The sequence below is a fragment of the Stenotrophomonas sp. LARHCG68 genome (genome assembly GCF_052871705.1).
The window spans coordinates 1-52,172 of the sequence record NZ_JBIXJV010000003.1; the positions used below are offsets into that span (position 1 = coordinate 1).

68 protein-coding genes and 2 pseudogenes are annotated in these 52,172 nt (G+C 65.0%); 28 read left to right on the top strand and 42 right to left on the bottom strand.

All coding sequences use genetic code 11. The features are described 5' to 3' along the window. The 25 genes from ACIPR8_RS11015 to ACIPR8_RS11135 all read right to left on the bottom strand — a co-directional run. A partial coding sequence (locus ACIPR8_RS11015) for a phage tail tube protein (RefSeq protein ID WP_446541066.1) occupies nucleotides 1–205 on the bottom strand: 205 nt, incomplete at its 3' end. Between the two features lie 80 nt (nucleotides 206–285). Next, nucleotides 286–648, bottom strand: coding sequence for a tail completion protein gp17 (gene gp17 / locus ACIPR8_RS11020; protein WP_446541067.1), 363 nt, complete (start codon nucleotides 646–648; stop codon nucleotides 286–288). Further along, entirely contained in the window at nucleotides 645–1,148 is a 504-nt protein-coding gene (locus ACIPR8_RS11025) for an HK97-gp10 family putative phage morphogenesis protein (protein ID WP_446541068.1), read from the bottom strand. The genes gp17 and ACIPR8_RS11025 overlap by 4 nt, the downstream gene beginning before the upstream one ends. After that, nucleotides 1,141–1,473, bottom strand: a complete 333-nt coding sequence (locus ACIPR8_RS11030; RefSeq protein WP_446541069.1) for a phage head closure protein — start codon at nucleotides 1,471–1,473, stop codon at nucleotides 1,141–1,143. Before ACIPR8_RS11030 ends, ACIPR8_RS11025 begins: the two co-directional genes overlap by 8 nt. Then, entirely contained in the window at nucleotides 1,470–1,895 is a 426-nt protein-coding gene (locus ACIPR8_RS11035) for a head-tail connector protein (protein ID WP_446541070.1), read from the bottom strand. The genes ACIPR8_RS11030 and ACIPR8_RS11035 overlap by 4 nt, the downstream gene beginning before the upstream one ends. Then, nucleotides 1,895–2,308 (bottom strand): hypothetical protein, encoded by a 414-nt coding sequence (locus tag ACIPR8_RS11040; RefSeq protein ID WP_446541071.1) that lies wholly within the window; start codon nucleotides 2,306–2,308, stop codon nucleotides 1,895–1,897. The genes ACIPR8_RS11035 and ACIPR8_RS11040 overlap by 1 nt, the downstream gene beginning before the upstream one ends. Nucleotides 2,309–2,368: 60 nt before the next feature. Beyond that, nucleotides 2,369–3,613, bottom strand: a complete 1,245-nt coding sequence (locus ACIPR8_RS11045) for a phage major capsid protein (protein WP_446541072.1) — start codon at nucleotides 3,611–3,613, stop codon at nucleotides 2,369–2,371. A gap of 70 nt (nucleotides 3,614–3,683) precedes the next feature. After that, entirely contained in the window at nucleotides 3,684–4,421 is a 738-nt protein-coding gene (locus tag ACIPR8_RS11050; RefSeq protein ID WP_446541073.1) for a head maturation protease, ClpP-related, read from the bottom strand. Then, entirely contained in the window at nucleotides 4,384–5,706 is a 1,323-nt protein-coding gene (locus ACIPR8_RS11055; protein WP_446541074.1) for a phage portal protein, read from the bottom strand. The genes ACIPR8_RS11050 and ACIPR8_RS11055 overlap by 38 nt, the downstream gene beginning before the upstream one ends. Beyond that, complete coding sequence (locus ACIPR8_RS11060; protein WP_446541075.1) at nucleotides 5,706–7,376, bottom strand: terminase large subunit; 1,671 nt, start codon at nucleotides 7,374–7,376, stop codon at nucleotides 5,706–5,708. Before ACIPR8_RS11060 ends, ACIPR8_RS11055 begins: the two co-directional genes overlap by 1 nt. 3 nt (nucleotides 7,377–7,379) lie before the next feature. Further along, nucleotides 7,380–7,760, bottom strand: coding sequence for a hypothetical protein (locus ACIPR8_RS11065; protein ID WP_446541076.1), 381 nt, complete (start codon nucleotides 7,758–7,760; stop codon nucleotides 7,380–7,382). Between the two features lie 170 nt (nucleotides 7,761–7,930). Continuing rightward, nucleotides 7,931–8,272 (bottom strand): HNH endonuclease signature motif containing protein, encoded by a 342-nt coding sequence (locus ACIPR8_RS11070; protein ID WP_446541077.1) that lies wholly within the window; start codon nucleotides 8,270–8,272, stop codon nucleotides 7,931–7,933. After that, nucleotides 8,272–8,466 carry a hypothetical protein gene (locus ACIPR8_RS11075; protein ID WP_446541078.1) on the bottom strand — a complete coding sequence of 65 codons (195 nt, stop codon included), beginning with the start codon at nucleotides 8,464–8,466 and terminating at the stop codon, nucleotides 8,272–8,274. Before ACIPR8_RS11075 ends, ACIPR8_RS11070 begins: the two co-directional genes overlap by 1 nt. Further along, nucleotides 8,466–8,822, bottom strand: coding sequence for a DUF1064 domain-containing protein (locus tag ACIPR8_RS11080; protein WP_446541079.1), 357 nt, complete (start codon nucleotides 8,820–8,822; stop codon nucleotides 8,466–8,468). Before ACIPR8_RS11080 ends, ACIPR8_RS11075 begins: the two co-directional genes overlap by 1 nt. A 172-nt stretch (nucleotides 8,823–8,994) precedes the next feature. Further along, the gene (locus ACIPR8_RS11085; protein WP_446541080.1) at nucleotides 8,995–9,561 is read right to left on the bottom strand and encodes a hypothetical protein; all 567 of its coding nucleotides are present in this window, start codon (nucleotides 9,559–9,561) and stop codon (nucleotides 8,995–8,997) included. Continuing rightward, on the bottom strand, nucleotides 9,558–9,908 hold the full coding sequence (locus ACIPR8_RS11090) for a hypothetical protein (RefSeq protein WP_132862947.1): 351 nt from the start codon (nucleotides 9,906–9,908) through the stop codon (nucleotides 9,558–9,560). The genes ACIPR8_RS11085 and ACIPR8_RS11090 overlap by 4 nt, the downstream gene beginning before the upstream one ends. Further along, the gene (locus ACIPR8_RS11095) at nucleotides 9,908–10,393 is read right to left on the bottom strand and encodes a glycoside hydrolase family 24 protein (protein ID WP_446541081.1); all 486 of its coding nucleotides are present in this window, start codon (nucleotides 10,391–10,393) and stop codon (nucleotides 9,908–9,910) included. Before ACIPR8_RS11095 ends, ACIPR8_RS11090 begins: the two co-directional genes overlap by 1 nt. Before the next feature lie 36 nt (nucleotides 10,394–10,429). Then, nucleotides 10,430–10,555: a hypothetical protein gene (locus tag ACIPR8_RS11100; RefSeq protein ID WP_446541082.1), complete on the bottom strand. Its 126-nt coding sequence runs from the start codon at nucleotides 10,553–10,555 to the stop codon at nucleotides 10,430–10,432. Nucleotides 10,556–10,664: 109 nt separating this feature from the next. Further along, a complete protein-coding gene (locus ACIPR8_RS11105) occupies nucleotides 10,665–11,183 on the bottom strand; it encodes a hypothetical protein (RefSeq protein WP_446541083.1) in 519 nt (172 codons plus the stop codon). Then, nucleotides 11,180–11,398 carry a hypothetical protein gene (locus ACIPR8_RS11110; protein WP_446541084.1) on the bottom strand — a complete coding sequence of 73 codons (219 nt, stop codon included), beginning with the start codon at nucleotides 11,396–11,398 and terminating at the stop codon, nucleotides 11,180–11,182. The genes ACIPR8_RS11105 and ACIPR8_RS11110 overlap by 4 nt, the downstream gene beginning before the upstream one ends. Next, a complete protein-coding gene (locus ACIPR8_RS11115; RefSeq protein WP_446541085.1) occupies nucleotides 11,388–12,740 on the bottom strand; it encodes a replicative DNA helicase in 1,353 nt (450 codons plus the stop codon). The genes ACIPR8_RS11110 and ACIPR8_RS11115 overlap by 11 nt, the downstream gene beginning before the upstream one ends. After that, entirely contained in the window at nucleotides 12,737–13,579 is an 843-nt protein-coding gene (locus tag ACIPR8_RS11120) for a helix-turn-helix domain-containing protein (RefSeq protein WP_446541086.1), read from the bottom strand. Before ACIPR8_RS11120 ends, ACIPR8_RS11115 begins: the two co-directional genes overlap by 4 nt. After that, entirely contained in the window at nucleotides 13,576–13,863 is a 288-nt protein-coding gene (locus tag ACIPR8_RS11125; RefSeq protein WP_446541087.1) for a helix-turn-helix domain-containing protein, read from the bottom strand. The genes ACIPR8_RS11120 and ACIPR8_RS11125 overlap by 4 nt, the downstream gene beginning before the upstream one ends. Next, nucleotides 13,860–14,186: a hypothetical protein gene (locus ACIPR8_RS11130; protein WP_446541088.1), complete on the bottom strand. Its 327-nt coding sequence runs from the start codon at nucleotides 14,184–14,186 to the stop codon at nucleotides 13,860–13,862. Before ACIPR8_RS11130 ends, ACIPR8_RS11125 begins: the two co-directional genes overlap by 4 nt. Before the next feature lie 231 nt (nucleotides 14,187–14,417). Then, entirely contained in the window at nucleotides 14,418–14,669 is a 252-nt protein-coding gene (locus ACIPR8_RS11135; RefSeq protein WP_446541089.1) for a hypothetical protein, read from the bottom strand. Between the two features lie 74 nt (nucleotides 14,670–14,743). Between ACIPR8_RS11135 and ACIPR8_RS11140 the strand changes: the two genes are divergently transcribed. Further along, the gene (locus ACIPR8_RS11140) at nucleotides 14,744–15,433 is read left to right on the top strand and encodes a S24 family peptidase (protein WP_446541090.1); all 690 of its coding nucleotides are present in this window, start codon (nucleotides 14,744–14,746) and stop codon (nucleotides 15,431–15,433) included. Between the two features lie 292 nt (nucleotides 15,434–15,725). On the opposite strand, the gene ACIPR8_RS11145 is transcribed toward ACIPR8_RS11140, so the two are convergent. Further along, on the bottom strand, nucleotides 15,726–16,178 hold the full coding sequence (locus ACIPR8_RS11145) for a helix-turn-helix domain-containing protein (protein WP_446541404.1): 453 nt from the start codon (nucleotides 16,176–16,178) through the stop codon (nucleotides 15,726–15,728). A gap of 92 nt (nucleotides 16,179–16,270) precedes the next feature. Between ACIPR8_RS11145 and ACIPR8_RS11150 the strand changes: the two genes are divergently transcribed. From ACIPR8_RS11150 to ACIPR8_RS11245, 20 genes are all read left to right on the top strand, one after another. Beyond that, nucleotides 16,271–16,426, top strand: a complete 156-nt coding sequence (locus ACIPR8_RS11150) for a ribbon-helix-helix protein, CopG family (RefSeq protein ID WP_446541091.1) — start codon at nucleotides 16,271–16,273, stop codon at nucleotides 16,424–16,426. Next, the gene (locus ACIPR8_RS11155) at nucleotides 16,423–17,109 is read left to right on the top strand and encodes a BRO-N domain-containing protein (protein ID WP_446541092.1); all 687 of its coding nucleotides are present in this window, start codon (nucleotides 16,423–16,425) and stop codon (nucleotides 17,107–17,109) included. Before ACIPR8_RS11150 ends, ACIPR8_RS11155 begins: the two co-directional genes overlap by 4 nt. Before the next feature lie 34 nt (nucleotides 17,110–17,143). Then, complete coding sequence (locus ACIPR8_RS11160; RefSeq protein ID WP_446541093.1) at nucleotides 17,144–17,458, top strand: hypothetical protein; 315 nt, start codon at nucleotides 17,144–17,146, stop codon at nucleotides 17,456–17,458. A 103-nt stretch (nucleotides 17,459–17,561) separates the two neighbouring features. Then, nucleotides 17,562–17,843, top strand: a complete 282-nt coding sequence (locus ACIPR8_RS11165) for a carbon storage regulator (RefSeq protein ID WP_446541094.1) — start codon at nucleotides 17,562–17,564, stop codon at nucleotides 17,841–17,843. A 4-nt stretch (nucleotides 17,844–17,847) separates the two neighbouring features. Next, nucleotides 17,848–18,309, top strand: a complete 462-nt coding sequence (locus tag ACIPR8_RS11170) for a hypothetical protein (RefSeq protein WP_446541095.1) — start codon at nucleotides 17,848–17,850, stop codon at nucleotides 18,307–18,309. Nucleotides 18,310–18,311: 2 nt separating this feature from the next. Then, nucleotides 18,312–18,665, top strand: a complete 354-nt coding sequence (locus ACIPR8_RS11175) for a hypothetical protein (protein WP_446541096.1) — start codon at nucleotides 18,312–18,314, stop codon at nucleotides 18,663–18,665. Then, a complete protein-coding gene (locus ACIPR8_RS11180) occupies nucleotides 18,655–18,924 on the top strand; it encodes a hypothetical protein (protein WP_446541097.1) in 270 nt (89 codons plus the stop codon). Before ACIPR8_RS11175 ends, ACIPR8_RS11180 begins: the two co-directional genes overlap by 11 nt. Then, complete coding sequence (locus tag ACIPR8_RS11185) at nucleotides 18,921–19,202, top strand: hypothetical protein (RefSeq protein ID WP_446541098.1); 282 nt, start codon at nucleotides 18,921–18,923, stop codon at nucleotides 19,200–19,202. The genes ACIPR8_RS11180 and ACIPR8_RS11185 overlap by 4 nt, the downstream gene beginning before the upstream one ends. After that, a complete protein-coding gene (locus ACIPR8_RS11190) occupies nucleotides 19,199–19,456 on the top strand; it encodes a hypothetical protein (RefSeq protein ID WP_446541099.1) in 258 nt (85 codons plus the stop codon). Before ACIPR8_RS11185 ends, ACIPR8_RS11190 begins: the two co-directional genes overlap by 4 nt. Nucleotides 19,457–19,614: 158 nt before the next feature. Continuing rightward, a complete protein-coding gene (locus tag ACIPR8_RS11195; RefSeq protein ID WP_446541100.1) occupies nucleotides 19,615–19,884 on the top strand; it encodes a hypothetical protein in 270 nt (89 codons plus the stop codon). Beyond that, on the top strand, nucleotides 19,874–20,338 hold the full coding sequence (locus tag ACIPR8_RS11200; RefSeq protein ID WP_446541101.1) for a hypothetical protein: 465 nt from the start codon (nucleotides 19,874–19,876) through the stop codon (nucleotides 20,336–20,338). Before ACIPR8_RS11195 ends, ACIPR8_RS11200 begins: the two co-directional genes overlap by 11 nt. Continuing rightward, nucleotides 20,335–20,502, top strand: a complete 168-nt coding sequence (locus ACIPR8_RS11205; RefSeq protein ID WP_446541102.1) for a hypothetical protein — start codon at nucleotides 20,335–20,337, stop codon at nucleotides 20,500–20,502. The genes ACIPR8_RS11200 and ACIPR8_RS11205 overlap by 4 nt, the downstream gene beginning before the upstream one ends. After that, entirely contained in the window at nucleotides 20,499–20,885 is a 387-nt protein-coding gene (locus tag ACIPR8_RS11210; protein ID WP_446541103.1) for a hypothetical protein, read from the top strand. The genes ACIPR8_RS11205 and ACIPR8_RS11210 overlap by 4 nt, the downstream gene beginning before the upstream one ends. Beyond that, nucleotides 20,882–21,862 carry a hypothetical protein gene (locus tag ACIPR8_RS11215; RefSeq protein ID WP_446541104.1) on the top strand — a complete coding sequence of 327 codons (981 nt, stop codon included), beginning with the start codon at nucleotides 20,882–20,884 and terminating at the stop codon, nucleotides 21,860–21,862. Before ACIPR8_RS11210 ends, ACIPR8_RS11215 begins: the two co-directional genes overlap by 4 nt. Further along, the gene (locus tag ACIPR8_RS11220; RefSeq protein WP_446541105.1) at nucleotides 21,849–22,271 is read left to right on the top strand and encodes a hypothetical protein; all 423 of its coding nucleotides are present in this window, start codon (nucleotides 21,849–21,851) and stop codon (nucleotides 22,269–22,271) included. Before ACIPR8_RS11215 ends, ACIPR8_RS11220 begins: the two co-directional genes overlap by 14 nt. Continuing rightward, the gene (locus ACIPR8_RS11225) at nucleotides 22,258–22,428 is read left to right on the top strand and encodes a hypothetical protein (RefSeq protein WP_446541106.1); all 171 of its coding nucleotides are present in this window, start codon (nucleotides 22,258–22,260) and stop codon (nucleotides 22,426–22,428) included. The genes ACIPR8_RS11220 and ACIPR8_RS11225 overlap by 14 nt, the downstream gene beginning before the upstream one ends. Then, entirely contained in the window at nucleotides 22,418–22,657 is a 240-nt protein-coding gene (locus ACIPR8_RS11230) for a hypothetical protein (RefSeq protein WP_446541107.1), read from the top strand. The genes ACIPR8_RS11225 and ACIPR8_RS11230 overlap by 11 nt, the downstream gene beginning before the upstream one ends. A 537-nt stretch (nucleotides 22,658–23,194) precedes the next feature. After that, nucleotides 23,195–23,854: a dienelactone hydrolase family protein gene (locus tag ACIPR8_RS11235; RefSeq protein WP_313256219.1), complete on the top strand. Its 660-nt coding sequence runs from the start codon at nucleotides 23,195–23,197 to the stop codon at nucleotides 23,852–23,854. After that, nucleotides 23,851–24,273, top strand: coding sequence for an HIT domain-containing protein (locus tag ACIPR8_RS11240; RefSeq protein ID WP_192286217.1), 423 nt, complete (start codon nucleotides 23,851–23,853; stop codon nucleotides 24,271–24,273). Before ACIPR8_RS11235 ends, ACIPR8_RS11240 begins: the two co-directional genes overlap by 4 nt. 31 nt (nucleotides 24,274–24,304) lie before the next feature. Beyond that, the gene (locus ACIPR8_RS11245; protein ID WP_089153126.1) at nucleotides 24,305–24,472 is read left to right on the top strand and encodes a LiaI-LiaF-like domain-containing protein; all 168 of its coding nucleotides are present in this window, start codon (nucleotides 24,305–24,307) and stop codon (nucleotides 24,470–24,472) included. Nucleotides 24,473–24,553: 81 nt separating this feature from the next. Here the strand turns inward: ACIPR8_RS11245 and dcd are convergent, their stop codons facing one another. Both dcd and apbC read right to left on the bottom strand, forming a co-directional pair. Next, entirely contained in the window at nucleotides 24,554–25,126 is a 573-nt protein-coding gene (gene dcd / locus ACIPR8_RS11250) for a dCTP deaminase (protein ID WP_192286218.1), read from the bottom strand. Nucleotides 25,127–25,267: 141 nt separating this feature from the next. Beyond that, nucleotides 25,268–26,110, bottom strand: a complete 843-nt coding sequence (gene apbC, locus ACIPR8_RS11255; RefSeq protein ID WP_425603658.1) for an iron-sulfur cluster carrier protein ApbC — start codon at nucleotides 26,108–26,110, stop codon at nucleotides 25,268–25,270. Nucleotides 26,111–26,310: 200 nt separating this feature from the next. Here apbC and ACIPR8_RS11260 point away from each other — a divergent pair, with 200 nt between their 5' ends. Together ACIPR8_RS11260 and ACIPR8_RS11265 are read left to right on the top strand one after the other, a co-directional pair. Further along, a complete protein-coding gene (locus ACIPR8_RS11260) occupies nucleotides 26,311–28,338 on the top strand; it encodes an alpha/beta hydrolase family protein (protein WP_192286220.1) in 2,028 nt (675 codons plus the stop codon). Nucleotides 28,339–28,664: 326 nt separating this feature from the next. Next, a complete protein-coding gene (locus ACIPR8_RS11265; protein WP_192286221.1) occupies nucleotides 28,665–31,556 on the top strand; it encodes a TonB-dependent receptor domain-containing protein in 2,892 nt (963 codons plus the stop codon). 106 nt (nucleotides 31,557–31,662) lie between these two features. Here ACIPR8_RS11265 and ACIPR8_RS11270 read toward each other — a convergent pair whose 3' ends face one another. Beyond that, the gene (locus ACIPR8_RS11270) at nucleotides 31,663–33,264 is read right to left on the bottom strand and encodes a phytoene desaturase family protein (protein WP_192286222.1); all 1,602 of its coding nucleotides are present in this window, start codon (nucleotides 33,262–33,264) and stop codon (nucleotides 31,663–31,665) included. Nucleotides 33,265–33,431: 167 nt separating this feature from the next. Here ACIPR8_RS11270 and ACIPR8_RS11275 point away from each other — a divergent pair, with 167 nt between their 5' ends. Both ACIPR8_RS11275 and ACIPR8_RS11280 read left to right on the top strand, forming a co-directional pair. Beyond that, on the top strand, nucleotides 33,432–35,528 hold the full coding sequence (locus tag ACIPR8_RS11275; RefSeq protein WP_446541405.1) for a M13 family metallopeptidase: 2,097 nt from the start codon (nucleotides 33,432–33,434) through the stop codon (nucleotides 35,526–35,528). 222 nt (nucleotides 35,529–35,750) lie between these two features. Next, nucleotides 35,751–37,766, top strand: a complete 2,016-nt coding sequence (locus ACIPR8_RS11280) for a M13 family metallopeptidase (protein ID WP_446541108.1) — start codon at nucleotides 35,751–35,753, stop codon at nucleotides 37,764–37,766. Nucleotides 37,767–37,907: 141 nt separating this feature from the next. On the opposite strand, the gene ACIPR8_RS11285 is transcribed toward ACIPR8_RS11280, so the two are convergent. The 7 genes and pseudogenes from ACIPR8_RS11285 to ACIPR8_RS11315 all read right to left on the bottom strand — a co-directional run bounded on the left by ACIPR8_RS11285 (nucleotide 37,908) and on the right by ACIPR8_RS11315 (nucleotide 43,385). After that, on the bottom strand, nucleotides 37,908–38,561 hold the full coding sequence (locus tag ACIPR8_RS11285) for a rhomboid family intramembrane serine protease (RefSeq protein ID WP_132864388.1): 654 nt from the start codon (nucleotides 38,559–38,561) through the stop codon (nucleotides 37,908–37,910). Between the two features lie 40 nt (nucleotides 38,562–38,601). After that, complete coding sequence (locus tag ACIPR8_RS11290; protein ID WP_446541109.1) at nucleotides 38,602–39,018, bottom strand: MGMT family protein; 417 nt, start codon at nucleotides 39,016–39,018, stop codon at nucleotides 38,602–38,604. Further along, nucleotides 38,943–39,878, bottom strand: a complete 936-nt coding sequence (locus ACIPR8_RS11295; RefSeq protein ID WP_446541110.1) for a DMT family transporter — start codon at nucleotides 39,876–39,878, stop codon at nucleotides 38,943–38,945. Before ACIPR8_RS11295 ends, ACIPR8_RS11290 begins: the two co-directional genes overlap by 76 nt. A gap of 155 nt (nucleotides 39,879–40,033) precedes the next feature. Continuing rightward, entirely contained in the window at nucleotides 40,034–41,386 is a 1,353-nt protein-coding gene (gorA, locus tag ACIPR8_RS11300; protein WP_446541111.1) for a glutathione-disulfide reductase, read from the bottom strand. Next, nucleotides 41,383–41,553 (bottom strand): annotated as a pseudogene (locus tag ACIPR8_RS11305) (amino acid dehydrogenase); the annotation flags it as partial. The gene gorA and the pseudogene ACIPR8_RS11305, both read right to left, overlap by 4 nt. A gap of 8 nt (nucleotides 41,554–41,561) precedes the next feature. Next, entirely contained in the window at nucleotides 41,562–42,770 is a 1,209-nt protein-coding gene (locus tag ACIPR8_RS11310; protein ID WP_446541112.1) for a DUF418 domain-containing protein, read from the bottom strand. A 135-nt stretch (nucleotides 42,771–42,905) separates the two neighbouring features. After that, nucleotides 42,906–43,385: an FKBP-type peptidyl-prolyl cis-trans isomerase gene (locus tag ACIPR8_RS11315; protein WP_132864393.1), complete on the bottom strand. Its 480-nt coding sequence runs from the start codon at nucleotides 43,383–43,385 to the stop codon at nucleotides 42,906–42,908. 46 nt (nucleotides 43,386–43,431) lie between these two features. Here ACIPR8_RS11315 and ACIPR8_RS11320 point away from each other — a divergent pair. The 3 genes and pseudogenes from ACIPR8_RS11320 to ACIPR8_RS11330 all read left to right on the top strand — a co-directional run bounded on the left by ACIPR8_RS11320 (nucleotide 43,432) and on the right by ACIPR8_RS11330 (nucleotide 46,387). Further along, a pseudogene (locus tag ACIPR8_RS11320) lies at nucleotides 43,432–44,029 on the top strand (C40 family peptidase). A gap of 105 nt (nucleotides 44,030–44,134) precedes the next feature. Then, a complete protein-coding gene (locus ACIPR8_RS11325) occupies nucleotides 44,135–44,875 on the top strand; it encodes a C40 family peptidase (RefSeq protein WP_132864395.1) in 741 nt (246 codons plus the stop codon). 183 nt (nucleotides 44,876–45,058) lie between these two features. Further along, nucleotides 45,059–46,387 carry a sigma-54 interaction domain-containing protein gene (locus ACIPR8_RS11330; protein WP_446541113.1) on the top strand — a complete coding sequence of 443 codons (1,329 nt, stop codon included), beginning with the start codon at nucleotides 45,059–45,061 and terminating at the stop codon, nucleotides 46,385–46,387. A gap of 92 nt (nucleotides 46,388–46,479) precedes the next feature. On the opposite strand, the gene ACIPR8_RS11335 is transcribed toward ACIPR8_RS11330, so the two are convergent. The 6 genes from ACIPR8_RS11335 to ACIPR8_RS11360 all read right to left on the bottom strand — a co-directional run bounded on the left by ACIPR8_RS11335 (nucleotide 46,480) and on the right by ACIPR8_RS11360 (nucleotide 52,082). Beyond that, nucleotides 46,480–47,796 (bottom strand): hypothetical protein, encoded by a 1,317-nt coding sequence (locus ACIPR8_RS11335; protein ID WP_446541114.1) that lies wholly within the window; start codon nucleotides 47,794–47,796, stop codon nucleotides 46,480–46,482. 50 nt (nucleotides 47,797–47,846) lie between these two features. Next, complete coding sequence (locus ACIPR8_RS11340; RefSeq protein ID WP_192286233.1) at nucleotides 47,847–48,614, bottom strand: hypothetical protein; 768 nt, start codon at nucleotides 48,612–48,614, stop codon at nucleotides 47,847–47,849. A gap of 12 nt (nucleotides 48,615–48,626) precedes the next feature. Beyond that, nucleotides 48,627–49,328: a C39 family peptidase gene (locus ACIPR8_RS11345; protein ID WP_192286234.1), complete on the bottom strand. Its 702-nt coding sequence runs from the start codon at nucleotides 49,326–49,328 to the stop codon at nucleotides 48,627–48,629. Between the two features lie 150 nt (nucleotides 49,329–49,478). Continuing rightward, nucleotides 49,479–50,867, bottom strand: a complete 1,389-nt coding sequence (locus tag ACIPR8_RS11350) for an adhesin (protein WP_192286235.1) — start codon at nucleotides 50,865–50,867, stop codon at nucleotides 49,479–49,481. 49 nt (nucleotides 50,868–50,916) lie between these two features. Next, entirely contained in the window at nucleotides 50,917–51,558 is a 642-nt protein-coding gene (locus ACIPR8_RS11355) for a hypothetical protein (protein WP_192286236.1), read from the bottom strand. Then, nucleotides 51,555–52,082, bottom strand: a complete 528-nt coding sequence (locus ACIPR8_RS11360) for a hypothetical protein (RefSeq protein WP_132864404.1) — start codon at nucleotides 52,080–52,082, stop codon at nucleotides 51,555–51,557. The genes ACIPR8_RS11355 and ACIPR8_RS11360 overlap by 4 nt, the downstream gene beginning before the upstream one ends. Between the last annotated feature and the right edge of the window lie 90 nt (nucleotides 52,083–52,172).

Below are 52,172 nucleotides of genomic sequence, written 5' to 3' on the forward strand. Positions count from 1 at the left end.
CGTAGATGACCTCGATGCTGGTGCTACCGGTCTGCTTGCGGCCGGCAACGAACTGATCCCAATCGTCGTCGTAATCGGAGATGTCGATCTCCGATGCCTGGCCGTCGGGGAAGCCGACGCTGCGCAGGCGGGTCACTTTGATGACCTCGGCTGCCGCGATGGCAACGAACAGCTGGGAGTGCTTGGACTTGATGACCTGTCCCATAGGGGTTTCCTTGTGTTGTGCCCGTCACCGGGCATGAAAAAAGCCCCTTGCGGGGCCGATGGGGTGCCGTTTTTGATGGGCTATCGCAGCTGCAGCAGGCGCGCGTCGAATGAGATGCCGCAGGCTCCCGTCTCGTCGTCGTCCGGCGGCGGGTTGTAGGACTCGATGCTTCCCCGCCGTTCGATCTCGTCGCGGATCACCATGGCGACCGCGTTGGCTTCCGACATCGTTTCGCCCCAGACAGTGAGCCGCACACGCCAGCCATCGGCCGGCGGCGGGTCGGACAGTTGGGCCAGCGGCGAGCCGTTGACCGTTCCCCAGGTGACATAGGGCATGGGCGTGTCTGCGGGGGCGGTACCGGGAAACGCCCGGACCGGATCGCCCAGCTTCGCGCGCACCGCGTCCGAGCCCTGCAGGATGCTTTGGATCAGGGGAACCATCATCGCCAGCCGGTCTCCTTGGTGTACTTGTCGATGGCTTTCCACGTCGTGTCGATCACGACCTGGGCGGCCTCGGGGCCTTTTGCTTCGCCGGCAGGGGTGAGGAAGGGCTTGGCCGCCATTCGCTTGGTACCGAATTCAAGGTGGCGCCAGTAGTAGGCCCACCCGCTTTCCTCGTATGCCTTGCCCGTCCGCCCCTTCCTGCGGTTCCGCTTGGTATTGGCGTACTTCCTCTGCCTGCCCGTGCGGACACCGACCGTGTAGTACTCGCCCCCCTGGCCTACGCCGGCACGTGCCCGATTCTTGGCGTTCGCTCGCCGCACAACGATCTGCGTGGCGAGGAAGCCGGTAGCGCGCACCACCCTGCGGCGCGCTTCGTCGCGGATCAGGTTGCCGCCCTTCCGCATGCCAGCCTGCAGCGGTTTGCCCTGGACGGCCTTGGGCAGGTCACGCAGGGATTGCAGCAGGCCCTCCAGCCCCTTGATGTCAATGCGCTCAGACATCGGACACCCCCGAATCCACCATCAATGTGAGGTGCCGGCGCGCTGTCGGACCGGGCAGCACCGCCCGGATGGCGTATACGGCCCCGTCGAATAGCACCCTCATCGTGGGGAGGACGCCCGGCAGATACGGAATTTCCATCCTGGCGTCCACCTGCCCGTGCTCCGCCTGCGCGGCGACGAACTCACGACCGGACAGCGGCATGACCTCGGCGGGCACGCCTGGCCGCCAGTCCGCCCACTTCTTGGCGTCGCCACCGAGCGGATCACGCACGGTCTGATACGCCTGCAGGGTGATGCGGTGCCGATACTTACCCGCGCGCCTCATGGGCGAAACCTCCGATACGGGAACGTCAACCTATCCACGGCCGGGTTCTCGGACAGCCTCTCCGTGGCCGCCTCGCGGTTCGCATAGAGGTCAGCAGCCAGAAGCAACACGGCCGCTTTGAGAGCGGCGGGCGCCGGCCCTGGCCTGGTCGTGATGCGGATCGGGTAATCGCCCGACCCGCTCACAACCGCTGCCGGCTCGATGGGCAGCTCCGACAGGTCAGACCCCACCGGCGTCCAGTCGTAGGTTGCCTCCGCAAGCGCATACCCGGTTTGCTGTTCCACCACCTCGCGCGCAGCGGTGATGTACCCGGCGATCAGCAAGTCATCCGCATCGTGGATGACCACCATGTGTCGCTTCGCCTCCGCGACAGAAACCGGCTCGCCTTCCTCGGTGGCGGCCGTGACGAGCCGGAGAGCCATCAGCCACTCCCTGCCAAGGCAGCCGGATGGGTGTCGATCAGACCACCGCGCCGCAGCTGCTCGGCATGCTCCGCTGGCACCCGCACTACCTGTCCGACCTTGCCCAGGTGGTTGTCACTCAGCACCAGCGCCGGGACAGTCTTGCCCGGCTCGGCCTGCTCGGACGGTGGCGAGCCGCTGCCGTCGCCCTCGCTGCCCTCGTCGCCCTGGTCAGTGGCGGGTTGCGTGCTTTCGGGGGCCTCACCTTCGAGTGGCGGCGTGGAGGCGGGGGAAGACGGGTCGTCGTCGCCGTCCTGCGACGGCTCGGGCTGAGTGTCGCCTTCGGCTGCCGGAGAAGCGTCGGCCGGCGGCGCCGGTTCATCCTCCACCTTATCGGCGGGCGGCGGCGGGGTCTTGCTGCTGTTCTTTGCCATGACGTGCTCCATAGCGACGCCCCTTTGCCGGTGCGTCGCTCGGTTGATGGGATCGGGCGGTTAGGCCGCGGCGCCGTGCTTGAAGGTCTTCACAGCACCGCCGACATCGATCAAGTTGCCGCCGGAGCGCATCCAGGCCATGAACCCGACCTGCCCCTTCTTGACATATGCCGAGTCGTTGAAGCGGAACAGGGTCAATCCCAGCACGTCGCGGATCTTGTAGTAGCTGAAGTCGCCGAACGCGATGGAAGTGGCGCCGGCGGCCGGGACCGGGGCGTGCTGGTTGATCTGGATGTTGCGGTTCAGCAGGCGGTCCGGCGCACCACCGGGGTTGCCCTGCTCATAACCCGGCACGAAGATCGGCCGGCCCTGGTCGTCCTTCACCTTGCGCACGAGCTTGAGCATGTCGTCGTGGAACATCCAGCTCGCAAGCTGGCGGTAAGACGAATCGACGCTGTGCTCCAGGTCCACCAGGTCGTCATAGGTGATGACCGGCAGCGCCGAAACGGCACCGATCTTGCCGACAGCGGCCGAGGTGAAGGCACCCGCCGGCTGGCCCACGCCACTGCCCACGGTGTAGTGGCGGTTGGTGACACGACCCAAGCGGGTCTGCAGGCGCTTCTCGATGAAGCCGGCAATGTCGGCGGTGCTGTCCTGCAGCAGCTCCCACGGCACGGTCACGACCTTGGAGCTGTACTTGTAGACCTGCAGGCCCTTGGTGCCGAACTCCACGTCCTGGTCCGTGGCGGACTGGTTCTCTGCAACCAGCTCGCCTTCTTCAGAGGTGCCGTCGCTGGTCGGATATTGCATCGGCTCGCCACCGGCAGTGCTGAACACGTCGGCCACCTGACGCATCCCACCGTAGGCCTTGAGGGCGTCCAGGATCTGCTCGGCCAGCGTGGTGGGCACGGTGTAGCCACCCTGCTCGGGGTTGACGGCCGGATTGCCCGACATCGCACCGTTGACCTGCTTCCACTCCTCGGCGCTGAGCGCCTTGTCGCCGCCGCGCGCCCACTTGTCGAACAAGCGCAGCTCGCCGGACTTGCCCTTGCCTGCGTTGGCCTCCGGGCCGTGCTCGCGCATGCCCTGCTCGCGCAACGCCTCATCAGCCGTCAGGTCCATGACCTTCTGATGGCGGTCGATGGCAGCATCGATGCGCTCGATCTCGGCCACGTTGTCCTCGTACTTCTTCTGGTCCTCGGCGGTCCAGGTGTTGCCGTTGCCGGTGCTGGTGTCCAGCAGGTTGCGGGTTTCCTTTGCCAGCGTGGTGCGGCGCTCCCGCTCGGCCTGAATGTTGAGCTGCATGGTGATTTCTTCCTCTTGGGCAATAAAAAACCGCCTTTCGGCGGCGTCGTTGTCGGCAAGCGGGAGCCGCTTAGACCGGGGCGCGCTCCAGAAGCGCCAGGCGGCGCGACAGTGCACTTTTGTGGGCGGCGATGTCCTTGCCATCATCCGCGCTGTTCTCGGGCCGCAGGAACGCGGCCGGCGTGTTGCTGTAGGCCGACAGATCCCACTTGTTGTCAGCCTTCCTCTTGCTGACCACCTCCACCACACGGTCAGCGAAACCGTACTCCTTGGCTTCGTCGGCGGTGAACCACGTCTCCTCGTCCATCCACTGGACAATCTGCGCCTCGTCCTGGCCCGTGCGCCGGGTGTAGTCGCCAGCCAGGCCGGCGTCGATCTTCTCCAGCAGGCCAGCGGTCTTGGTCATGTCCGCCTTGTTGCCAATGGCGATGGTCCAAGCGTTGTGGATCATGAAGCCGGCGCCCTGGGTGATCTCCACCTCATCGCAGGCCATGCAGATGCCGGTCGCGGCCGAGGCCGCCAGCCCATCGACATGGGCAATGACCGTCGCCCGGTGCTGGGAAATGGCGGTCATCATCGAGCGCGCTGCGAACACGTCACCGCCCGGCGAGTCGATGCGCAGGTGGATCACGTCTGCATCGATACCGGCCATGGCCTGGGCGAACATCGTCTCGTCAATGTCACCACACCATCCACCGATGACGCCGTGCAGGTAGATGGCGGCCTCCTTGCCGTCCGACTCGGCGCGGACGGGCTTGGACTTGCCGGCGTTATTCTTCGCCAGCTGGAGCAGCTTCGGGGTCTGCATCTGGATTTCCTTGATTGTCATTGGGCGGCTTGTTGGCCGGCGCCGGGTCTTTCGGTCGGTACAGCTCGTCGCCGCCTGGGATGGGGCGCAGGTTCTTCAGGCGGCGCACTTCGTTGACGGTCATCCAGCCTTGTGCGCCAGGACCACCCAACGCCTTTCCGAAGTACTCGCCCTGGGTCTTGGAGTCACCAGCCATGAAGCTGTCAACGTTGTGCTCCACGAAGTAGCGCGACGTGCGGAACAGCTTGCGGTTCAGCTCATCACGAAGCCGCTTCAGGTGAGGCCCAAGGGTGTACTTCACGAAGCCAATGCCCATGTTCTCGATGCCGCTGCCAAAGCTCGTCGCCTTGGTCGTCTCACCGATCATGTGGGGTGGCACGCCGAATGCCCTGGCAATGTCGATCACCTGCCACTGGCGGGACTCCAACAGCTGTTGGTCCACCGCGGACATCGTCAGTTCCTTGATGTCGAGCCCTTCGGTCAAGATCAGCGGAATCCGCCGATTGCCCTGCACGCCGCCGTACTTCTTCACCCACGCAGCACGAAAGTCGTCCTGCGCGCCCTGCCCCATCTCCTTCGGCGTTGTGATCGCCACCTCTGGCTTCCCGCCCTCGGCAAAGAACTTACCGGCGTGCTCGTCGCCCTGGATGGCGATGCCAATGCCGTTACGGGCGCCCCACTGGATGACCGACATCCCATGCGTGCCGTTGAAGCCGAAGCCAGGAAAGTGCAGCACGTCATCCTGATCGACAGTGAAGTACCCCTCGTCGTCATAGAACGTGTATTGCAATCGCCGCGCCTCTCGCGGGCTCGACTTCGCCTGCTCCAGGATCATCACCCGGTCCCGGGGCCACGGAATGAAGCCGGTTGCAAGGCCTGCGCGGTTGCGCGTGATGTACGCGACACCATCTCCCCGGAGCAGCATCTGGGCGACCAGGAATTCCCATGCGGTGCCGGCGGTCCATGCGGGAGAGAACTGCTCATTCAGCAGCCACCAATAGTCATGCTCCGCGCGAATGCGGGCCTCTCCGTCACGCTCGAACACCGGGAGGGATAGCTGGGAGATTGCCCCCGCGATCAGGCTCACACAGGCGAACACCGCCGAAACCCGCATGGATGTGGCCGGGCTCACGACCGCGCCCGACGAGGTGGCTGGATTGCCGAAAATCTCGTACATGCGCAGGCTGGACGACGAAACCGTCTCGCCCTCCACAACGTTGCCGATTGTCGGCTCGATCCGGTCCCGCGGGGCCGGTCGCTGGTTGGTTTTGAATAGTCCGAACATTAGTCCATCGCCACGAAGCCCTGTTGGATTTGCGTCGGCTCCTGCACCTGCATCGCGCGAGCCATCGCCATGATTAGCGCCACTGCGCCGTCGATCTTGTTGTCATCACGCTCCTTGCGCGGGTAGACGTTCTCCTTTGCATCAACTCGCGCCACGACGTTTCCGACCATCCACGTCATCGCCCCGTTGCCGTCGTGCCAGAGTCGTCGCGCCAACGTAAGCGCCTCCACTTCTTTCATCGGCTCGGAAAGGTTCCGCACGGACTGTGCCATCTCCACCACCGGCAGGCCCTCTTGCCCAAGCCGGGTCATCAGGTAGGTTGCCTGCGCCGGGTCGTATGCGATGTCGCGCACATCGACGCCGCGAGCCGCCAGTTCCTTCAGCTCCTCCTCAATGAATCCGTAGTCGGTCATGTTCCCCGGCGTGGACACCATCAAGCCATCGAGCACGAACAGCTGGTACTGCTCATTCGCGTCAACGGCCGACTCTGGAACGTAGAACCGCGGGATCGCGTAGTAGCTGTTGTCGCGCTCGAACAGCAGGACGACCGCCGCAACGTCGATCTTTGATGCAAGGTCAACGCCGATCCAGCAGGGGCACCCAGCGAAGTCGTCAATGTCGAAGGCGCGCTTCTGCCGCTGCCAAGCCAGCATGTTCATCCATGCCAGCTTCGCGCCCACCCAGTCGTTCAGGTGCTTGGTGCGGTAGGCACTTTGCTTGCTGGCCGAGCGCTTTGCCTTGGCGAGCATGTCCAAAAGGAACTGCTCGAATACCGAGACCCCATAGTTCGGGTTGGCCTTGCGCAGCACCTCCGGATCGTCCCAGCGATCGCCCTCATCAATGCAGTAGATCGCGGCGAATACCGTCTCGTCGGTCACCTCACCACGCAGGATGCGGACGGCATCACTGCGCATCTCGAAGCATGGACCGGACAGGTTGGTTCCGGCCGTCGTGATGATCGAGAGCAAGGGCTGTTCGCGTGCGCCCATGCCGGTTTCCATCGCATCGACCATGTGGTCGTCGTCGTGCTCGTGGTACTCATCCACTAGCGCGGCGTGGGGGCTGGAACCGTCGCCGGGCTTGCCGATCATGGTCTCGAACTTCGACATGTCCTCCATGACAAAGAGCGGGCCGGGGTTCTTGGGGTTGCCTGCCTGCTCGATGCCGAAGCGAGACCGCAGCGCCGGCAGCTTCTGCACCATCTGCCAGGCAGGCCGGAACACCTCGTATGCCTGCTTTTCGCTGGTCGCGCCCGAGTACACCTCGGCGCCGGCTTCGCCATCAGCGCAGAACAGATACAGGCCACGTGCAGCCAAACGGAGGGACTTGCCGTTCTTGCGGGCGATCTCCTCGTATGACCGGCGGAAGCGCCTGAGCCCAGTCCTCTTGTGAACCCATCCGAACAGATTGCACTCGATGAACCGCTGCCAAGGCTCCAGCACAAGCAGCTTCTTCTGCGAAGCCCACTTGCCCTTCGTGTGCGGCATCTTCTCCATGAAGCGCACCGCACGATCCGCCTTCTCCGCGTCGTACTTGTAGGGCCAGTCGGCCCCCTTGCGCTTCAGGTCATCGAGGAACCGCTGGCACGCCAATCGGATGTACTCGCCGGCAATGATCTTTCCAGCCGTCACGCCTTTGGCGTAGGCCTTGGCTGATTCGGTCGGCGTCATGGATCAGAACTCGTCGAATGGATTGCCCTCCGGGGTCTTCTCGGTCCCCAGCTTCTGGCGGTCGGCCGGGGTCAAGCCCAGGCGCGCCAGGCAGCCGATCAAGTGGGAGTACTTTGCCGCGACGAACTCGCTGGGCTTGGATCGGAACTCAGCAAGCAGCGATGACGCCACTTCCATGATGAAGCGGTCGGCGATGGTCAAGACACCCGGAAGGGCGCATTTCTCCAACTCCTTCCACGCCTCGGCAACTCCGGCCGGTAGGTGCGAGGGCGGCTTGCCCAGGGGCTTACCCGCCTTGGGCGCCTCCTTCTTGTAGCGCTGCGGGTCTTTCTTGGTCGCGCCCTTCAGCTCGGCCAGCTCCCTCGGCTGTCGGTGACGGGCCATCGGCCTCCCCTCGCTGTTCAGGTTTCTGTGGATAACTTTTGAAAATCAAATTCTGCGGAAGCGCGAAGAAAGGGGGGCGCGCGTGTCGGAAGGCGTTCAGGTCGAACTTTTACCCTCCCCCACGCCTCCCCGTTCAGCTTTCTGTGGATAACTTTCATGCCCGTGAAACATTACACTCCCTCGCGCTTGTTCCACGGATTGCGCCCAAAGCCGCCGTTCTCCCGCGCTGTCTTCGCGCTATGGCAGCCGTGGCACAGGGATTGGAGGTTCTCGTCCGCGTTGTTCGCCGAATCGCCGTCAATGTGGTCCACGTCGGTAGCAGCTCGCACCCTGTCGTTGCTTGCGCATGCTCTACACAGGGGCTCGCGGGACAGGTGTGCCTCACGGATACGTCGCCAGGCCGTTGAGTTCGTCGGCAACGCACGTCGCGCCTGCCTGCGCTGCACCTGCTTGGCCGGTTCCTTATAGGGGCGCCAGCCGGCGGCGCGATGCTGCGGGGGACGGACCGGCATCAGTACGGCCGTCCATCCAGATCCACGCGCTCCGGCGTCTCGCCCTCACCCTCCACCGGAATGCCCGTTTCCTCGCCCAGGAGCTGGGCCACCGACTGCACGAGTAGACCGACCTGGGCGGCCAGCTGCCCAATCTGCCTGCCCTGCTCCTCGACAACCCCAACCAATGCGGCGATTCGACCATCGGCATCCATCAGAACTCCTCCACGTCCCAGCCACCGCCGTCCCGCTTGGCCCTCACCTTCACGGCGAGGAACCGGAACGGATACATCGCCGCGGCGATCTTGATCTTGGCCCTGGCATCGTCCTGCCAGAACCCCTTTACCTCGTGCAGCTCCATGACACCGTCAGCGGCCAGCACTGCGAAGTCCGGCGTGTAGAACGTGTTGTCCGCGAGCCGCAGCTTGATGCCCTCGAACTTGTGCCAGAGGATCTGCCCGGCATATTCCAGCGCGCGCAGCCTGTCGGCATAGGCCTTCTCGGTCTTGTTCATCTCGCCGGCCTTCAGCCGACCCAATGCGAGATGCCCGCCGCCCTTGCCCCGCCTCATGCTCTGCCACCGCCTGGGCGCACCCGGCACCAGTGCAGGGCGCGGCGCACCCAGAACTCGACGCGATCCCAATTGGGCTTGAGGCCGGTCATGCCGGCGAACAGGACGACAGAGCGGATGTACCACTTCAGCCACCAGCGGACTCGCAGTTGCACCACTACCCTGCCCGCGCTCACGGCTCAGCCTCGACCGCACAGCCCGCGGCGATCACTGCCTGTCGGTCTGCCAGCCAGCCATTCCACAGCCAGTCGATCACGGCTGCGTCTGCGTCGGCTGCGCCAACAACTCTCGCCGCGCTGTCGTAGCGCCCTTGGGCGTCGGCTTGGCCGGCATCGGGGGCAACACCACGGGTGTCGGCTCCGGCCGCAGGACAGGACCACCGTGGCTGCAGCTGGACATCACCACGGCGCAGAGCAGCGGCAAGGTCAGTTTGGGCACGCTTCGCATCGTTCAGGGCCTCCTGGTACTGGGTATCGGCGGCACGCCGGCTGGTGGCCAGCGCTTCAGTAGCTGCCTGCGCCTTGGCTGCCGCGGCTGCGGTGGAATCGGCCAGGCGCTGCAGGGTTGCGGCATGGGCGGCGTTGTCGGCGGCGCGTGCGGCAACCACCGCGGTGTACTCGCCCCGCCAATGCCCAGCGCCCCAGCGGTAGCCGAGCGCCACCAACAGCAGGGCCAGCGACGCGATCAGGCCCCAGCGGATGAGGTTTGCGTAGGGGCGCAGCGGATCGAAGTTGATCACGGGGCCTCCGGCGGGATCACCGCGCCAACCTTGCGCATCGCTGATTCCAGCGTTTGCACCCGCATGCGAAGCCGATGGGCTTCTTCTTGGGTTTGCATCCGCAACGTGATCTCCTCCTCCAGTCGCTTGCGCAGTTGCTGGTGGCCCTCCTCCGTGATCTTCAGCCGCTCGCCCATGGATGCCAGCCCTTCCCGGAGCTGATTCAACAGGTCGATGTTCGCGTCCGTCTCGGTGCGGTCCTTCTTTCGCGTCTTCAGGACGCCCCAGATTTCGCGGACCGCCCACATGGCAAACAGGCCACCAGCGGCCCACCACGGGGCAGTTGCACCCGGCGCCGAGTCGATCATCAGGACACCTCCCCGCCGGCCTGGCGATAAACGTCCAGAAGCCGGTCCAGCTTCTGCTCGTGCTGGCCGTAGCCGGCACCCGGCAGGCTGGCCCAGATGTTCCGCACCTTGGCGATGGCGTCGGCGATCCTGCCGGCCTGGATCAGCGGCAACGCCCGGCGTTCCCGGATCTGCTGCAGCGCGATCAGGTCCTGGCTCAACGGCGAGAAGTCGCGCAGGTTGAGTGTCTTGCGGTAGGCGTCGTAGTACCGGCGCAGGAGCTGGTACCGGCCCGCGGCCGTGGACTGGATGCCCAGCTTCGGCAGGTCGACCAGCACGCGCGGGTGGTCAGCGTAGCTGCCGAACAGCTGCCCGCCGACGATCACGTCATAGCCGCGGTCGCGGGTCGGCTGCCGGCCGTTATCGGTGCCTTCGGACCAGGCCAGCATGTCCAGGAACGCCACGACGTTCACGCCGCCAGCTTGTTGGGGGGTGATCTGCGCCATGGGAATCTCTGAATGCCCGCCAGCGGCGGGAAGGGGTTATCGGGATTCGGTGTGCCAGCGGCCGTTGCCCTGCTCCACCGTCTTTCGCTCAGGGAGCGAACGCCAGTACGCGGTCCAGTCGCCTGAAAACACGGTCTCCACCAGCCGGGAAATCTCGTCCATCGGCCCTCGCGGTGTGCCTGAAACGCAAACGGCCCGCCGGTGAGGGCGAGCCGTTGAAGTCACAACTGTTGCAACTTAGCCGGAAATCTACACTCCCGGTCCCACTCCGTCAAACGAAATCGAGATCACGGCGAACCCACCCCCTCGCTTCTGCCAATCGCTCGCGGTAGGCCTTTCGCTCCATGCCAAAGTCCTTGGCCTTGTCCGATTGCCGGCCGAAGGTGCAGTACTCCGTTCGCATCACCCGAGCCAGATCCATCTCATCGCGGCTCAGCTTGAACACTGCGCGTTCCACCCTTTGCGCCTCGGGTGGCACGCTGAAGTCCGGCGCCAGAATCTTCGCCGCACCCGTGCGAGTCTCCGAACAGCGGACCGTGTCTGCGGCCCAGGTCGGGACCACCCTGGCCACCCCCCTCTCATCCAGAAGCCCCGCCTCCTTCCCCATCATCTGCCGACGGGTCATCCCGCCGCGGTCCATGCTGGTGGTCTGTCGGATCGTCTTGGGCCGTCCCAGATCCGCGAGGCTCGACACGCCATAGAGGCCTGCGCCGGCCTCCAGTTCCTGACGCCGGGGGCCGTAGTAGTAGCCCCAGAGCCTGAGCAGATTATCGAAGTCTTCGCGCTTCATCGGCTGCCCTCCCCGGTCAATGCCGCGATCATCTTCTCCAGCTGCGACGCTTCCTGACGGGCAATGCTGGCCGCCGTCCGGTACACGTCGCCGACGAAAGAAGCCCGTCCCCTCCCGTGGTTCATCACCACGTCGCTGCGGGCTGCCTGGGCATCGAGCCTGGCCGCGAGGTTCCGCAGCGCCATCGGGCCGTTCGGAATCAGGTCAGTCTTCATCGCTCACCCCCATCACGAATCCCCTTTGTGCCCGGGGCTGGGGTGACGATTGCCTCGCCTTTCGAAGCGTTCCGCTCCCAGCAGATGGTCGGGGCGGAGGGGCTTCCATCGGGGTGAATCGCTGCATCGCCATGTCGGCGTGCAGGTAGAACTCACCCAGTGCGCCGTTGCGATGTTTTGCAACCTTGGCCTTCACCGTCGCGCGGTCGCTCTTGTCCGGGCGATGCAGGAAGATCACTACGTCCGCGTCCTGCTCAATGGCACCGGAGCCGCGCAGGTGTTTGAGGTCAGGCTCGTCGTCGCCGTCTCGGTTCAGCTGCGACAGCAGGATCACCGGCACCTTCAGCTCTTTGGCCAGGTTCTTCAGGCTGCGGGTTACGTGCTGGATGCCCTGCTCTTGGTTCTCGTTCTTGGGAAGATCGATGTAGGTCAGGTAGTCGATCGCGATCAGCGCCAGGGGTTCACGCGCCTTCAGCTGCCTGGCGCGTGCAGAGATCGCCTCGACATTCAGCCCGGACGCGTCGTCAACGAACAGGCCCAGTTTCGTCAGCTTCTTGAAAGCGTCCGTAGTGCGCGGCCAGTCTTCTTCCTGCATCTTCTTCGGCTGTCGGATGTGGGCAGCGTCGATCTGACCGAGATGCGAAATGGCGCGGTCTGACAGCTGCTCGCCCGACATTTCCAGCGACGCAAACATTCCGGTGCGCCCCACCTCGGGACTGGTCGCGTGAAGGATCGACTGCATTGCAAACGCCGACTTGCCTACGCTTGGCCGTGCCGCAACGATGATCAGATCCGTGTCTTGCCAGCCACCCAGCAGGTCGTCCAGCGGCTCATAGCCGGTCGGGATGCCGGTCATCTGGCCATCCTGCTCGTACCGACGCATCAAGCCCTCCTGCGACATCCTGGCGAACTCGGAGATATGGCGAGGCCCGGCGCCGCGGACCCGTGGTTCGCACTCGGCCAGCCATCGCCGCGCGGTGGCGAACGCATCCTCGGCAGTGGTCAGGTTCGCGATCGCGCGCCCGACCTTCTGGAGCCTTCGTAGGCAGCTCTTGCTCGACAGATGCTCGGCATAGTTTCGGATGTAGCGCGCCGTGCCCACAGAGTTCGCGTCAATGTCCATGGCGAGCATGGCCAGATGCGGGAACGTCTCGCCGATGCTGACAGCGTCCGCCGCCTTTCCGTCGGTAATTTCCTGAACCAAGACCTGGAACAGGTCGCGGTTGTCGTCCCGCTGGAAGTCAGCCGCGGCAAGGATGTCCGCGGCCGCCCAGTAGGCATCGCGATCGCGGAGCATGCACGCAAGCACTGCGCTTTCGGAGTCAAAGCTGGGCCGACTCATCCCTGCTGCTCCCCTTCTGCGGCAGCCAGCAGCACGTTGGCAATCTGGAGGAACCGCTCGTCATCCACCAGCGTCTTGAGCGACTGTTTCCAGCGCGCGTTCCGGGGATTCGGCCGGTCTCCGCGCATCCACGGATCTTTCAGGCACTCGGTGAAGTACAGCCGCCAGAACTCCTCCGGCTCGTACTCGATCTCGTTCTCGGCGCACGCCTTCTTGGCGTCCTTGTCCACCTGCTGGAGGCGCCGCACGAACTTCGGGTTCATTGCCCGACAGGCGATGCAGCCGGGGCGGCTGCCAAGAAGCTCGTTGTAGACGTCCTGGATGATCTCCGGCGTGGTTCTTTCGTCGTCAACCTCGGGGGTGCTATCGACCGATTCCGCGTCAGCGGAAATGCCACCATGGATCTCCTGATGGTTATATGACGGATTGGGTGCAGCTCCTGCACCCCGTTCGGTCGTCATTTGCACCCCGTTGGTGTCGTCATTTGCACCCCGTTCCCCCGTGCGGCGTGCAGCTCCTGCACCCCGTTCGGCATGGACGCGCTCGGATTTCGTCATCACGATGTCGTAGCAGATCGGTCGGCGGTCAGCCCGGTCGATGTAGGCCGCGACGATCTTCTGGTTGCCCCGCCTGATCTGCCCGCCCTTCTCCAGCAGGCCCAGCTTCGCCCGCACGGTGCGCGGGGAAAGCCTTGTGTCCCTACAGAGTCGCTCGACCGATGGGAACGCCGCGCAGCCGTCATGGTCGGCATAGTTGGCGAGGCACATCAGCACAAGTTGCGCTGTAGCGTCAGTGACGGCCGACTGTTCGATGGCCCAAGCGATAGCTTGAATGCTCATGCCTTCGCCTCCAGCTCACACGCAGCTGCAGCGATTCGCCACGTGTCACCGCGTGATACACCATCGGCACCCCTTGTTAGCCACCCTTGTTCCACCGCAAGTTCAACGTGCCGAATTACCGTCGCGCGATTGAGGGATGCATAGGAGGCCAGCCTCTTATACGAGGGGAGCGCACCTTCGCCGTGCTGGTTCATGTAAGTGCCAATAACCAGCAGCACCAGCTTCGTTGATGAGGCAAGGTCTGACTTTGTGACAGCCGCCTGCCAGGAAAAATGCTGGCTCATGCGACAACGACCTCCGGAAAGGCACGCAGCACCAGCGTCACGAACACCTCGATGTGACGCTTGGTGATCCAGGACTTTGGGGTCACCTGCTGCACCCATTCGAGCGCCTGTCGAAAGTCGCGCAGGTAGAAGTCGTACTCCGGCTCCATGCCGTCCGGGTATCGCTCGCGGTCGAAGAACTCGACAGCGATGCGGCCATCGTCCAGGCGCTCGCCCAGCCGGACAAGCGGGAACTCACGCTCTCGGTGAAGTTGCTGCGTCAGGCCGTCCAGCACGTCCGCGATGGGCCGCAGGCCCGGCTGGCGCAGGGAGTGATTTGACACTGGGGTAATTTGGCGTTGCATAATGGCCTCGGTCTCAACGAAGCCTCGGCACCTGTCCGCCAAAGACAGCCGGGGCTTCGTCGTATCTGACGAATGGATCGCGATTGCGATCCGCGTTGCGCCAGACGCCCATGCACCCCCAAGGATAACCGTGCATTGCGTGGTCGCCGTCCTTGATGCCCTCGCACCCAATCCGTTGGGTGAGTACCGCTTACCGCCGGTGCGTGGTGATCAGCTCGATCCCAGCGCCACGGCCTTTCCTACTTCCGAGCTGCCTACGTCCGCGCCAAAGGCGATGACCCGGCCGTCGCTGTCGAATTGCTCGGGGAACTTATGGGCCAGTTCAAGCTGCCTGAGTCGCGGGATCGGCTTGTCCTCCCCCCATTGGCCAACGGCCCAACGTCCGATCCCGAAGATGCGAGCCAAGCAGGCGTCACTCTTCAGGCCCAAGGCCAGCTTCACAGAGGTCTTTGTCATGTCCATGCGAATGATTGTCTAGATCCCTAGACCAATAGTCAAGCAAACTATTCTCTCCGCCCCAAAAAGAATCTAGACCAATGGACACAATGGCCGACCGCGTCCGCCATGCCCTGGCACTGCGAGGCATGACTCCAAGCGACCTGATCAACCGGAAGGTGTTGAGCAAGGCTGGCGTCTATTTCATCCTCGATGGCACCACCAAGGCCGACAAGATTCGGGCGGCTACCCTCGAAAAGCTCAGTCACATTCTCGGCGTGAACGCGGAGTGGATACAGCACGGCAAGGGTCCCATAGAGCCCAAGCAATTCGTGTCAGTGAGCGACGACGACTACACCGACGTAATCGGCTATTCACAGTCGGTCGGCCTTGGCGCCGCCGGATCTGAGGCGGTCGAGTATGCGGAGACGCACAGCCTGAAGTTCAAGAAGACCAGCCTGCTTCGTCGCGGCATCCTCAATCGCCCCTTGGCCGTCTACTACGGCAAGGGCGACAGCATGGAGCCGACGATCGAGGACGGCGATGCCATCCTGTTCGACACCAGCGACACCCGCGTCGTGGACGGCGTGCTGTACGTGATTCAGGTCGAGGGCTTGGCCAACCCTGAGTACTACGTGAAACGCGCCATGCAGCTTGAGGGCCGCACCTACTTCGCAAGCGACAACCCTTACGGCGACCACAACTGGAAGAAGCCGAAGGCAATGGACTCGCAGCGGGAACCGATCACGGTCATTGGCCGTGTCCACTGGATTGGCGGGTGGGCCGATTGATCGTCCTCAGCGACGCCTGAACCTGTTAAGAAAAATAATAGTCTAGTTCTCTTGACGTTTTCGTCTACTTCCCTAGACTAAAACCCCATCGCGCTGATCCACAGCGCAGGGGCAGGAAGATGGAACAGCAAGCACAACTTGGCCAAGTCGCAACGACCCAAGGCCAGTACTTCTCGGATAGTTCGACGTACGCCGCGATCCTGCGCACAGGCTGGATTGTCCTGGCAGCTTCAGCGATCTTCTTCCTGCCGCTCCGCCTACTGCAGATTGCTGGAGGCTTGGAGTGAGCGGGTCAGCGCTTACCGTCGCCTTTGGTGATTCGGCTCAAGCGAGACTCGGAAGCAGCCTGATCACTGTCACCACCATCCTCGGCTGCAACTCGCGCGAGGTGCTCTTTCGCCAGCAGAACCACGAACTGCTCGACCGTGAACCCTTCAGAGTCGGCCTCGGCCTTCAGTTTGAGGTAGGCCTCTGGTGTGAACGTCACTCGCAGGTGGCCGGAGTCACCTACTGGGAGTGTGACGAACTCATCGCCGCTTCTGAGGTGCTCAACAGGAACGGCCAGCACGTCAGCAAGACGTTGCAACACGCCGGGGCGTGGGAATGCCACTCCCTGCTCATAGCGGGACACCTGGCTGTAATTGATGCCAGCTTCAGCCCCGAGCTCTCTCTGAGTGAAGCCCGCACGCTCACGCGCCTGTCGTAGGCGATCAGCGAATCCGTCTGCAAATGAACTTGTTGCCATGCCGTAAGGGTACGCGAAACGCAACAAAACCCAAAATCTTATTGACAACAAAACTCAACACAACAATACTCAACTCAACAGAACTCAACGTCATGAGAAAGAAGCAGCTAGTCATCCACATACCGTCCGACCTAAAGGAATGGCTCCGCGAGGAAGCGGCAAAAGATGACCGCTCCGTGTCCTATGTCGTGGAGAAGCTCCTGCAGCAAGGCCGAGAACTCATCCAGCAGAAGGAACCCGCTCCGTGAACAACGTAATTCCGTTTCAGTTCGACAACATCGCCGTCCGCGCCATGGAGATTGATGGAGCACCTTGGTTCGTTGCCAAAGACGTAGCGGTGGCACTTGGCTACGCCAATCCGCGCAAAGCGGTGCGAGACCACTGCAAGAACGCGCAGCCAGCAGGGGGGAGCGATTCGTTCCTCCCTGGCCTTGACCCTCAGGCGGTCATCATCAACGAGCCAGATCTCTACCGCCTCGTCGTGAAGAGCCAGCTCCCGGACGCCCAGCGCTTTGAACGCTGGGTCTTCGAAGAGGTGCTGCCGACCATCCGGAAGACAGGAAGCTACGGCGCGGCTAAGCCTGCAATCAAAGACCCGCGCCTCGCAGCCTTGGTGGAATCGTTGATTCGCCAGGATGCCATCGAGCAGGAACAGACACGCCAGTCCGCCGAGATTGCGCGTCTGCAGGAGGACTTGGCCGTGGTCGAAGCCCGCACCCAGCCGGAGAACAAGCACTTCACGGTGATGGGCTACGCCAACCTGATCGGCGTCTCGGTGGACATCAAGGCCGCTTCAACGTTGGGCCGGCGGTGCGCCGCACTGTCGAAGGAGCGTGGGACAGCGATCACCGATGTTCCCGATCCCAGGTTCGGCCGCGTGCATGCCTATCACGAGTCGATCCTGCAGGAAGTGCTGCAGGAATCGCACTGATCCCACCACCCCACCCAACCGCAAGGAAGAAGCCATGAGCAGGAAAACCACCGACAACGCCAAGGCCCTCGCCATCGTCGGAACGCTCGGTGCCATCGGGCTCAAGGCAATCGAGTACCAGAGCGCCGTCGAGGCGAAGAAGAAGGCGGCCGTCGAGTTCGGCAAGGCTTGCGCCAAATGGAAACGCGAGCACAACCTGGAATTCATCACCAAGAACTCAACTGATTGGCAATGGATGATGCACAACATCCCTGCCGAGGTATGGGCACTGATGAGTGCGGCCAAACGCAACGAGCGCAACGCACGTGAACGCCTGTTCCGGGCATGCAAAAAAGCCGCTCACCTCTAAGCACGCACTGATTTTTAACTCCGCCCAATTGCACGCATGCGAACTCCCACGTTTGCATGGTGGGCAACTGTTGCCCAAACAACCATCAAGGAACCAGTGAGCTATGTGTAGGAAAACCCTGAATGGCCGCCCGCCTTCGCCGATCCCCGGCTCCGTTTCACTGCGGATGGCGCTCGGCGAAACGATCCACGTCGGCCCGGACATCAACGTCCGCCTCATCAAAGCCGACGCCGGCCACGCCGTTTTGTCCATCTTCGCTCCCCGCTCGGTGAGCATCGACCGCGAGAAGAACTTTCGCTCCAGCAAAAACAGTGACGGCCAGGGCGCGCCAACGCCCCAGCCGTCTGCCACGAATTCCCCGTCATCGACCAAGACTCAGGAGTGACCACATGGCGAAGCACACTGTAACTCAATCCCCGGCGCGCGGCGTCACGCTGGATCAGATTGATGAGATCAATCAGATCGTGAGCAAGATCATTGCCGTTTCCGATGTTCTTGGCACTGGCGGCATGAGGGACACCGGCGACAAGACCATCCCCGCCATCGGTCACGACACCTTTCTCTCTGCATGCCGTTTGCAGGAACTCCTCGAAGGGCTGCAGCCCACCGAGAACGCAGCGCCAGTCGCCGTACGGCAGGCCGCTTCCCAGCCGGGAAGGCCCGCGTTCTCCCGCGAGATCCACACCATCCTCGTGCAGGCGTCGGCCATCGTGCAGGTCATCAACACGGCCGCATATCAAGCAGATGGCGCTGAAGGAATTGGCGGCTCCGCATGGGCAGTAACCGACATGCTGAAGAAGGTGGAGGAGTACATCGAAACCTCGTTCCAGGTGAAGGATGGTGACGAATGAACATGATGGGCATCGTCCAATCCCTCACCAAACACACGTCAACGGGCAGCGGGACCACCGAGTACAGCGCCGTAGGAAAGCTCACGACCGAAGACCTGCTCTCCGCACTGAAGCACATCGACAACACCCGAGACGCTGCGCTCAGCGCACTCCACAACGCCGGCGACCTGATCTCCAGCGTTGACCGGCTTCGCGGGGACTTCGATCACAACGGTGCCGGCTGGCTCGTTATGCATATCACCGACGGGCTCGAAGCCATCCTCGACCTGAAGTTTTCTGTCACCAGGGAACTCAACTCGCGCGGCTTCGATTGCACCGGCGAAAAGCTGAAGGGAGGGAATCGCAATGGCAGGTAAGGTCACAACGAACGCCGAGTTCCACTTCATCCCGACTGATGAGAAGCATCTGTTCAAGATCGCCGAAGGTGTCAGTGCGATGTTCGCGTTGTCCGTCGCCGAGCTGGCCGGAGATTTCGTCCATCGCTACTTGCAGGAGGCGATGGCGAACAACACCACCGGCATCAACGTGGAGATCCACTACGACGACGTGATGGTGCTGGACCTGCTGATGCAGATGGCTGCGTCCCTTCGTACTGCTGCGGGGGCAACCGCATGAACGCAACCGGCAACACTGCCGCCGAGAGGCCGACCAGTACCCACCCCGTGGCTTGCGACTGCTGCGACAAGGAAACGCAGTTCTTCGGTAGCGGCCGCCATTGGCGCGACCTTTCCTTCGCCTCGCTCCCCTATGTCATCCGCAGAGACTGCAGCAATGCATTCGGCTACAAGGGACCGAGCCGCGAGCAGGCAACCAAGTTCATCATCCGCCGCGCCGCTCGCTTCGGAATCCAGTGGGAGGAGGCCGTCAAGGCACAGCTGGGGTGGCCTGTATGAGCGCGATCACCAGGTACAGCGCCGACGTGGAAGCATCGGAGATGGCCAACCTCAGCACCGCGATCAATGGAATCGCCGCAACCATCGCTTCAGCTGCGGATATCGTGGAAACCATCATCGAGAGTGAGGACATTCATGCGGGCAACATTGCGCATGGCGTAGCGGAGCTTCTGCATCTGCAAAACAAACTGCTCGGCAGCCTCGCGGCAATGGTCGATAAATCCAGACGGGCCAGTTCCGGGGGTGCAGGATGACCATCGGAATCGATCTTCCTCACCTAGTCCGCTCCCACCGGTACGGCCACCGCCTGATGCCCATGCCCGAGTTCCGGGCGCGGGAGCAGATAGCAAGTCTCCGGGCGTCCCTGCCGCGTGCAGGCGCACTGGCTCGGCTGTCGTCCACTGGCGTTTCCATGAACCTCACCAACCGCCTGCGAGCTGAGTTTGGCGCGGACAGTGAAGGCTACGTCCCCGCAGAGCATCTGGATGCCATCACGGTCCTGCTGATCGAACTCCATGCCCTGGTGCGCTCGCTTGACCCGTCCCTATCGCTGGGTGACCTGCGTAAGTGGATGAAGGGGGCAGTCGGCGGCGGTCATCCCTTCCCGCCCAAGAAGCGCGCCAAGCGCCCCATGAAGCCGAAGTGCTGGTGGTACGAATACGGAGAGAACAATGTCCACTAACGCCGACCTCATTGCCGAACTGCGCTCGGCTGCTGTCACCCTGCGCACGCCGACCGGCTCGCTGTTGCCGGCACAGGATCGCATCACCGCCGAGCTGATCGAGCGCGCAGCCGACGCCTTGGAAGCGGCCGGTCGCGCGCCGCGCCCGCCCGAATGGTCCGACCTGCCGGCATGGGTGCACTTCATCGCCATGGATAGCGACGGGCGCTGGCACGGCTTCGGACGCGAGCCCTACGTGGAGGATTCCTTCGGCGGCACCCTCATGGGTTGGGATGTCGTGGACGGCGGCAGCATGGCCTACCGCGACTACAACGCCCCGCACGTCGCCGGCTGGCGCGAGTCGATGCAGAAGCGCCCGTCACCAACGGTTTCGATCACGGTGGCCGGCGCGCCGCTGAGCGCCGAGCAGAAGGCCAACATCCTGCACCAACTCGAGCGCGAGGGGCTGTCATGAAGTACCGCGTGATGATCGGCAGCACCCTTGCCAGCCCGGCGCCGCTCCCCGACTGGGAGTACGCCACCTACACCCGGCGCTGGCGCGCAGCCATTGCAGCGTGGCTCTACAACCTGTTGTGGGGACTGTTAGCCGTCGCCTATGTCGAGGAGATCGAATCGTGAGCGAGAAGGAGATCAAGCCTGCAGTTGTTGACCACACAGTGGCGGCGCATGTTGCATGCGAATCGCACGGCGACCGCTACGGAATCGATTGGATCTGGCATCACGACGGCATTGGCTTGCTGCACCCGCAATCCACAATCGACCGCCTCACAGCTGAGCGCGATGCGGTGCGCAGCGCACTGGGCAACGACGCGCTCAATCGCTTCATCGAGAAGCATGGCAAGCCAGTACCGCTGGTTGTAGCACTGCACGAACTCTGCGCCGCTGCTATCCGTGCACGTCGCTGTTTGGCGTGGGCCTGCGAGCAGCGTCCCGAATTCAATGCGGAGTATGAGGCGCTTGATGCTGCCATCGACGCAGCAAAGACGGAGACAGGCACATGAAGCCCAACCTCACGCGCGCCGAGGTCAACCACTTGCGCCGGCTGCTGGGCTACGTGCGCTGCGAGATCGGGCAAACGCCCGACGAGATCGAGGAGACGTTGCGTGGCCTCAACATGCCCGAGCCGAGCCCCGAGGCGAAGGCCCGCCTACTGGAGTGCCACGCCAAAGCCGCAGCCGTGCCCAAGTACGTCCGGGCGGCGGTCAAGGCGCTGGAGAAACTGCTGGTGAAGCAGGATGGCGTGGTGGTCGATGTAGCACCGTCCGGGCACCGCCCAGCCGCAGCCGTAGAACTGCCGTCGCACCGCCCGGGCACTGCCGAGATGGTGTGGATGGGGGTGGATATGGGAGCCGGCGACGACATGACGGCAGGCGGCGATGGATGGTCCGACCGAGCCAGGCCGCTACCTGTTCCGCAGTATGGAAAACAACTACGAGCCCGAGGAGGTCACCGTGTCGCGCGAGCGGTGCAGCGGCGGCGAGCTCCTGATCGTGGACTGTCCGCATCTCGGCAGGACCGCCCTACCCCAGTACCACGATCAGCTCACGGACCCGAACTGGAAGAGTCTGGGGAACGGACAATGAGCAGTGTCATCCAATTGCATTCAACCCGGCGCGGCCCTGGCAATCACCCGGACGCTGTGTTCCTCGCCATGGTGATCGGAACCGGTGCGCCTGCAGCGTTGCGAAAGGCTCGCACCAGGCTCTGGATGGATCGCCCTACGGAGCGCGATGGCCGCTACGCAGTAGTGGGCCGGCAGCTGCTCCACTTGGCAGGCTGGAGCACCTGCGCACTGACAGTCAGTGTCATGCGCCGGAGCCTGACGGAGGGCGTGGCAGATTCACCTGACGAAGTTCTGGAGCTACCAAACTGGCCCTACGACGTGTCGAGCTGGCCAAGCACTTGGCTCGCTGACGCCCCCTCGGAGTGGCACCTAGCGATCGATCAATGGAAGGAGGTCGCCAATGACGCAGGCTGACCTCGGGCCTCGCAACGCCAGCTCGCACGTCGATGTGGACTTGGCCAGGCCGACCTTCAACGGGCTCACGTCCGCCCTTCACTTCCTCGATTGCGGGCGGACAGATGCCGCCGAGATCAGCCTCGACGGCGCTGAGCGCTGGGCGCGCGCGTCTCGCATCACCCTGCAAACGGCTGAGGAAGCCGCTGGCGGGCCGCCCGAACAGACCGGGTTTGTCGTGACCTCAGAAGAGTTGCGGGAGATTCATCTTCAGGTGAAGGAAGCGCATGAACTCATTCTTTGCGGGCGCGTCCGGGCCAGCATGGAAGCAACATTGAACGCTTGGCGCCGGGCAAAGGTTGCCACCGAGTGCTTGGAAGCAGCTGCCTCCATCAATGCAGTGGGGGGGCATGCAAATGTCCTGCATTGACCGCCTGCTCTGGCAGATCACCGCCCGCAATTGGATGGGCTGGCCGACCGAACGCCGGCACCGCCTGACCGGCAAGTACCAGCACATCCGCTACAACGAAACCGGCGTCTGGAAGGACGGGCGCCAGAAGTATGGAGGGAGCCCGAATGGCCGATAACGAATCACCGGTGTCGCCGGTCATCTTCGCGGCGACCAGCCACGAAGGCCTGAGCGTGACCACTGCCGATGGGAAGCCGGCGCAACTGGCCGTGCTGGACTGTTCGGGCGGCGTGCTGGCAGCTGGCCAGGAGGTGGCAGCGGCGGCATATGAGGCGTCGATCCGGTCGTACCGAAACTTCCTGATGGGCTCGGGACATCTGCGCGTCCTGAAACAGCCCGGAACCTGACCGACAGAGCCCAGCCAACCAGCTGGGCTTTTTCGTGCCCTGAAGTAGAAGTTTATTTCCCCAGCCCTATGGGCAGCCAAGGCTGACGAAGCCGACTTTGGGGTTCAGCTGGGACATGTTCACGGAATTCTGGGGGCCGGGGCCGGAATGACCACAGGGCCGGAAAGCGGGCGATTATACCGGTCACCCACCGCCCTGCCCTGCAACTGGCTTAATGCGCCCCCACAAGACCATGATCGACGCACAAGCCCCTCATCCGCCCCTTCGGGGCACCTTCTCCCGCTGGCGGGAGAAGGGAGCGCCGCCGCCTGTGCCGTGCATGCATGGCCCCGCTGTGCCGCGCAGCCACCGTCCCGTACCGCAGAAAGCGAAAGCCCCTCTCCCGCACGCGGGAGAGGGGTTGGGGTGAGGGCCGCTCTCCAGCACCCGTCCCAGAATCCAAAGCCCCCCCATCATCCGTCCCTCCGGGGCACCTTCTCCCGCCGGCGGGAGAAGGGAGCACCATCCCCGACTTCCCCCTCAATTGGAGCTTCCCCCATGTCCCAATGGATCACCCTTCCCACTGCCCTCGGCCCGGTCCGCGCCTGGCAGGCGCTACCCGCGGGCACTCCGCGCGCCGGCCTGGTCGTCATCCAGGAGATCTTTGGCGCCAACGCGCACATTCGCCACGTCGCCGAACAGTACGCGGCCGAGGGCTACGCGGTGCTTGCCCCGGCCTTCTTCGACCTTCTGGAACCGGGCCTGGAGCTGGCCTATGACGCCGAGGGCGTGAACCGCGGCAAGGAACTGGTCACCGCGCTGGGCGTGGACCGCGCGGTCAGCGTGGTCCAGGCCGCCGCCCAGCAGCTGGAGCGCCACGGCAAGGTCGGCACGGTCGGCTACTGCTGGGGCGGCACCATTGCCATGCTGGCCGCGCAACGGCTGGGCCTGCCCTCGGCCAGTTACTACGGCGCGCGCAACGTGCCATTCCTGGACAGCCCGTTCAAAGCCCCGGCAATCTTCCACTTCGGCGCGCAGGATGCCTCGATCCCGCCGGCCGCCGTTGCAGCGCATCGTGAAAAGCAACCCACATTGCCGGTATATGTGTACCCGGCCGACCACGCCTTCAACCGTGAGGTCGGCATGCACTACCACGCCCCCAGCGCCGAACTGGCGCGCGAACGCACCTTGGCCTTCTTCAGTGAGAACCTGCGATGACCGAAGCTGTGACGTCCGATTTCGAACTTGATTCCCGCCTTGCCACCGACAGCGTGCTGATCGCCGATGGCCCCCTGTCCCAGATCCGGCTGATGAACGACGACCGCTTTCCCTGGGTCGTGCTGGTGCCCCGCGTTGCCGGGGCCAGTGAATGGATCGACCTGGACGGCGCCCAGCAGCGCCTGCTGCTGGCCGAGATCAACCAGATCTCCCAGCACCTGAAGCAGAAGCCCAACGTCAGCAAGATCAACATCGGGGCGCTGGGCAACATCGTGCGCCAGCTGCACGTGCACCTGGTGGGCCGCAACGAGAACGACCCGGCCTGGCCGGGCCCGGTCTGGGGCAGCGGCAAGGCCCAGCGTTTCGATCCGGACGTGCTGGCCGAGCGTGTCGAAATCTGGCGCCAGCGGCTACGATAGGCGCCTCACCACCAACGGACACTGCACGCCGATGCGCTCCAACCTGATCGCCGCCCTGATCCTGATCATCGTCGGCCTGTTCTTCCTGGCCAAGAACCTGGGCTGGATCAACGGCAACATCGGCTCCATGCTCGCCACCTGGTGGCCGGCCATCCTGGTCGCAGTGGGCATCGGCATGCTGTTCGGGCGGGGCAAGTAAGGCCGCCGCACCTGCCGCAGAACCGGCGAAAAACAAAAAGGGCGCGGAATCCGCGCCCTTTTTCGTTGTCGCATGCCGGACTCAGGTGCGCGGCAAGGTCACGCCGGTCTGGCCCTGGTACTTGCCGCCGCGGTCCTTGTACGAGGTCTCGCAGACATCATCCTTGTCGGCCTGGAAGAACAGCATCTGTGCCACGCCTTCGTTGGCATAGATACGCGCCGGCAGCGGCGTGGTGTTGGAGAACTCCAGCGTCACGTGGCCTTCCCATTCCGGCTCCAGCGGCGTGACGTTGACGATGATGCCGCAGCGCGCGTAGGTACTCTTGCCCAGGCAGACCACCAGGGTGTCGCGCGGGATGCGGAAGTACTCCACCGTGCGTGCCAGCGCGAACGAATTCGGCGGGATGATGCACTCGTCGGCCTCGATGTCGACGAAGCTCTTCGGGTCGAAGTGCTTGGGGTCGACGATGGTGGAGTTGATGTTGGTGAACACCTTGAACTCGCGCGAGCAACGCACGTCGTAGCCATAGCTGGAGGTGCCGTAGCTGACGATGCGGCTGCCATTGACCTGCTTGATCTGCCCGGCTTCATACGGCTCGATCATGCCGTGCTGCTCGGACATGCGGCGGATCCAGCGGTCGCTCTTGATGCTCATTCAATGGTCCTGATTTCGTGGGATCGCGCAGCCTGGTGCGCCGGTCGGGGCACGATTCTAGCGCAGGGGCCTTGTATCGCCGAGCCCGAGCCGGGGCTGCCACGGCTCGGCGGGCAGCGGCCGGACGACGCCGGCAGCCGGTCAGATCAACGAAGACACGATCGGGATGCTGGCGCGTGGGCGCTTGGCCAGTTCCTCGGCCATGCGCCGAGCCGCGGCCAGGTAGGCCTGGGCCGGTGCGGAATCCGGTGCAGCGGCCACCACCGGGGTACCGACGTCCCCTTGCTCGCGGATGCTGATGTCCAGCGGCAACGCGCCCAGCAACGGCACGCCGTACTGCTCGGCCATGCGCTGGCCGCCGCCCTCGCCGAACAGATGTTCGGTGTGGCCGCAGTTGCTGCAGGTGTGCACGGCCATGTTCTCGACGATGCCGAGCACCGGAACCTCGACCTTCTCGAACATTTTCAATGCCTTGCGCGCATCCAGCGTGGCGATGTCCTGCGGCGTGGTGACGATCACCGCACCGGCCACCGGGATCTTCTGCGACAACGTCAGCTGGATGTCACCGGTACCCGGCGGCAGGTCGATCAGCAGGAAGTCCAGGTCGCCCCACAGCGTGTCGTTGAACAACTGGGTCAGCGCCGAGGTGGCCATCGGGCCACGCCAGATCATCGGCGAGTCGGGCTCGATCAGGAAACCGATGGACATCGCTTCCACGCCAAACGCCCGCAACGGCTCGATGGTCTTGTTGTCCGGGCTCTCCGGACGGCCACTCAGGCCGAGCATGGCCGGCACGCTCGGCCCGTAGATGTCGGCATCGAGCACCCCGACCCGCGCCCCCAGCGCGTGCAGCGCCAAGGCCAGGTTCACCGCGGTCGTGGACTTGCCCACCCCGCCCTTGCCGGACCCGACCGCAATGACGTTGCGGATACGTGAATGGGGAGAGAGCCCCTTTTGAACCTTGTGGGATGAACCCAATGCGATCGAACCGCCCACCACAACCTCAGCCTTTCAGACAGGGCGCAACTATAGCGCCTCGCCCGCATGACATCCCCCACCCGCTTCCGATCGGCACCTGCCTTTCCGCACTACGCGCTGGGTGGCGGTTCTGCTACCTTTTCCGTGTTGTCGTTCCATTCAGCAAGCTTGTGACCCAAGCAATCAACGTGTCCAAAGGATGAGATATGCACGTGGTTTTCGGCCGTACCTTGCTCCTCACTGCTGTTTCACTCGCTGCAGCCAACAGCTACGCAGAGTCTTCCGGGCCGATTGCCATCGAGGACCTGGCGCGGCTGCCCGCACTGCAATCGGTGTCGATGAGTCCTGACGGGAAGCACCTCATCGCCCTGGTGCCTTCACCGAAGAATGCGGAAGAAACCGCATTGGCCACCTGGGACACCAGCGCGCTTTCGTCCGGCCCCAAGGTGGTGACGCCGTCGGGTGATCGCATGAAGTTCATTGCCGCCGGTGCCCTGAAGTCGGACAAGATTCTGGTGATCGGCCGCCAGGAGTGGACCGGGCAGCTGGGCGGTTGCGGTGAAGGCAACGCGTCCGGCGCGACCAAGACCTTTGTCGTGAAGACCTACCTTACCGGTGACGATCAGAAGGAGTTCAACGAGGCCTTCACCGACAACACCCGCAGGCTCGGCGTGAGCGAGCAGACCCAGCGCTGCCTGGAGCTCGCTGGCACGGCATCGCTGGTGAACATGCTGCCGCTGGACCCGGACCGGGTCGTCATCCAGCAGCTCAGCGAGCTGAGCCTGACCTCGAACTACTACCTGTACAACCTCAAGACCAAGGAAACCGAACTGCTCTTCCGCGGCGGTACGCGCGCCTCGCCAGCCCTGTTCGACTCGCGCACCGGCAAGGTGCTGGCGAAGTCCCAGATCGAAGCGGCAGGCAGCGACTATGAGCAGCAGGTACTGATCCTGGACCCGACCTCGGGCCAGTTCGTCTTGCAGCGACCGCTGACCACCAAGCTGTCCGACCGGCATACGGTTGAACTGGCGGGTGTGGATGACGCCACCGGCAAGTACTACGTCTTGACCGACCTGTTCTCGGACAAGGTGCAGGCGCACCTGTATGACCCGAAGCAGCAGAAGTTCGATGCCGAGCCCGTGGTGGCCAACCCGGAGTTCTCCATTGCCCGGTTGATCTTCAGTACCCAGGCCAGCAACTTCAACCAGGTGCTGGGCTTCGTGATCGACGGCCCGTCACCGCAGACCGTCTATGTCGACCCGACCCTGAAGGCGATCCAGGACAACCTCAAACAGGCCTTCCCCAACAAGCAGATCGATATCGCGCGCTACACGGACGACTTCTCGCGCATCCTGTTCAAGACCAGCAGCAACGATGCCCCGTCCAGCCACCATATCCTGCTCGACAGGAAGAACGTGGTGAACCTGGGGAGCGAGCGCCCGTGGGTCGGCGAAGGCCGGACCGGCGAGGAGCGTTGGGTCACCTACACCGCGCGTGACGGCCGCCAGATCCCGGCCATCCTTGATCTTCCAGCAGGCTGGAAGCAGGGGGATCCGGCCGCACCGGCCATCGTCCACCCCCATGGCGGCCCGTGGGCACGGGATTACATGGGCTGGGACGTGTCTGGCTGGGTGCCGCTGCTGACCTCGCGCGGCTATGCCGTGCTGCGCCCGCAGTACCGTGGCTCGGCCGGCCTTGGCCGCGACCTGTGGATCGCGGGCGACCGCGAGTGGGGGCAGAAGATGTCCGATGACAACGATGATGCCGCGGCCTACCTGGTTTCACAGGGCATCGCTGGCAAGGACCGCATCGCCATCTTCGGCTACTCCTACGGTGGTTTTGCCGCCGCAGCCGCAACGGTCCGACCGAACTCGCCGTTCCAGTGCGCGATCGCGGGCGCGCCGGTCACCGACCTGGGCCGCCTGGGTACGTCCTGGAGCGACAACCGCCTGCAGCGCATCCTGCAGGGCCAGACCGTGAAGGGCATGGACCCGCTGAAGAACGCCGCCAATGCCAACATCCCGGTCATGCTGTTTGTCGGTGACCGCGACGTGCGCACCCCGGCGTTCCACGCCCAGGGCTTCTACGATGCGGTGAAGAACAAGGTGCCGGCCCAGTTCCACCTGATCGCCGACCAGCAGCACAGCATGCCGTGGTACCCGCGGCAGCAGCGGGAAACCCTTGGGCTCATCGAGAATTACCTGAAGAGCGATTGCGGCCCCGGCGGGCTCTGATCCCCGGCTGTATCGAAGTACCCAACCGGGGAGCGAAGGCTCCCCGGTTTTTTTTTGACTGCCAGGGACGGGGGATCCCTCGTGGCCGGCCATCGGGGCTGTTGTGGGTACCGCGGAGGAAACCGGGGGACAGCACCGCCGACCACGCCGATCCTGTAAAGCCGCGACCACCGGGCACCTCATTGCCTCGAATTCATATATGTGAATGAGAGGAAGTGAGATCAGAAAACCGTTGCAAGCGCAACCCCTCCAACCTACATTCGCTTAACCAGCCCATAACGCTGGCGAAACATTTTGCTGAACATTTTTCATCAGGAGAGAGCCGCATGAAGATGTCCGTCCAACGCGGACTGCAACAGTTGCCTTTGGTAATTGCTGTCGTCGCAGCACTGCAAGTCGTTCCGGCCTTTGCCCAGGAGCAATCCGAAAAGACCGAAACCACCAGCCAAAGCGCAACCTCAAGCGAAAAGGCCAAGGATCTCGATACGGTCACCGTCACGGGCTCGCTGATCAAGCGCCCGGAGTATGAAACCACCTCGCCAGTGCAGGTGATCTCGATCGAGAAGGGCTTGGCCGCAGGCCAATTTGATACCGCCAGCTTCCTGCAGACCTCGGCTGCCGCCGCCGGCTCCACCCAGATCAACAACCAGTTCGGCGGCTTCGTCGTCGAAGGTGGTACCGGCGTGCAGACCGTCTCGCTGCGTGGCCTGGGCTCGAACCGTACGCTGGTGCTGCTCGACGGCCAGCGCCCCGGCCCCGCCGGTACGCGCGGCCAGGTCGGCTCGTTCGACCTCAACGTCATCCCGCAGGCCATCCTGCAGCGCATCGAGCTGGTGAAGGATGGTTCGTCCTCCATCTACGGCTCCGACGCGCTGGCCGGCGTGGTGAACCTGGTCACGCGCAAGACCATGGACCGTCCGGAAATGACGTACATGATGAGCGTGCCGCAGCATGGCGGCGGCGAGCAGTTCTCCGCCTCGATCGCCAACGGCTGGAACTTCGACAACGGCAGCATCGTCGCCGGCGTCCAGTGGGACAAGCTCAACGCGCTGACCAACGGCGACCGTGACTACTTCTCCTGCGCACAGGACCGTGTCTGGGGCACCGATGGCAAGCGCATTGACCGCGTGGACCACTCGATCCTGGAAGGCACCCCCCTGGCCGGCTGCAGCGCGGGCAACCTGTACGCCAACACCATCATCAAGCTGTTCGACTCGCGCGTGCGCTACGTGCCGACCAAGGACGGCAGCACCATTGGCCCGTTCCCGGGCTACAAGCCGCGCCCGTTCCCGTCCAAGAGCTATGCCAACTCGCCTGAAGCTTCCTATGAGGACGTGCTGAACTACGACTTCCTCAAGAACGGCGAAGTCATCAACGAACGCGAGCGTGCCAGCTTCTACGCGGCAACCGACTTCAGCTTCGACAGCTTCAGCTGGAAGACGCAGTGGTTGTACAACCGCCGTGAGACCAACGCCCACAGCTACCGGCAGTTCTTCCCGATCGTCTACAACGAAAGCGACGACGACTACTACCAGCCGATCATGCCGTTCGTCGATGACCAGAAGGTCAAGGTCGACTACTTCTACGGTGCCACCAAGTTCGACGGCATGTTCAAGGGCACCGACAGCTGGGCCTGGGAAATCAACGGCACCTACAGCCGCTCCAAGGGCAAGTACGGCAACCTTGCGATCGACACCGCGCGTACCGGCGACCTGGGTGACCCGATGGGCGGCGATACCACCCCGGTGAACTACTTCGACCCCGGCTTCCTCAGCGGCGAGCGGATGGGCGAACTGGTCAATGCCATCGGCGTCTGGGCCAACGGCAGCACGATCTACGAACAGTCCACCGTCAACGCGGTGGTCACCGGTGATCTGTTCGGCCTGCCTGCCGGCAATGTCGCCGGTGCATTCGGTGCGGAGTTCCGCCACACCAAGATCGACGACCAGCCGTCCGACCTCTCCAAGCAGGGCCGGATGTGGGGCTACAGCTCGGCCAATGAAACCAAGGGCACCGACAACGTCAAGGAAGCCTTCGCCGAGTTCGACATCCCGCTGCTGAAGGGGCTGCCGGCCGTCGAATCGCTGTCGGTCAACCTGTCCGGCCGCGTGTTCAAGTACGACTCGGTTGCCGATTCGGACAACGTGTGGAAGGCCGGCCTGAACTGGCAGATCATCCCCTCGCTGCGTGTGCGCGGCACCATCGGCACCTCCTACCGTGCCCCGGGCCTGTACGAGCTGTACCTGGGCGACCAGACCGGCTACCAGACGCAGGCACTGATCGACCCCTGCATCCTGTGGGGTGACAGCAACAACCAGTACATCCGTGCCAACTGCGCGGCGGCGGGCATTCCGGACGACTATGCCGGTGGCTCCTCGAGCGCGACCGTGTACGAGAGCGGCGGCAAGGGCAAGCTGAAGCCGGAGACCTCCAAGGCCAAGACGCTGGGCCTGGTGTGGACCCCGACCTTCGCCGACCTGAACGTCGCACTGGATTACTTCGACTACGACGTCCGTGGCGAGATCACCCAGCTCGGCGCTCGCAACATCGTGTACAGCTGCTACGCCTCGCCGGTCTATCCGAACTCGTTCTGCGACCAGATGGAGCGTAATGCGCCGGATGACGCATCCGCCCCGAACTCGATCGTCAACATCTACAGCACCTACGTGAACATCAACCGCGAGCGCACCCGCGGTTACGACCTGCAGGTGAACTACGATCGCGACTTCTCGTTCGGCAAGCTGTCCGTTGACGCGCAGGTCACCTACACCATCGAGGACTCGTTCCGTCTGTTCGACTCCGCCGCCAACAGCGGCATCTCGACCGACGAGCAGATCGGCTACATCGGTCGTCCGAAGACCGTGGGTATCGGCAACGTTAGCCTGAAGCGTGGTGACTGGACGTTCAGCTACCAGGGCCAGTACGTGAGCAGCACGTCCAGCAAGGACTACGACCGCACGTTCACCTACTCCGGCTACCAGAACGCGACCCGCGACATCAAGGCCGGCTGGCAGTTCCTGCACCACGCCTCCGTGGCGTATGAACAGGGCGACTGGGGCATCCTGTTCGGTGTCCGCAACCTGTTCGACAAGGCGCCGGACCTGGTCTCCTCGGGCCTGGGTTCCGATGCCGCCGTGTACGGCAACGTGCCGGTCTACGCCTCGCAGTACGACTGGTACGGCCGCACCTTCTTCGCGCGCGTGCAGTACAAGTTCTGATCCCTGCGTTGAAGTGGCAATACGAGGGAGGCGACGTCATGTCGCCTCCCTTTTTCGTTGGCGCGCGGCGCTTCTGCCCGGTCCGGCGGCCGCAGACGGGTCGCCTTCAGATCTCCGCCGCGATCACCTGCGCCGCATTGTGCCCCGGCGCCCCGGTCACGCCGCCGCCCGGGTGCGTGCCCGACCCGCACAGGTACAGGCCGGGGATCGCGCCCCGGTAGTTGGCCTGGCCCAGCATCGGGCGGGCGCTGAACAGCTGGTTGAGGCTCAGCGCGCCGTGGAAGATGTCGCCCCCGACCAGGCCGAAGGTCCGCTCCAGGTCGAGCGGGCTCATGATCTGCCGGCCCAGCACCGCGTCGGCGAAGCCCGGCGCCTGTCGGTCGACCGTTGCGATCATCAGGTCGGCCACTTCGTCGCGGTGATCGTCCCAGCTGCGCCCGTCCGGCAGCTGCGGTGCCACATGCTGGCAGAACAGGCTGGCCACATGCTGCCCCGGCGGTGCCAACGAGTCGTCCAACGTGCTGGGAATCAGCATTTCCACCACCGGCTCACGCGACCATCCATGCTGGCGTGCATCCAGGTAAGCACGGTCCATGTAGTCCAGGCTCGGGGCGATGATGATGCCCGCGGTGAGGTGATCGCCCTGCCCCGGCAACACCGTGAAATCGGGCAGCCGCGACAGCGCCACGTTCATCCGGAACGTGCCCGAGCCACAACGCCAGCCGCGCATGCGTTCGCGCGTGGCGGCCGGCACGTCGGCCGGTTCAAGCAACTGTTCGTACAGCAGCTTCGGGTTGACGTTGGCCACTACCGCCCTGCCGCGCAGCACGTGCCCAGCGCTGGTCACCACGCCGCAGGCACGGCCCTGCTCGACCAGTACCTTCCGCACCCCGCAGTCGGTCCGGATCTGCACGCCGGCTTCCTGCGCCGCACGCGCCATCGCCTGGGTGATCGCGCCCATGCCGCCGATCGCGTGCCCCCAGGCACCCTTGACGCCATTGCTCTGGCCGAACACGTGGTGCAGCAGCACGTAGGCGCTGCCCGGCGAGTAGGGGCTGGCGTAGTTGCCGACAATGCCGTCGAAGCCGAACAGCGCCTTGATCGGCGCGCTCTCGAACCAGCGGTCCAGGTACTCCGCCGCCGAGATCGTGAACAGGTCCAGCAACTCCTGTTTCAACCCCGCGTCCAGCCGCTGCAGCTGGCGGCCGAGCTTGCCGGCCTTCCACAGCGCCGGCAGCGCCTGCAGCCAGCCGCCCTCGCCCACGTTTGGCGGCGCCTGCAGCGCCTGCGCCCGCAGCACGTCGGCAAACACTTCCAGCCGACGCTCGTAGTCGGGCAGCCGCTCGGCGTCGCGGGCCGAGAACTTCGCCACTTCGGCCTGGGTGCGACCGCCGCCGGCCAGCAGGTACTGGCCATCGGGCAGTGGCAGGAAGTTGTTGATGCGCCGGGGCACCACGCGCAGGCCGTGACGCTCCAGCGCCAGGTCGGCGATCACCTGCGGCTGCAGCAGCGACACCGTATAGGAGGCCACCGAGTTGCGGAACCCGGGATGGAACTCCTCGGTCACCGCCGCCCCACCGACGACTGCCCGCCGTTCCAGCACCAGCACCCGTTTGCCGGCCTTGGCGAGATAGGCCGCGCACACCAGCCCGTTGTGGCCGCCGCCGATCAGGATCGCATCCCACTGCTTGCTTGATGTCTGGCTCATCGCGCCTGTATAGCACCCACCAGCCTCCTGCGGCGCACCGGTGGCTGCGCCCGGCGGGCATGACCTTCGACACCCTTTCGGTGACAGTTTCAGGCGTATCTTCTGGTGTCGGCTCCGCCCCGGAGCCCATTTCGTGCTCTGAAATCGGCCTGGAGGCCTATCCCGTGATCGTTCGCAAACCCCAGATCCTGCTGCTGTCCCTGGCCGTCTCGGCCGCGCTGATCGGCTGCAAGAAAGAAGAGACCCCGGCCGCTCCGGCCGCCGCACCGGCCGCTGCCGCCGCCACCGAACTGAAGCTGGACGAATCCAAGCTGCCGGCCTACAACGCCTTCACCGCCGCCGACCTGGACACCAGCAAGGACGCCTGCACCGACTTCGGTGGCTACGTGAATGACAAGTGGCTCACCGCCAATGCCATTCCGGGCGACCGCACCAGCTGGGGTGCCTTCACCATCCTGGACGAGCGCTCGGTCGCCGTGCAGCACCAGTTGGCCGAACAGGCCGCCGCGATCAAGGACGCCACCGGCATCGAGAAGATCGTCGGCGACTTCTGGGCCTCGGGCATGGACGAAGCCAAGATCAACGCGCTGGGCATCACCCCGCTGCAGGGTGACCTGACCGCCATCGACGGCCTGCAGGACGGCGCCGCCATCGCCAACTACCTGCGCGGCACCGCCGCCAAGGGCGAGAACTTCCTGTTCGGCTTCGGTCCGGAAGCGGACTTCAAGAACTCGACCATGAACATGGCCTACGCCAGCCAGGGTGGCCTGGGCCTGCCGGACACCACCTACTACACCGACGCCAGCAAGGCCGACAAGCTCAACGCCTACAAGGCCCACGTGGCCAAGGTGCTGGAGCTCAGCGGCGTTGCCGCCGCCGACGCCGCCAAGCAGGCCGAGGAAGTGATCAAGTTCGAGACCCGCCTGGCCCGGGCTTCCAAGTCCAGCGCCGAGCTCTCGCGCAACGTCGAGCTGTACTACAACCCGGTCACCATGGCCGACGCCGACAAGCTGACCCCGAACTTCAGCTGGACCGAGTTCTTCAAGGCCCAGGGCATCACCGCACCGGAGAAGTTCTCGCTGGCCATGCCGGCCTTCCACGAGGAAGTGAGCAAGATGCTGGGCGACACCGACCCGGCCGTGTGGCGCGCCTACCTGCGCTTCCACACCGTTGACGGTGCCTCCCCGTACCTGAGCGATGCCTTCGTGCAGGAAAACTACGCCTTCTACGGCCGCGACCTGAACGGCCAGAAGGAAATCAAGCCGCGCTGGAAGCGCGTGCTGGGCACCATCGAGAGCGATGCCGGCGAAGCCTTCGGCCAGATGTACGTCAAGGTCGCCTTCTCCCCGGAAGCCAAGGCCAAGATGGAAGACCTGGTCAAGAACCTGGCCGCGGCTCTGAAGGACCGCATCCAGAACCTGACCTGGATGAGCGACGAAACCAAGGCCAAGGCCATCGCCAAGTGGGAAACCTTCACCCCGAAGATCGGCTACCCGGACAAGTGGCGTGACTGGTCGGGCCTGAGCACCACCCACGATGACTACCTGGGCAACGTGCGCGCCGCCAACGCCTTCAACTACAAATTCGCGCTGTCCAAGATCGGCCAGCCGGTGGACAAGACCGAGTGGGGCATGACTCCGCAGACCGTCAACGCCTACTACAACCCGCTGCAGAACGAGATCGTGTTCCCGGCCGCCATCCTGCAGCCGCCGTTCTTCGACCCGAACGCCGACGACGCACTGAACTACGGCGGCATCGGCGCGGTGATCGGCCACGAGATGACCCACGGCTACGACGACCAGGGCGCCAAGTTCGGCCCGACCGGCAACTTCGAGGACTGGTGGACCGAGGCCGACTCCAAGGCCTTCGGTGGGCTGACCAGCAAGCTGATCAACCAGTTCAACGAGTACAAGGTGGGCGACCAGAACGTCAACGGCTCGCTGACCCTGGGCGAGAACATCGCCGACCTCGGCGGCCTGGCCACCGCCTACGATGCGCTGCAGAAGGCATCGGCCGGCAAGGAAGACCCGAAGGTCGATGGCTTCACCCGCGACCAGCGCTTCTTCTTCAACTGGGCCACCGTGTGGCGCACCAAGTACACCCCGGAGAACGCCAAGGTCCGCCTGGCCACCGACCCGCACGCACCGGCGCAGTTCCGCGCGATGGGCGCGCCGTCGAACCTGCCGACCTTCGCCGCCGCATTCCAGTGCAAGGCGGGTTCGCCGATGGTCCGCGCCGGCGACAAGCAGGTGGTGATCTGGTAATCACCGCCCTGCGGTGAGGCAACACCCGAAGGCCCGGCATCGCCGGGCCTTCTTCTTGCCAACGCGCAGGAGCGGCCTTGGCCGCTCCTGCCTCGCTGCTCCCGCCGGGCTGCCAACGTGACCGGCTTCGCGGCCAGGGCCGTTGCTCCGCCTGGATGCGCAACATTGCCCCGGCGGCTTGTTAAACTCCGCGCACTTTGTCCTTGCGTGGATATGCCCCAGATGCCAACCGTTCGCCCGCTTTCCCTCGCCCTGGCCCTGGGCCTGGTGACCGTCCTGTCCTCGACCGATGCCGAGGCCGCACGCAAGAGGTCTTCGGCCCGGGCCCCGGCAGTCAGCGCAGCCTGTACCGACTTCTACGAAACCAGCAACGCCGATTGGCTCAAGGCCAACCCGGTGCCGCAGGTTGGCGCCACCACCACGCTGGGGCAGCTGGCCAACAACACCCGCAACCAGCAGCTGCAGCTGCTGGACCGCGCCATGAATGCCCCGCAGGGCAACGTGCAGAAGCTGCTGGGCGACTTCTGGGCCAGCGGCCTGGATGAAGCAGCGGTGGAAGCCGATGGCTCCAAGCCGATCGCGCCGCTGCTGACCCGCATCAACGCGATCCGCAAGGCCAAGGACATCCCGGCCTCGATCGCCGCCCTGCACCAGGTCGGCATCCCGGTGGCCTTCAACTTCGCCCCGGACGTGGACCTGAAGGCACTGGACCGCCACATCGGCTACTTCATGCAGGGCGGCATGGGCCTGCCCGACCCCGCCTTCTACACCCGCACCGACGCCGACACCGTGGCGCTGATGGGCCGCTACCGCGGCTACGTGAAGCAGGTACTGGCCCTGACCGGCACCCCGGCCAACAAGCTCGACGCCGAGTCGGCGCTGGTCATCCAGCTGGAAACCGAGCTGGCGCGCAGCGCGCAGTCGGTGGCCGACATCAACAACCCGTTCAACAACTATGCGCCGGTTGCCACCCGCGACCTCAACAGCCGCTACCGCAACCTGCAGCTGGACGCCTTCCTGAAGGCCCAGGGCGTCAACGACGACCTGGTCTCGCTGGCCGATGCGGCGCTGTTCCAGCAGCTCAACGGCATGATCACCCGGCTGCCGGCCGAGCAGTGGAAGGCCTACCTGCGCTGGCGCGTGGGTGATGCGATGGCCCCGTACCTGTCCAAGGCCTACCGCGATGCCGAATTCGAGTTCCGTGGCCGCGTGCTGCGCGGCCTGACCATCGCCCCGGCCCGCAACGAAGCCGTGCTCGATGCCATCAACGTCGCCGCTGGCCCGATGCTCGGCCACGAGTACGCCAGCACCTACATCAGCCGCGACGTCCGCCGCCAGGCCGGCGTGATGGTCGACCAGGTCCGCGAGGCGCAGATCGCCGCGGTCAAGCGCAGCACCTGGCTCAGCGCCGAAGCCAAGACCGAGGCCGAAGCCAAGCTGGCGGCGATGAAGATCGAGATCGGCACGCCGCTGCGTGACCTGGACTACACCGTGCAGCCGATGGGCCGTGGCAGCTTCGGCGGCAACATGCTGATCGCCTCGACCTGGCGCCACGCGCAGGAAATGAAGCGCATCGGCAAGGGCAACGCCGACCGTCGCTGGGACGTGCTGCCGCAGCAGCCGGCCATCGCCTATGACATCGCGCAGAACCGCCTGATCGTCACCGCCGCCGCGTTGCAGGGCCCGATCTTCGCCGAGGCTGCCACCCCCGCCGAGAAGTTCGGCGCCTTCGGTGGCCTGGTCGCGCATGAGGTCAGCCGTGCCATCGACGCCAAGGGCGCGATGATCGACGCCAGGGGCGAACTGCGCAGTTGGTGGACGCCGGCCGACAAGAGCGCCTGGACCCTGCTGGGCAACCGCGTCGCCGCCCAGTACGGCGGCTACGCCTTCCCGGGCGTGAAGGACGCCAAGGTCAACGGCGAGCTCACCCGCGACGAGAACCTGGCCGACATCTCCGGCGTGGAAATCGCCTGGGAAGCGTTCAGCACCTCGCCGCAGGGTACGGCGGCATCGGCTGCCGACAAGCAGGCATTCTTCAAGGGCTGGGCTGGCCTGTGGGCGCAGCAGCTGTCGCCGAACGAAGCCGTGCAGCGCCTGGCCTCGGACGTGCGTGCTCCGGGCCGCTGGCGCACCAACGCCCCGCTGTCCAACCTGCCGGCCTTTGGCGCGAGCTTCAGCTGCAAGCCGGGCCAGCCGATGCAGCGCATCGACGCCGAGCAGATCCGCATCTGGCGTTGATGCGGGGGTGAGGGACACGAAAAAGGCGCGGATTCCGCGCCTTTTTCTTTGCCTGTACGGCGCAGCCATGCTCTGGCCTTGCCCTGCCGAGCATGGCTCGGCACTACCGGCTGCATCACCGGCGGGTGTGGCCCGGCACGGTCACTTCACGCTGCGCAGATGCGGCCCACGCTTGTTCTTGTTGTTGAACGGCGGCTGCCCGCGCCAGTAGCGGATCAGCAGCCAACCGAACAGCATGCCGCCCAGATGCGCGAAATGGGCCACGCCCGGCTGCCAGCCGGTGAAGCCCAGAAGCAGTTCGAGGGCACCAAACACGATCACGAAGGTACGCGCCTTCATCGGGATCGGCGGGAACAGCAGCACCACCCGTTGGTTCGGGAACAGCATGCCGAACGCCAACAGCAAACCAAACACGCCACCGGATGCGCCCAACACCGGGTTGAACTCGCCGAACAAGGCGGCCACCACGATCTGGCAGATGCCCGCGCCCACCACGCAGACCAGGTAGTAGGTCAGGAAGCGTTTCTCACCCCAGGTCATTTCCAGCGGCGCGCCAAACATGAACAACGCCAGCATGTTGAAGAACACATGCCCGAAGCCGCCGTGCAGGAACCCATAGGTCAGCAACTGCCAGGGCTCGAAGCCCGGCGAATCCATGAACACTTCCTGCGATCCCAGCGGCCACAACATCAGCTGGTTGAAGATGCCGGCGGTCTGCGGCAGCTGCTGCAGCAGGAACAAGGCGACGTTGGCGATCAGCAGCGTCTGGGTGATCTTGGGCAAGCGCGGGAACATGGGGACATCCTGGGAAACTGCCGCCATGATAGCCGCAGCATCAGCCCGGTCCCCAGATCGCCTCGTCCATCGTGCGCGCGGGTTTGCTGCGCTTCACCCGTCCATTCTCGACCACCACGCCTTCGGCGCGCAGGCGCTGGCTCTGCTCGCGCCAGCCGCGTGACCCCTCGGGCATGGCGATGCGCCCATCCGAGCGCAGCACGCGGTGCCAGGGCAGGTCCGGGTCGTCATTGCCGCCCAACAGGCGTGCCACCAACCGGGCCCGGCCCGGCAGGCCGGCCTTGGCCGCGACCTCGCCATAGCCCAGCACCTGGCCGCGCGGGATGTCGCGGATGACCTGCAGGATGCGGCTGTGCCCCGCCGCCGAATCCGGCGGCGTGCTCAGCGCCTCTTCGCCGCGCCGCTGCCCACCAGCAACACGCCCAGCAGCACCAGCACGGTGCCGGCGCTCTGCCACAGGCCCATCGGTTCGTCGAGCAGCCATACACTCAGCACAATGGTGGAAACCGGGCCCAGCATACTCACCTGCGCCGCCAGCGACGAGCCGATCCGCTTGACCCCGATCATGATCGCCAGCACCGGCAACACCGTGCACACGGTGCCGTTGATCAACGACAGGCCGTACACCGGCCGGGCCTGGCTCCACAGGCCGCTCCAGGGCTGCAACAACAGGTACTGGCCGATGCACAGCACGCACGCCACCATGCTGGCGTAGGCGGTCAGGCGCACCGCACCGATCCGCGCCACCGCCTGGCCACTACCGAACAGATACACCGCGTAGCTCAAGGCACTGGCAAACACCAGCGCCGAGCCGATCAGCGTGCGTTGGCCCTCCAACTGGATGTCATGCCCGAAGGCCAGCAGCACGCCGAGGTAGCTGACCAGCAATGCCGCCACCTGGGTGCGGGTGGGCTTGTGCTTGAGTACCACCAGCGCGATCAACACCACCAGGGTCGGGCTGAGGTACAGGATCAGCCGTTCCAGCGTCGCGCTGATGTACTGCAGGCCAAGGAAGTCCAGGTAGCTGGACAGGTAATAGCCGCTGAAGCCCAACAGCACCACCCGTCCCCTGTCGCCCCAGGACAAGGGTTGCGTGCGCCGGGCCGCCCAGAGGCCCATGGCGATGAAGAACGGGAAGGCGATCAGCATGCGCAGCGCCAGCAGCGTGGTGGCATCGGCACCGTGGCGGTAGGCCAGCTTGACGATCACCGCCTTGCCCGAGGCGGCGATGGCACCCGTGCCCGCAAGCAACAGGCCGCTGATCAGCAGGCGGCGGGAACGGGTGGGCAGCGCCGAGGCGCCGGTTGAAGCATTCATGGAGGAAGCGGGAACTGCAGGGGACGCCCATTATGCGGAGCCGGTGATGCGATGCGGGGAAGCTCCCCTCCCCACCCCTCCCCTTCGCTACGCGAAAGGGAGGGGGCAGAAGCAGAATCAACGACTACGGCAGGCTGCCGCCCGGCACTGTCCGTTCAACGCATCAGCACCACTTCCTCGGCCGAGGTCGGGTGGATCGCCACCGTGTCTTCCATCTGCCGGCGGGTCACGCCGGCCTTCACGGCCACCGCGAAGCCTTGCAGGATCTCGTCGGCGCCTTCGCCGAGCAGATGGATGCCGACTACCTTCTCGTCCTCGCCGGCGCAGACCATCTTGAACACCGTGCGCACCTCCCCGTCGCCCAGCGACTGCAGCATCGGGCGGAAGCGGCTGTGGTAGGTGGTCACCTTGTCGAAGCGACGGCGCGCCTCCTCCTCGCTCAGGCCCACGGTGCCGAACGGGGGATGCGCGAACACCACGCTGGGCACGTTCTCGTAGTCCAGTCGTGCCTGCGGCTGCCCGCCGTACAGGCGGTCCATCAACCGTCGTGCGGCGGCGATGGCCACCGGCGTCAGCGTCACCTTGCCGGTCACGTCGCCCACCGCCAGCACGCTGGGCACCGAGGTGTTCTGGAAGGCATCCACCACGATGGCGCCCTTGTCATCCAGCACCACGCCCGCCTGCGCCAGGCCCAGCCCCTGCGTATTCGGTGCACGCCCGGTGGCGAACAGCACGGTGTCGAACAACGCGTGCTCCGGACCGTTCTTCAGTGTCGCGTGAATGCGCCCCTGCTGGCGCTGCAGGGCCTCGATCTGGCAACCGAAATGCAGGCCCACGCCCTGCAGGCGCAGGTTCTCGGCCAATTGGTCGGACAGTTCGGCGTCGAAGTGGCCCAGCAGGCGCTGACCACGCACCAGCAGCGCGACCTCGCTGCCCAGCGCGCGCAGCACGCCGGCCAGTTCCACCGCGATGTAGCCACCGCCGATGATCGCCACCCGGTCCGGTCGCGCATGCAAGGCGAAGAAATCATCCGACACGCCTCCCAGCTCGGCACCCGGCATCGATGGCTTGACCGGATGCGCGCCGGTGGCGATGACGATGTGCCCGGCATGCAGCAGGCTGCCGTCCTCGCATTCCACCGTGTGCGCATCGACCAGACGACCACGCTGGCCGATACGCACCACGCCGGTCTCGTCCAGGCGTCGCTGGTAGCTGGCGTGGATGTTGGCGATGTAGCGCTGCCGCCGCGCGACCAGCGTTTCCCAGTCCAGCGCCGGCGTGGCCGGCACGTCGAAGCCCAGTTGCGCGGCCAGGGCGAAGCGGTCGGCCAGGTCCGCCGCCAGCCACATCGCCTTCTTGGGCACGCAGCCCACGTTCACGCAGGTGCCGCCCAGCGGCGCGGGTTCAAGCATCGCCACCCTGGCCCCATGGCCGGCGGCGCGGAACGACGCTGCCAGTCCCCCGGAACCACCGCCCAGTACCACCACATCGTATGACGCTGCACTCATTGGAAACGCTCCGTGCGACAAGGCGTGGGATCAATGGAGGGCGTTTGCCCGGTAATCAAGTCGGCCATCAATTGTCCACTTCGGCTGCTCATGCTAATGCCGAGCATGCCATGACCGGCGGCGCACCGATGGCCAGGACACCACCATGGCAGGCGCCCACCCGCCCATCCCCGCGTCAGCCCCGTGCATCACGGCGCATGGGCGGCAGTTGCAGGTACGTGGCCGCGCGCCACAGCCATTCCACCGGACCGAAGCGGAAGCGTTGCAGCCACCAGCGACTGACCACCACCTGCACCAGGAACAACACCAGCGCGAACAGCAACTGCCATGCCCGCCCCATCTGCTCGAACCTGCCCAGCCCATACCCGTAGAACACCAGCGTGCAGACCAGCGACTGCACGAGGTAGTTGCTCAAGGCCATCCGGCCCGCCGGTGCCAGCCACTGCAGGCGGGCACTCCAGCGCACGCCCCAGGCCAGGTAGCCCAGGCACATCAGCAGGCCGGCCAGCGCGGTCAACGCGTAGGCGGTGGCGGTCTGCATGTCGAAGCGTCCCGGCGCGATGTTGGCCAGCAGCCGCACGCTGAGCAGCATCACCAGCAGACCGGCCGGCCATGCCACCCAACGCAGTCGCGCGAACAGGCGCCGGTACTGCTGCGGCTGCGCGATCGCCCCGCTGCGTGCGAACCAGGCGCCGATCAGGAACATGCCCAGCACCTGCGGGCCGACGATCAGCAGCGCACCCAGCGAACTGCGCAGATCCGCCAGCCGCTGCGCCACTGCCTGCAGGTAGGTGCCGTGCCCGTAGGCCTGCCGCTGCGCGGCGATGTCCACCAGCGCGGACGCCGCCTGCTCGGCCTGCGCATCGGCCGGCATCATCGCTATCAGCATGCCCAGCAACAGCATCAACGCTGCCGCGCCCAGGTAGGCCGCCGCACCCAGTGCCGGCAGCCAGCTGCGGGGAGCCTCGCGGAAGGCCAGCAGCACGAAGGACAGCAGCGCGTAGGTGGTCAGGATGTCGCCGGACCACAGCAGCCCGGCGTGCAACAGGCCGATGCCCAGCAGGGCCAGGCTGCGGCGCAGGTAGAAGCGGGTGAAGTCGCGCCCGGCCACTTCGGCGCGCTGCGCCATCACCGCGAAGCCGGCACCGAACAGCAACGAGAACAGGGTGAAGAACTTGCCCTGCACGAAGATATAGACGAAGCCATCGGCCCAGCGGTCGATCCCCCGCCAGTGCGGGTCGATGCCGGTGAAGGACAGGTCCAGCGGCCCACTGAAAGCCTCCATGTTCATCAGCAGGATGCCCAGCAGCGCCAGGCCGCGCAGGACGTCCAGGGTGGCGATGCGCTCGCTGGCGGCGATGGGCTGGAAAACAGTGCTGGACAAGGCCCGGGTTCCTCTCGGCAAGGCGCGATTAGAACATGCGCCACGACCGGCGCGGACGCCGGTTCCGGCAGCCCCGCGAACGAAAACGGCCCGCGCGGGGCGGGCCGTTGTCTGCAACATCGCCGGTGCGGCGGATCAGTGCTGGTGACCGCCGTCGCCGTGCACGTGACCGTGCTGCACTTCTTCCTCGCTGGCCTCGCGGACTTCAACGATTTCCACGTCGAAGTGCAGGTCCTTGCCGGCCATCGGGTGGTTCAGGTCGACGTCGACCACGGTCATGCCGACCTTCTCGACGGTGACGGCGCGCGGGCCGAAGTTGGTCTGCAGGATCACCTGCGTGCCCGGCACCAGACGGGTGTTGCCGAAATGCTTCTTCGGCACGCGCTGGGTCAGGCCCTCGCGGCGCTCGCCGTAGGCATCGGCCGACTTCACGTCCACGCCGAAGCTCTCGCCGGCTTCCTTGTCCATCATCGCCGCTTCCAGGCCCGGGATGATGTTGCCGTGGCCGATCAGGATGGCCAGCGGATCACGGTCCTTGGAGCTTTCGATCGGCTCCTGGCCGACTTCGGAGACGGTGTAATGGAAACGGACGACGCGGTCTTTTTCGATCTTCATGCCTAACTCTGTCTATATGGCTGCCGGTGGCAGACGGTAGGACGGCTTGTCGGCCGCCGGGTGCGCCGCCATGATGACGGCTGTCCAAGGTGGCGCATTATCCGGGCTCCATGCATATCACGCCAGTTTTCCGCTCCCGTACGTGGCAATTGACCGCCGCGATCCTGGCCACGGCCCTGCTCGCTGCCTGCGGGCACAGCCCGAAGAAGCCGGCCCCGCCGCCGGCCAGCAGCCACCACTACCCGCCGGTGGCCCCTTCCGACCCGGTCGCGGCCGCCTCGGTGATGATGCGGGCCTTGGGGCTGGTCGGCACGCCCTACCGCTACGGCGGCAACACCCCCGAGTCGGGTTTTGACTGCAGCGGGCTGGTCACCTATGTCTACCGGGACATGCTCGCCCTGAACCTGCCGCGCACCTCGCGGGAGCTGGCCGCCATCCAGGGGCCGAAGATCGCCCCGGACCGTCTGGCCTCCGGCGACCTGGTCTTTTTCGGCAACAAGGGCAATGTCTGGCACGTCGGCATCTATGTCGGCGAAGGCCGCTTCGTGCATGCGCCGAGCACCGGCGGCACCGTCCGTCTGGACCAGCTGGACGGCCCCTACTGGCGCGACCATTACACGGGCGCCAAGCGGGTATTGCGGTAAAGCGTGACATCCATCGGTATAAATAACGAATATTTAACGAAATTTGTACCTATCCTCACGCTTGGCAGGGCACTATCCCCCATCGAATTTTTCTGTGACTGCCGCGTGACGACTGAAAACACGTCCCAACCGGAACAGCCCAAGAGCATTCCCACCTCCTTCCGTCGCCTGCTTTGCGGTGCCGCACTGGCCTTGGCCAGCCTGCCGGCCTTCGCACAGAACGCCCCGGCCGACGCCGCCAAACCGGCACCGGCCCGCGCCGAAGCCCAGCGCAGCAAGGCCGACGCCGCCGCTACCGCCACCCTGGCCGCCCTGCTGCCACACCTGGCCGCCAGCGACACGATTCCGCTGATGGACCGCTCGGCGATGTTCGCCGGTGATCTGAGCCGCCTGATTTCCGCCTACGACGCCTCCAAGGGTGTCGCCGCCGCCACTGACGCGGCGCTGGCCAATGATTCCGATGGCAAGGTGCAGTCGCTGCTGCGCCGTGCGATGACCCTGCTCGGCACCCCGTACCGTTGGGGCGGCACCTCGCCCGACGCCGGCTTCGACTGCAGCGGCCTGGTCGGCTACGTGTTCCGCACCGCGCTGGGCATCGAGCTGCCGCGCGTCTCCCGCGAGATGGCCAGCCAGGCCAACGCCGAACTGATCAACGACCGCGCTGCCCTGGTGGCCGGCGACCTGGTGTTCTTCGGCCGCCGCGGCCGCGTCGACCACGTCGGCATCTACGTCGGTGATGGCCGTTTCCTGCATGCACCGAGCACCGGCAAGGATGTCCGCACCGACACCCTGCTGAGCGGTTACTGGGGCGACAAGTTCATGCAGGCACGTCGCGTGGCGCTGTAAGCGCCCCCGGCCTTGTCCTGCGAAAGCCGCGGCCTCCGGGTCGCGGCTTTTTTCATGCCAGGCGCAGCCGATACCCGCCTGCCAAAACATGAATGGGGAAATCCGCCAAGCGTGACCCAATTCACGATTGCACCCGTCTGAATCCCGGGTATAAGGTGGCGCCAAATGGAGAGGTGACCAGGCATGGCTGCAGCACCTGACACGGGCAAGCGTTGTGTTATCTGGTTCGGCAATCCGGGGGCGAGAGAAAAGGTGATGCTGGCTGCGGATGGCTGGCAGGTGCGCGCGGTACTCCCTCAACAGCCTGCCGAGATCGGCATGCGTGATGGCGACGTGGTGGTCGGCCTGATCGATTTCCGCACCAGTTCGGACAGCGAGCTGGAGCGCATCGGCAGGCTCACCGCCGAGCATCGTCACATGCCGCTGTTCGCCCTCACCCCGGCCGATGACGGCCACGTGCTGCACCCCCTGCTTTCCAGCTGCCAGCGCCAGTTCCCGCACCCCCCTGACCTGAAGGACCTGCTGCGCCAGCTGCAGCTGGTGGGCGAGGACTCACCTGCCCCGGTGGTCGATGACGTGATGGCCACGCTGCTCGGCGAGAGCGACGTGATGCTGGCCATGCGCGCCACCCTGCGCAAACTCGCGCCGGTCGACCTGCCGGTGCTGATCACCGGTGAAACCGGCACCGGCAAGGAAGTCGCGGCGCACGCGCTGCATCGTCTTTCACCGCGCGGCAGCCGGCCCTTCCAGGCGGTCAACTGCGGCGCGATCCCCTCCACGCTGCTGCAGTCGGAACTGTTCGGCCATGAACGCGGCGCCTTCACCGGCGCCACCAGCCGCCGCCAGGGCCTGTTCGAGACCGCGCATACCGGCACGGTGTTCCTCGATGAAATCGGCGACCTGCCGCTGGATGCGCAGACCAGCCTGCTGCGCGTGCTGCAGGAAGGCACCATCGAACGGGTCGGCAGCAACCAGCCCATCACCGTGGACGTGCGTATCCTGGCCGCCACCCACGTTGACCTGGAACGGGCGGTGGAAGAAGGCCGCTTCCGCCGCGACCTGTATTACCGCCTCAACGTGCTGCGGCTGTCGATGCCGCCGCTGCGCCACCGGCAGGGCGACATCGACCTGCTTTCGCGCCATTTCCTCAACAGCTTCCGCACCCGCCATCGGATCCGGGCGCGCGGTTACACCACCCAGGCGCGGCAGGCGATGGAGCGTTTCGATTGGCCGGGCAATGTGCGCGAGCTGCTCAACCGGGTGCAGCGCGCCGCGATCACCGCCGACGGCGAACTGATCACCAGCGCCGACCTGGAGCTGGCAGGTGACGGAACCCCCGATGCCGCGCGGCTTGGCAACGCACGCAGCCACGCCGAGCGCGAGACCCTGCTGTCATGCCTGCAGCAGAGCCGGTTCAACGTCAGCGCCTGCGCACGCTTGATGAAGGTCTCGCGGGTGACGGTGTACCGCCTGTGCCGCAAGCACCAGTTGACGCTGGAAACCCTGCGTTGATCCCGCGCAGGGCGCAGCCGTGCCCCGCTGTCGCCCTGCCGCTGAAGCCCGTGCCGAGCATGGCTCGGCACTATCGCAGGCCATGATCCCGCTCACAGCATGTACGGCAACTTGAACGACAGGCTGAAGTCCGGTGCGTCCGGCGTCAGGCCCACGCCGAGCATGCTGACGAAGGTCGCCTTGTTGGTCAGCGCGTAGGTCACGCCCAGGTTCAAGGTGCCGGCGTTGGCATCGCTGCCGATCACCTTCACCCATTGGCCGTTCTTGTAACGGGTGGAAGCGCGCGCACTGAGCTTGTCGCTGAAGGAAATGCTCAGGCTGGTGCGCTCGTTGAAGGCGAACGCCACGCCGGCACCGAAGTAATACGAATCACCCAGCCGGACCTCGCCGGGATTGATCGTGTCCGGGTTGGAGTCCAGGTCGTCGAAGCTGCGCTTGAACGAACGGATGTAGCCAATGTTCGCGAACAGGATCGCCGGATCGGCCGTCTTCACCGCCGACAGGCCGATGTTGGCCTGCCACACGCCATTGCCGGTGGGCTGCCGGCTGGGCACCGCGAAGCGGATGAAATCATCGTCGTCGCGCTCGATGACCTTCCAGTCCAACCCATAGGGCTCGCGTCCGGTCGGGGCGGTCACGCCACCGGTCAGCACCGTCTCCGGCCGCCAGCCACGCTCGCCGAACAGCTTGTAGTTGGCGGTGAAGCTGACATCGCCGATGCCGTTGCCGTTGGTTTCCTCCTGCGCGATGCCGGCCGCCGAACCACCCGCGCCGCCCTTCTGGTAGACGGTCTTGCGCGCCAGGTAGGGCACGTCCAGGTTGAGGGTCAGGCGCGGATTGACGCCCCAGCGCGCGGCGAAGTTGTAGGTCGCCGTATCCGATTCCACGTTCTCGATGGCGATGTTGCCCAGGAAGATCGCATCCAGCGCCAGGAACCCATTGAGGGTGAGCTGTTTGCGGTCATAGCGCGCGTAGCTGATGCTGTTTTCCAACGTCAGCCTGCGGTTGAACAACGCCGATTGCTGCTGCTTGACGTCATCCACGCTGCGCCGCGCGGCCTCCTTGGCCTGCTGGGCCTCGGCGGCGGTGCTGGCATAGCCCTCGCCGGTGGGCGCTGTTGCCGCCGCCGGGGGCACCGGTTCGTCCTGGGCGGCCTGTGCCACGGCAGGCGGCGGTGTCGGCAGGGCCTGCGCGGTCTTGCCGCTCACCCGCGCCTGGATCGCCTGCACCTGCATGTCCAGTTCCCGCAACCTGCGTACTTCCTGCGCGTAGCTGGCCTTGAGTGATTCCAGCTGCGCCGCCAGGGCCTTCACGTCTTCTTCGTCATTGCCGGTACCTGTCTGCTGTGCCGCCACCTTGGGCGAAACCACGGCAAGACTCACCAGCGCCGCCATCGCCAGTCGATTCATTGTCCTGATCCTCGTTGTTGCCTGGAAGGATGCCCGTGCCATGCACGGACCTATTGGCCACCGATCCCGCCCACTCCCCGGTTGAGCGTGATGGCCTGTGCCACGTTCTGGGCCAGCGGCAGGTTGCCTGCCACCGATTGCCGGACCAGATCGATCTGCAGGCGATTGGCCGCCTGCTGCCCGTCGGCCATCAGCTGGATGCTCTGCCCGACACCTCCATTGCGCAGCCACTGCTGCACTGCCCCCTGCCCGTCGATGCTCAACCGCAACGTGGCCGCATTGCCATCGAAGCTGGCCACGGCGCTGGCATCGCCCGAGCGCACGGTCGACGCCCCGCTCGCTGCGCCACCATCGCCGCCCGGCACCACGCCGTCGTTGCGTACGTTCAGGTGGATCGCGTTGCTGGCACGGTTGCCGTCGCCGGCCACCTGCACGCTCTGCACCAGCCCGCCGACATTGGCCAGGCCGCTGCCGTCGATGCTGCGACCGGCCGAGGCTGGCAGCGGCGCATTGGCCGCGGTGATGTTCACGCTGGGCGTGAAGCTGACCTTCGGCGTGCGGCCCTTGCTGAAATCCATGCCCAGCGTCAGCGCGCCCTGCAGCGACTGCCCCCCGGCCGTCTGCCAGGTGGAGATCATGGTCACGCCGAACCAGGCCACCTCGTTGCCGCCGACGGTGTAACGGCCGCGCATCAGGTTCAGCTCCGGATCGGGGATCTCGTGCAATCCCTTGCCGGTGGTGCCCCTGCCCTCTTCGGCCAGCGCCGGCAGCGCGAAACCCAGCGCCAGTGCCAGCAGACCGCATGCATGCATCTTCATCTGGATACTCCTTCAGAACAGGTCGGCATGGGTGAAGCCGAAGTCGACCAGCTCCGCATCGGTAATGGGGCCTCGTCCCTGTCGCGCGGCAAGCGCGCGGGCACTGGGCCGTTCACTGGGTTGCAGCAGCACCGTGTTGCGATCGAAGTCACTCCCGATCACCACGAACACGGCACGGGAGGGCCAGGCACGGACGAACTCGTCCAGCGGAATGGCCCGGTTGCCGAGGATCGGGTCGCCGATCTCGGCCACGTCATCGCGGACCTGCTTGAGCACGACGAAGTGGCGGAAGCCGCGCACGTCCATCAGTACCAGGCCGGGAACCCGCAGGCTCTTTAGCCGCTCCTCGTCGACGCGGTAGCCACGTCCACGCATGCCAAGCGACTCGACGTAACGCTTGATGTCCAGCAGCGAAAACCCACGCTGACGGACAAGTTCAGGATCAGCCACGCCCATCATCCCTTCGATCACCGTCGCCTCGTCCGTGTTGAGGTGGTAGGCATGCTTGAGGATCGTGGCCAGCGCGGCCGCGCCGCAGCTGTAGTCGGTGTGCTGCCGCACCAGGTTGCGGAAGCGCCGTTCGCGCATGCTCTCGACCTGCCCGGTGTACATCGCACCGTTGGGCAACACGCTGCTGAAGGCGACATCGCCTGCCCGCGCCACTCCCGGCACGGTCAGCAGCACACACAGCAACACGAGCATCTTGCCGAACATGGGTGCGTGATCTCCTTGCACGTCCGCCAGGTGGGAGCCCCGGTTCCCCGGGGGAGAGAAACAGGGGCTCCCTGGAACACCCGGCCATTGGCGGATGGCCGGGCTTGTTGCTCAGGACAGGGCAATCACCTTTGCAGGCGACCTGTTCGATTACGGGCCTTCGCCACCACCGCCACCGCCGCCGGTGGAGGGCTGGGCAACGGCCAGTGCCAGGCTGTTGGCCTGCAGGTTGCCGGTGCCGGAAGACACGTTCACGCCGATGTTGCCGGAGGCATTGGAGAACGCGCCGCCGGACAGCGAGGCGGTGTTGGTTGCATCCACCGCGATCCAGTCGATGTCGATCACGTGGCCACTGAGGCTGGCGGTCAGGTCAGCCGTGCCCATCTCGGAGAACGACAGGTTGCCCTTCTCGTCGGTATCCCACGCCATGCCACCCACGCCCGGGCGGTTCGGATTGGCGACGGCACCCTGGGTCTGGTTGTCCCAGTCGGTATGGCCGGTCTGGTTGCCACCGGTGTGCGTGTTGCCACTCCAGTTGTCCGGGTAGAAGTTGGTCTTCTGGTAGGAGTTGCCGGTGCCACTGTAGGTACCCGATCCGGTGCCCTTGGTGGTGCCGGTGACCTTGCCGGACATGTTGATGGCGTAGCTGTTCACGACGTAGTCGTAGTAGCCATCGTTGGTCACGTCGTTGCCCGAGGACACCTGGTTGGAGCTGATGCTCGAGGTGGCATAGGCACTGGTGGCGACCGAGGCGGCCAACGCGTTCTTCTGCTCGTTGTTGTTGCCCGAGGTGACGTTCACGCCGATGTTGCCGGCCGCACCGGAGAAGGCATTGCCACCGATGCCGGCGTTGTTGGTCACGCCGTAGTTCATCGTGGAGTTGTTCATGCCGCTCTGGTTGACGAAGACTTCGGCGTCGGCCATGCCGAAGCTGAAGGACGCGTCGGCCGCGGACAGCGCCGCGGCGTTGTCCTGGGCGTTGTTGTCGCCGGCGGCGACGTTGAAGCCCAGGTTGCCCGAGGCGTTGGAACCGACGTCATCGCCAATGGCGGCATCGTTGGTCAACAGCCCGTTCTCGGCGGTGTTGCCCGAGATCGACTGGCGGTTGTCGATGATCGCGATCGCCGCCGAGTCCAGGTCGATGTTGCCGGTGATGGTCGGGTCGCCGGAGAAGTTCACGTCCGAACTCAGGCGCATGTCCTTCTCGAGGTTCACGTCGACGCCGTGGTTGTTCTTTTCCTTGCGCTCGTCGGCGGTGATGTTCGAGGTCTTCTGCACCGTCTCGGTGACTTCCTTGTTGCTCACCGAGTTGCTGCGGGAGTCGCGGTAACGCAGCACGGCGGCGGCGTCGAGCTTCAGGTCCACGTCGGTGTCGACGTTGGTATTGATGTTGGTGTTGGTATTGGTGCGCGTCTCGTTCACGTTGTGCTGGTGATCGATGTTGGCGCTCTTGTTCTGGTTGTCCGCCGCATTGGCAGCCGCACTCATCGTGAATGCGGTTACCGCCATGGCGAGTACGGTCCATTTATTCGCTTTCATGGTGCCCCTCTTCAGGTTCTCTGATGCATCGGGTGGATGGAACGATTGCTCACGGGATGGCCTGCACGGAGATGCTCAGGCTGTTCGCCGTTGCATTGCCGGATCCCGCGATCTGATTGAGTTGCAGCACGCCGTCGAATCCGCGCATGGCGGATGCCTCCACGCCCACCCTGCGGGTGGCACGTGGATCGCTGGCGACAGGCTGCTCCCCCGCCGACGCGAGCGCTGCCGAGGACGCCATCGCGTCATCGCTTGCCTCGCGTATGCCCTGTGCGGCCAGCGTCGCGCTCACGGCGTTCAACGCCGTGTTGCCACCACCGCTGGCCTGGTTGATCGATGCGATGCCGCTGGCCCCGGCCAGCGCATTGCCACCGATGGAGGCCGAGGCCTGCAGCGGTGTATTGAAGACGTTGCCGTGCTGTTGCTGGCCGACGCGCACGCCGGCATCGGCATGGCGGCCACTGGCCATGCTGTGCAGGTTGGCCTGCAGGTTGAGGTCGCCGGCGGCCTGGTTCACCTTGATCGAGCCGTTGCTGCCGGCCAGCGCGTTGCCGTCGATGCGACTGTCGGCCGACAGGTACGACAACATGCCGTTGTAGCTGTCCGCCTGCGATTGCGCACCGGCCAGCGCTGGCGCTGCCACGCAGGCCAGGCCAAGCAATGCCACGACGGTCGGGTGCAGGCGCTTCATTTGCCACCTGCCGGCTGGCCGAGCGGGAACTGTGCCAACGCGCCGCGCACCTGGTCGCCGATGCCACGGGTTGCACCGCCCACCGCGCCCATCGGGCCGCCGATCGCACGGGACAACTGGCCACCGGAGAGCGGGCCACCGTCACCGGTCACGCGGCCCAACGTGCCGCCGACCACGCCGCCGGTCACGCGCTCCACCGTGGTGTGGCCATGGCCCGCCATCCCGGCATCGGCCAGGCCGGACTGCATGTCCGCGTAGTCGGCATCGCTGAGTTCGTCCATGCCCCCGGCGCCCAGCGCCGAGCCAAGCTCCTTGCGCGGTGACGGGTCGGCGATCAACGCCATGCCCGGCGGCTGCATGCGATACGCCGGCCGCGCCGAGACATCGCGCAGCAACACCATCTCGCCGGGTTGTGCCTTCACGCCCTGGCGTGCGCCCGATGCCTGTGCGACACCACTGGCCGCCAGCAGCAAGGCCATCGCGCCCATCAGGGCGATACGTCGATTGGTGGTCGTGCTGTCCATTGCTTCCTCCCTGCCGGATTTCACGGGAGGAGTGAGCAGCAACCATGCCAACAGGATTTTTACTTCAAATACATGCAGTTACGATGAAAG

Excerpts from the sequence above, each read along its gene's own strand:
- gp17 (WP_446541067.1), bottom strand. The coding sequence starts at position 648 with ATGATGGTTCCCCTGATCCAAAGCATCCTGCAGGGCTCGGACGCGGTG.
- ACIPR8_RS11025 (WP_446541068.1), bottom strand. The coding sequence starts at position 1,148 with ATGTCTGAGCGCATTGACATCAAGGGGCTGGAGGGCCTGCTGCAATCC.
- ACIPR8_RS11030 (WP_446541069.1), bottom strand. The coding sequence starts at position 1,473 with ATGAGGCGCGCGGGTAAGTATCGGCACCGCATCACCCTGCAGGCGTAT.
- ACIPR8_RS11035 (WP_446541070.1), bottom strand. The coding sequence starts at position 1,895 with ATGGCTCTCCGGCTCGTCACGGCCGCCACCGAGGAAGGCGAGCCGGTT.
- ACIPR8_RS11040 (WP_446541071.1), bottom strand. The coding sequence starts at position 2,308 with ATGGCAAAGAACAGCAGCAAGACCCCGCCGCCGCCCGCCGATAAGGTG.
- ACIPR8_RS11045 (WP_446541072.1), bottom strand. The coding sequence starts at position 3,613 with ATGCAGCTCAACATTCAGGCCGAGCGGGAGCGCCGCACCACGCTGGCA.
- ACIPR8_RS11050 (WP_446541073.1), bottom strand. The coding sequence starts at position 4,421 with ATGCAGACCCCGAAGCTGCTCCAGCTGGCGAAGAATAACGCCGGCAAG.
- ACIPR8_RS11055 (WP_446541074.1), bottom strand. The coding sequence starts at position 5,706 with ATGTTCGGACTATTCAAAACCAACCAGCGACCGGCCCCGCGGGACCGG.
- ACIPR8_RS11060 (WP_446541075.1), bottom strand. The coding sequence starts at position 7,376 with ATGACGCCGACCGAATCAGCCAAGGCCTACGCCAAAGGCGTGACGGCT.
- ACIPR8_RS11065 (WP_446541076.1), bottom strand. The coding sequence starts at position 7,760 with ATGGCCCGTCACCGACAGCCGAGGGAGCTGGCCGAGCTGAAGGGCGCG.
- ACIPR8_RS11070 (WP_446541077.1), bottom strand. The coding sequence starts at position 8,272 with ATGCCGGTCCGTCCCCCGCAGCATCGCGCCGCCGGCTGGCGCCCCTAT.
- ACIPR8_RS11075 (WP_446541078.1), bottom strand. The coding sequence starts at position 8,466 with ATGGATGCCGATGGTCGAATCGCCGCATTGGTTGGGGTTGTCGAGGAG.
- ACIPR8_RS11080 (WP_446541079.1), bottom strand. The coding sequence starts at position 8,822 with ATGAGGCGGGGCAAGGGCGGCGGGCATCTCGCATTGGGTCGGCTGAAG.
- ACIPR8_RS11090 (WP_132862947.1), bottom strand. The coding sequence starts at position 9,908 with ATGATCGACTCGGCGCCGGGTGCAACTGCCCCGTGGTGGGCCGCTGGT.
- ACIPR8_RS11095 (WP_446541081.1), bottom strand. The coding sequence starts at position 10,393 with ATGGCGCAGATCACCCCCCAACAAGCTGGCGGCGTGAACGTCGTGGCG.
- ACIPR8_RS11100 (WP_446541082.1), bottom strand. The coding sequence starts at position 10,555 with ATGGACGAGATTTCCCGGCTGGTGGAGACCGTGTTTTCAGGCGACTGG.
- ACIPR8_RS11105 (WP_446541083.1), bottom strand. The coding sequence starts at position 11,183 with ATGAAGCGCGAAGACTTCGATAATCTGCTCAGGCTCTGGGGCTACTAC.
- ACIPR8_RS11110 (WP_446541084.1), bottom strand. The coding sequence starts at position 11,398 with ATGAAGACTGACCTGATTCCGAACGGCCCGATGGCGCTGCGGAACCTC.
- ACIPR8_RS11115 (WP_446541085.1), bottom strand. The coding sequence starts at position 12,740 with ATGAGTCGGCCCAGCTTTGACTCCGAAAGCGCAGTGCTTGCGTGCATG.
- ACIPR8_RS11120 (WP_446541086.1), bottom strand. The coding sequence starts at position 13,579 with ATGAGCATTCAAGCTATCGCTTGGGCCATCGAACAGTCGGCCGTCACT.
- ACIPR8_RS11125 (WP_446541087.1), bottom strand. The coding sequence starts at position 13,863 with ATGAGCCAGCATTTTTCCTGGCAGGCGGCTGTCACAAAGTCAGACCTT.
- ACIPR8_RS11135 (WP_446541089.1), bottom strand. The coding sequence starts at position 14,669 with ATGGACATGACAAAGACCTCTGTGAAGCTGGCCTTGGGCCTGAAGAGT.
- ACIPR8_RS11140 (WP_446541090.1), top strand. The coding sequence starts at position 14,744 with ATGGACACAATGGCCGACCGCGTCCGCCATGCCCTGGCACTGCGAGGC.
- ACIPR8_RS11145 (WP_446541404.1), bottom strand. The coding sequence starts at position 16,178 with ATGGCAACAAGTTCATTTGCAGACGGATTCGCTGATCGCCTACGACAG.
- ACIPR8_RS11150 (WP_446541091.1), top strand. The coding sequence starts at position 16,271 with ATGAGAAAGAAGCAGCTAGTCATCCACATACCGTCCGACCTAAAGGAA.
- ACIPR8_RS11160 (WP_446541093.1), top strand. The coding sequence starts at position 17,144 with ATGAGCAGGAAAACCACCGACAACGCCAAGGCCCTCGCCATCGTCGGA.
- ACIPR8_RS11165 (WP_446541094.1), top strand. The coding sequence starts at position 17,562 with ATGTGTAGGAAAACCCTGAATGGCCGCCCGCCTTCGCCGATCCCCGGC.
- ACIPR8_RS11170 (WP_446541095.1), top strand. The coding sequence starts at position 17,848 with ATGGCGAAGCACACTGTAACTCAATCCCCGGCGCGCGGCGTCACGCTG.
- ACIPR8_RS11175 (WP_446541096.1), top strand. The coding sequence starts at position 18,312 with ATGATGGGCATCGTCCAATCCCTCACCAAACACACGTCAACGGGCAGC.
- ACIPR8_RS11180 (WP_446541097.1), top strand. The coding sequence starts at position 18,655 with ATGGCAGGTAAGGTCACAACGAACGCCGAGTTCCACTTCATCCCGACT.
- ACIPR8_RS11185 (WP_446541098.1), top strand. The coding sequence starts at position 18,921 with ATGAACGCAACCGGCAACACTGCCGCCGAGAGGCCGACCAGTACCCAC.
- ACIPR8_RS11190 (WP_446541099.1), top strand. The coding sequence starts at position 19,199 with ATGAGCGCGATCACCAGGTACAGCGCCGACGTGGAAGCATCGGAGATG.
- ACIPR8_RS11195 (WP_446541100.1), top strand. The coding sequence starts at position 19,615 with ATGAACCTCACCAACCGCCTGCGAGCTGAGTTTGGCGCGGACAGTGAA.
- ACIPR8_RS11200 (WP_446541101.1), top strand. The coding sequence starts at position 19,874 with ATGTCCACTAACGCCGACCTCATTGCCGAACTGCGCTCGGCTGCTGTC.
- ACIPR8_RS11205 (WP_446541102.1), top strand. The coding sequence starts at position 20,335 with ATGAAGTACCGCGTGATGATCGGCAGCACCCTTGCCAGCCCGGCGCCG.
- ACIPR8_RS11215 (WP_446541104.1), top strand. The coding sequence starts at position 20,882 with ATGAAGCCCAACCTCACGCGCGCCGAGGTCAACCACTTGCGCCGGCTG.
- ACIPR8_RS11220 (WP_446541105.1), top strand. The coding sequence starts at position 21,849 with ATGACGCAGGCTGACCTCGGGCCTCGCAACGCCAGCTCGCACGTCGAT.
- ACIPR8_RS11225 (WP_446541106.1), top strand. The coding sequence starts at position 22,258 with ATGTCCTGCATTGACCGCCTGCTCTGGCAGATCACCGCCCGCAATTGG.
- ACIPR8_RS11230 (WP_446541107.1), top strand. The coding sequence starts at position 22,418 with ATGGCCGATAACGAATCACCGGTGTCGCCGGTCATCTTCGCGGCGACC.
- ACIPR8_RS11235 (WP_313256219.1), top strand. The coding sequence starts at position 23,195 with ATGTCCCAATGGATCACCCTTCCCACTGCCCTCGGCCCGGTCCGCGCC.
- ACIPR8_RS11240 (WP_192286217.1), top strand. The coding sequence starts at position 23,851 with ATGACCGAAGCTGTGACGTCCGATTTCGAACTTGATTCCCGCCTTGCC.
- ACIPR8_RS11245 (WP_089153126.1), top strand. The coding sequence starts at position 24,305 with ATGCGCTCCAACCTGATCGCCGCCCTGATCCTGATCATCGTCGGCCTG.
- dcd (WP_192286218.1), bottom strand. The coding sequence starts at position 25,126 with ATGAGCATCAAGAGCGACCGCTGGATCCGCCGCATGTCCGAGCAGCAC.
- ACIPR8_RS11260 (WP_192286220.1), top strand. The coding sequence starts at position 26,311 with ATGCACGTGGTTTTCGGCCGTACCTTGCTCCTCACTGCTGTTTCACTC.
- ACIPR8_RS11265 (WP_192286221.1), top strand. The coding sequence starts at position 28,665 with ATGAAGATGTCCGTCCAACGCGGACTGCAACAGTTGCCTTTGGTAATT.
- ACIPR8_RS11270 (WP_192286222.1), bottom strand. The coding sequence starts at position 33,264 with ATGAGCCAGACATCAAGCAAGCAGTGGGATGCGATCCTGATCGGCGGC.
- ACIPR8_RS11280 (WP_446541108.1), top strand. The coding sequence starts at position 35,751 with ATGCCAACCGTTCGCCCGCTTTCCCTCGCCCTGGCCCTGGGCCTGGTG.
- ACIPR8_RS11285 (WP_132864388.1), bottom strand. The coding sequence starts at position 38,561 with ATGTTCCCGCGCTTGCCCAAGATCACCCAGACGCTGCTGATCGCCAAC.
- ACIPR8_RS11295 (WP_446541110.1), bottom strand. The coding sequence starts at position 39,878 with ATGAATGCTTCAACCGGCGCCTCGGCGCTGCCCACCCGTTCCCGCCGC.
- gorA (WP_446541111.1), bottom strand. The coding sequence starts at position 41,386 with ATGAGTGCAGCGTCATACGATGTGGTGGTACTGGGCGGTGGTTCCGGG.
- ACIPR8_RS11315 (WP_132864393.1), bottom strand. The coding sequence starts at position 43,385 with ATGAAGATCGAAAAAGACCGCGTCGTCCGTTTCCATTACACCGTCTCC.
- ACIPR8_RS11330 (WP_446541113.1), top strand. The coding sequence starts at position 45,059 with ATGGCTGCAGCACCTGACACGGGCAAGCGTTGTGTTATCTGGTTCGGC.
- ACIPR8_RS11335 (WP_446541114.1), bottom strand. The coding sequence starts at position 47,796 with ATGAATCGACTGGCGATGGCGGCGCTGGTGAGTCTTGCCGTGGTTTCG.
- ACIPR8_RS11340 (WP_192286233.1), bottom strand. The coding sequence starts at position 48,614 with ATGAAGATGCATGCATGCGGTCTGCTGGCACTGGCGCTGGGTTTCGCG.
- ACIPR8_RS11345 (WP_192286234.1), bottom strand. The coding sequence starts at position 49,328 with ATGTTCGGCAAGATGCTCGTGTTGCTGTGTGTGCTGCTGACCGTGCCG.
- ACIPR8_RS11350 (WP_192286235.1), bottom strand. The coding sequence starts at position 50,867 with ATGAAAGCGAATAAATGGACCGTACTCGCCATGGCGGTAACCGCATTC.
- ACIPR8_RS11355 (WP_192286236.1), bottom strand. The coding sequence starts at position 51,558 with ATGAAGCGCCTGCACCCGACCGTCGTGGCATTGCTTGGCCTGGCCTGC.
- ACIPR8_RS11360 (WP_132864404.1), bottom strand. The coding sequence starts at position 52,082 with ATGGACAGCACGACCACCAATCGACGTATCGCCCTGATGGGCGCGATG.